General features: G+C 55.8%; 60 protein-coding genes and 2 pseudogenes. 9 read left to right on the top strand and 53 right to left on the bottom strand.

The window, feature by feature from the left end:
- Positions 1–155: 155 nt before the first annotated feature.
- The 38 genes from IIY41_RS03695 to IIY41_RS03510 form a co-directional block, all read right to left on the bottom strand.
- Positions 156–560: a hypothetical protein gene (locus IIY41_RS03695; RefSeq protein ID WP_287399754.1), complete on the bottom strand. Its 405-nt coding sequence runs from the start codon at positions 558–560 to the stop codon at positions 156–158.
- Positions 561–576: 16 nt separating this feature from the next.
- The gene (locus IIY41_RS03690) at positions 577–1,131 is read right to left on the bottom strand and encodes a hypothetical protein (protein WP_287399753.1); all 555 of its coding nucleotides are present in this window, start codon (positions 1,129–1,131) and stop codon (positions 577–579) included.
- 13 nt (positions 1,132–1,144) lie between these two features.
- Complete coding sequence (locus tag IIY41_RS03685) at positions 1,145–2,848, bottom strand: hypothetical protein (RefSeq protein ID WP_287399751.1); 1,704 nt, start codon at positions 2,846–2,848, stop codon at positions 1,145–1,147.
- A 41-nt stretch (positions 2,849–2,889) separates the two neighbouring features.
- Complete coding sequence (locus IIY41_RS03680; protein ID WP_287399749.1) at positions 2,890–3,975, bottom strand: siphovirus ReqiPepy6 Gp37-like family protein; 1,086 nt, start codon at positions 3,973–3,975, stop codon at positions 2,890–2,892.
- Positions 3,972–4,841 carry a phage distal tail protein gene (locus tag IIY41_RS03675; RefSeq protein WP_287399747.1) on the bottom strand — a complete coding sequence of 290 codons (870 nt, stop codon included), beginning with the start codon at positions 4,839–4,841 and terminating at the stop codon, positions 3,972–3,974. The genes IIY41_RS03680 and IIY41_RS03675 overlap by 4 nt, the downstream gene beginning before the upstream one ends.
- Positions 4,838–6,718 carry a phage tail protein gene (locus IIY41_RS03670; RefSeq protein ID WP_287399746.1) on the bottom strand — a complete coding sequence of 627 codons (1,881 nt, stop codon included), beginning with the start codon at positions 6,716–6,718 and terminating at the stop codon, positions 4,838–4,840. Before IIY41_RS03670 ends, IIY41_RS03675 begins: the two co-directional genes overlap by 4 nt.
- The gene (locus IIY41_RS03665; RefSeq protein WP_287399744.1) at positions 6,708–7,055 is read right to left on the bottom strand and encodes a DUF5361 domain-containing protein; all 348 of its coding nucleotides are present in this window, start codon (positions 7,053–7,055) and stop codon (positions 6,708–6,710) included. The genes IIY41_RS03670 and IIY41_RS03665 overlap by 11 nt, the downstream gene beginning before the upstream one ends.
- 41 nt (positions 7,056–7,096) lie before the next feature.
- On the bottom strand, positions 7,097–7,363 hold the full coding sequence (locus IIY41_RS03660; RefSeq protein ID WP_055079825.1) for a hypothetical protein: 267 nt from the start codon (positions 7,361–7,363) through the stop codon (positions 7,097–7,099).
- Between the two features lie 11 nt (positions 7,364–7,374).
- A complete protein-coding gene (locus tag IIY41_RS03655; protein WP_287399742.1) occupies positions 7,375–7,935 on the bottom strand; it encodes a phage tail tube protein in 561 nt (186 codons plus the stop codon).
- Between the two features lie 6 nt (positions 7,936–7,941).
- The gene (locus IIY41_RS03650) at positions 7,942–8,286 is read right to left on the bottom strand and encodes a hypothetical protein (RefSeq protein ID WP_287399740.1); all 345 of its coding nucleotides are present in this window, start codon (positions 8,284–8,286) and stop codon (positions 7,942–7,944) included.
- Positions 8,287–8,291: 5 nt separating this feature from the next.
- Entirely contained in the window at positions 8,292–8,522 is a 231-nt protein-coding gene (locus tag IIY41_RS03645; RefSeq protein WP_287399738.1) for a hypothetical protein, read from the bottom strand.
- Positions 8,515–8,847 carry a hypothetical protein gene (locus IIY41_RS03640; protein WP_287399735.1) on the bottom strand — a complete coding sequence of 111 codons (333 nt, stop codon included), beginning with the start codon at positions 8,845–8,847 and terminating at the stop codon, positions 8,515–8,517. The genes IIY41_RS03645 and IIY41_RS03640 overlap by 8 nt, the downstream gene beginning before the upstream one ends.
- Entirely contained in the window at positions 8,844–9,176 is a 333-nt protein-coding gene (locus IIY41_RS03635; protein WP_287399733.1) for a hypothetical protein, read from the bottom strand. Before IIY41_RS03635 ends, IIY41_RS03640 begins: the two co-directional genes overlap by 4 nt.
- Positions 9,177–9,418: 242 nt before the next feature.
- The gene (locus IIY41_RS03630) at positions 9,419–10,315 is read right to left on the bottom strand and encodes a phage major capsid protein (RefSeq protein WP_287399731.1); all 897 of its coding nucleotides are present in this window, start codon (positions 10,313–10,315) and stop codon (positions 9,419–9,421) included.
- 14 nt (positions 10,316–10,329) lie between these two features.
- Complete coding sequence (locus tag IIY41_RS03625) at positions 10,330–10,854, bottom strand: phage scaffolding protein (RefSeq protein ID WP_287399759.1); 525 nt, start codon at positions 10,852–10,854, stop codon at positions 10,330–10,332.
- 283 nt (positions 10,855–11,137) lie between these two features.
- Entirely contained in the window at positions 11,138–12,286 is a 1,149-nt protein-coding gene (locus tag IIY41_RS03620) for a VG15 protein (RefSeq protein ID WP_287399729.1), read from the bottom strand.
- On the bottom strand, positions 12,258–13,667 hold the full coding sequence (locus IIY41_RS03615; RefSeq protein WP_287399727.1) for a hypothetical protein: 1,410 nt from the start codon (positions 13,665–13,667) through the stop codon (positions 12,258–12,260). Before IIY41_RS03615 ends, IIY41_RS03620 begins: the two co-directional genes overlap by 29 nt.
- Positions 13,668–13,678: 11 nt before the next feature.
- Positions 13,679–15,118, bottom strand: a complete 1,440-nt coding sequence (locus IIY41_RS03610) for a terminase large subunit domain-containing protein (RefSeq protein ID WP_287399726.1) — start codon at positions 15,116–15,118, stop codon at positions 13,679–13,681.
- Positions 15,119–15,388: 270 nt separating this feature from the next.
- Positions 15,389–15,739 carry an HNH endonuclease signature motif containing protein gene (locus IIY41_RS03605; protein ID WP_287399725.1) on the bottom strand — a complete coding sequence of 117 codons (351 nt, stop codon included), beginning with the start codon at positions 15,737–15,739 and terminating at the stop codon, positions 15,389–15,391.
- Between the two features lie 396 nt (positions 15,740–16,135).
- Positions 16,136–16,546 (bottom strand): hypothetical protein, encoded by a 411-nt coding sequence (locus IIY41_RS03600; protein WP_050004506.1) that lies wholly within the window; start codon positions 16,544–16,546, stop codon positions 16,136–16,138.
- Between the two features lie 400 nt (positions 16,547–16,946).
- Complete coding sequence (locus IIY41_RS03595) at positions 16,947–17,345, bottom strand: beta-sandwich lipoprotein (protein WP_481406493.1); 399 nt, start codon at positions 17,343–17,345, stop codon at positions 16,947–16,949.
- 14 nt (positions 17,346–17,359) lie between these two features.
- Entirely contained in the window at positions 17,360–17,560 is a 201-nt protein-coding gene (locus IIY41_RS03590) for a hypothetical protein (protein ID WP_287399722.1), read from the bottom strand.
- Positions 17,550–17,858 (bottom strand): hypothetical protein, encoded by a 309-nt coding sequence (locus IIY41_RS03585; protein ID WP_287399720.1) that lies wholly within the window; start codon positions 17,856–17,858, stop codon positions 17,550–17,552. Before IIY41_RS03585 ends, IIY41_RS03590 begins: the two co-directional genes overlap by 11 nt.
- Positions 17,842–18,324 (bottom strand): hypothetical protein, encoded by a 483-nt coding sequence (locus IIY41_RS03580; protein WP_287399719.1) that lies wholly within the window; start codon positions 18,322–18,324, stop codon positions 17,842–17,844. The genes IIY41_RS03585 and IIY41_RS03580 overlap by 17 nt, the downstream gene beginning before the upstream one ends.
- A 192-nt stretch (positions 18,325–18,516) precedes the next feature.
- On the bottom strand, positions 18,517–18,963 hold the full coding sequence (locus IIY41_RS03575; RefSeq protein WP_287399717.1) for a hypothetical protein: 447 nt from the start codon (positions 18,961–18,963) through the stop codon (positions 18,517–18,519).
- 384 nt (positions 18,964–19,347) lie between these two features.
- On the bottom strand, positions 19,348–19,806 hold the full coding sequence (locus IIY41_RS03570; protein WP_009323059.1) for a RusA family crossover junction endodeoxyribonuclease: 459 nt from the start codon (positions 19,804–19,806) through the stop codon (positions 19,348–19,350).
- A 51-nt stretch (positions 19,807–19,857) separates the two neighbouring features.
- Positions 19,858–20,547 carry a DUF6291 domain-containing protein gene (locus tag IIY41_RS03565; protein WP_009323058.1) on the bottom strand — a complete coding sequence of 230 codons (690 nt, stop codon included), beginning with the start codon at positions 20,545–20,547 and terminating at the stop codon, positions 19,858–19,860.
- Between the two features lie 14 nt (positions 20,548–20,561).
- Complete coding sequence (locus IIY41_RS03560) at positions 20,562–21,098, bottom strand: hypothetical protein (protein ID WP_009323057.1); 537 nt, start codon at positions 21,096–21,098, stop codon at positions 20,562–20,564.
- Between the two features lies 1 nt (position 21,099).
- Positions 21,100–21,801: an MBL fold metallo-hydrolase gene (locus IIY41_RS03555; RefSeq protein WP_009323056.1), complete on the bottom strand. Its 702-nt coding sequence runs from the start codon at positions 21,799–21,801 to the stop codon at positions 21,100–21,102.
- Positions 21,802–21,813: 12 nt separating this feature from the next.
- The gene (locus IIY41_RS03550) at positions 21,814–22,914 is read right to left on the bottom strand and encodes a hypothetical protein (protein WP_009323055.1); all 1,101 of its coding nucleotides are present in this window, start codon (positions 22,912–22,914) and stop codon (positions 21,814–21,816) included.
- A gap of 6 nt (positions 22,915–22,920) precedes the next feature.
- Positions 22,921–24,879 (bottom strand): ATP-binding protein, encoded by a 1,959-nt coding sequence (locus IIY41_RS03545; RefSeq protein ID WP_009323054.1) that lies wholly within the window; start codon positions 24,877–24,879, stop codon positions 22,921–22,923.
- Between the two features lie 10 nt (positions 24,880–24,889).
- Positions 24,890–25,192, bottom strand: coding sequence for a hypothetical protein (locus IIY41_RS03540; protein ID WP_009323053.1), 303 nt, complete (start codon positions 25,190–25,192; stop codon positions 24,890–24,892).
- Positions 25,189–27,618: a hypothetical protein gene (locus IIY41_RS03535; protein ID WP_287399711.1), complete on the bottom strand. Its 2,430-nt coding sequence runs from the start codon at positions 27,616–27,618 to the stop codon at positions 25,189–25,191. The genes IIY41_RS03540 and IIY41_RS03535 overlap by 4 nt, the downstream gene beginning before the upstream one ends.
- Positions 27,615–27,941, bottom strand: coding sequence for a hypothetical protein (locus tag IIY41_RS03530; RefSeq protein WP_287399709.1), 327 nt, complete (start codon positions 27,939–27,941; stop codon positions 27,615–27,617). The genes IIY41_RS03535 and IIY41_RS03530 overlap by 4 nt, the downstream gene beginning before the upstream one ends.
- Positions 27,932–28,459 carry a helix-turn-helix domain-containing protein gene (locus tag IIY41_RS03525; RefSeq protein ID WP_205506322.1) on the bottom strand — a complete coding sequence of 176 codons (528 nt, stop codon included), beginning with the start codon at positions 28,457–28,459 and terminating at the stop codon, positions 27,932–27,934. The genes IIY41_RS03530 and IIY41_RS03525 overlap by 10 nt, the downstream gene beginning before the upstream one ends.
- Complete coding sequence (locus IIY41_RS03520; RefSeq protein ID WP_205506323.1) at positions 28,456–28,722, bottom strand: hypothetical protein; 267 nt, start codon at positions 28,720–28,722, stop codon at positions 28,456–28,458. Before IIY41_RS03520 ends, IIY41_RS03525 begins: the two co-directional genes overlap by 4 nt.
- The gene (locus tag IIY41_RS03515; RefSeq protein WP_205506324.1) at positions 28,703–28,894 is read right to left on the bottom strand and encodes a hypothetical protein; all 192 of its coding nucleotides are present in this window, start codon (positions 28,892–28,894) and stop codon (positions 28,703–28,705) included. The genes IIY41_RS03520 and IIY41_RS03515 overlap by 20 nt, the downstream gene beginning before the upstream one ends.
- Before the next feature lie 12 nt (positions 28,895–28,906).
- Positions 28,907–29,104, bottom strand: coding sequence for a helix-turn-helix domain-containing protein (locus IIY41_RS03510; protein WP_009323048.1), 198 nt, complete (start codon positions 29,102–29,104; stop codon positions 28,907–28,909).
- Positions 29,105–29,378: 274 nt separating this feature from the next.
- On the opposite strand from IIY41_RS03510, the gene IIY41_RS03505 reads away from it, so the two are divergent.
- The 4 genes and pseudogenes from IIY41_RS03505 to IIY41_RS03490 all read left to right on the top strand — a co-directional run.
- Positions 29,379–29,765 (top strand): helix-turn-helix domain-containing protein, encoded by a 387-nt coding sequence (locus tag IIY41_RS03505; RefSeq protein ID WP_205506325.1) that lies wholly within the window; start codon positions 29,379–29,381, stop codon positions 29,763–29,765.
- On the top strand, positions 29,752–30,336 hold the full coding sequence (locus tag IIY41_RS03500) for an ImmA/IrrE family metallo-endopeptidase (protein WP_287399704.1): 585 nt from the start codon (positions 29,752–29,754) through the stop codon (positions 30,334–30,336). Before IIY41_RS03505 ends, IIY41_RS03500 begins: the two co-directional genes overlap by 14 nt.
- A 39-nt stretch (positions 30,337–30,375) precedes the next feature.
- Positions 30,376–31,029 carry a TM2 domain-containing protein gene (locus IIY41_RS03495; protein WP_287399703.1) on the top strand — a complete coding sequence of 218 codons (654 nt, stop codon included), beginning with the start codon at positions 30,376–30,378 and terminating at the stop codon, positions 31,027–31,029.
- 21 nt (positions 31,030–31,050) lie between these two features.
- Positions 31,051–32,121: pseudogene (locus IIY41_RS03490) on the top strand (recombinase family protein); the annotation flags it as partial.
- A gap of 714 nt (positions 32,122–32,835) precedes the next feature.
- On the opposite strand, the gene IIY41_RS03485 reads toward IIY41_RS03490, so the two are convergent.
- From IIY41_RS03485 to IIY41_RS03450, 8 genes are all read right to left on the bottom strand, one after another.
- Positions 32,836–33,375 (bottom strand): rubrerythrin family protein, encoded by a 540-nt coding sequence (locus IIY41_RS03485; protein WP_050005344.1) that lies wholly within the window; start codon positions 33,373–33,375, stop codon positions 32,836–32,838.
- A 369-nt stretch (positions 33,376–33,744) separates the two neighbouring features.
- Entirely contained in the window at positions 33,745–34,035 is a 291-nt protein-coding gene (locus IIY41_RS14070) for a Type 1 glutamine amidotransferase-like domain-containing protein (protein ID WP_353806295.1), read from the bottom strand.
- A complete protein-coding gene (locus IIY41_RS03475) occupies positions 33,941–34,249 on the bottom strand; it encodes a hypothetical protein (RefSeq protein WP_287399700.1) in 309 nt (102 codons plus the stop codon). Before IIY41_RS03475 ends, IIY41_RS14070 begins: the two co-directional genes overlap by 95 nt.
- Before the next feature lie 22 nt (positions 34,250–34,271).
- Positions 34,272–34,925 carry an HAD family hydrolase gene (locus IIY41_RS03470; protein WP_287399698.1) on the bottom strand — a complete coding sequence of 218 codons (654 nt, stop codon included), beginning with the start codon at positions 34,923–34,925 and terminating at the stop codon, positions 34,272–34,274.
- A 79-nt stretch (positions 34,926–35,004) separates the two neighbouring features.
- Positions 35,005–36,384 (bottom strand): PH domain-containing protein, encoded by a 1,380-nt coding sequence (locus tag IIY41_RS03465; RefSeq protein WP_205486399.1) that lies wholly within the window; start codon positions 36,382–36,384, stop codon positions 35,005–35,007.
- Complete coding sequence (locus IIY41_RS03460) at positions 36,381–36,797, bottom strand: PH domain-containing protein (protein WP_009323041.1); 417 nt, start codon at positions 36,795–36,797, stop codon at positions 36,381–36,383. Before IIY41_RS03460 ends, IIY41_RS03465 begins: the two co-directional genes overlap by 4 nt.
- A gap of 42 nt (positions 36,798–36,839) precedes the next feature.
- The gene (locus IIY41_RS03455; protein WP_287399694.1) at positions 36,840–37,508 is read right to left on the bottom strand and encodes a potassium channel family protein; all 669 of its coding nucleotides are present in this window, start codon (positions 37,506–37,508) and stop codon (positions 36,840–36,842) included.
- A gap of 63 nt (positions 37,509–37,571) precedes the next feature.
- Positions 37,572–38,210 carry a potassium channel family protein gene (locus tag IIY41_RS03450; protein WP_287399692.1) on the bottom strand — a complete coding sequence of 213 codons (639 nt, stop codon included), beginning with the start codon at positions 38,208–38,210 and terminating at the stop codon, positions 37,572–37,574.
- 406 nt (positions 38,211–38,616) lie between these two features.
- Between IIY41_RS03450 and ilvD the strand changes: the two genes are divergently transcribed.
- A complete protein-coding gene (gene ilvD, locus IIY41_RS03445) occupies positions 38,617–40,284 on the top strand; it encodes a dihydroxy-acid dehydratase (protein ID WP_009323038.1) in 1,668 nt (555 codons plus the stop codon).
- 128 nt (positions 40,285–40,412) lie between these two features.
- Here ilvD and IIY41_RS03440 read toward each other — a convergent pair whose 3' ends face one another.
- The 3 genes from IIY41_RS03440 to IIY41_RS03430 all read right to left on the bottom strand — a co-directional run bounded on the left by IIY41_RS03440 (position 40,413) and on the right by IIY41_RS03430 (position 42,560).
- Positions 40,413–40,685: a DUF6485 family protein gene (locus IIY41_RS03440; RefSeq protein WP_009323037.1), complete on the bottom strand. Its 273-nt coding sequence runs from the start codon at positions 40,683–40,685 to the stop codon at positions 40,413–40,415.
- 106 nt (positions 40,686–40,791) lie between these two features.
- Positions 40,792–41,337: an NUDIX domain-containing protein gene (locus IIY41_RS03435; RefSeq protein WP_050005372.1), complete on the bottom strand. Its 546-nt coding sequence runs from the start codon at positions 41,335–41,337 to the stop codon at positions 40,792–40,794.
- Positions 41,337–42,560 (bottom strand): hemolysin family protein, encoded by a 1,224-nt coding sequence (locus IIY41_RS03430; protein ID WP_009323035.1) that lies wholly within the window; start codon positions 42,558–42,560, stop codon positions 41,337–41,339. Before IIY41_RS03430 ends, IIY41_RS03435 begins: the two co-directional genes overlap by 1 nt.
- Positions 42,561–42,923: 363 nt before the next feature.
- Here IIY41_RS03430 and nifJ point away from each other — a divergent pair, with 363 nt between their 5' ends.
- Positions 42,924–46,598, top strand: coding sequence for a pyruvate:ferredoxin (flavodoxin) oxidoreductase (gene nifJ, locus IIY41_RS03425; protein WP_205457089.1), 3,675 nt, complete (start codon positions 42,924–42,926; stop codon positions 46,596–46,598).
- A gap of 76 nt (positions 46,599–46,674) precedes the next feature.
- On the opposite strand, the gene IIY41_RS03420 is transcribed toward nifJ, so the two are convergent.
- Complete coding sequence (locus tag IIY41_RS03420) at positions 46,675–46,893, bottom strand: sporulation initiation factor Spo0A C-terminal domain-containing protein (RefSeq protein ID WP_009323033.1); 219 nt, start codon at positions 46,891–46,893, stop codon at positions 46,675–46,677.
- A 94-nt stretch (positions 46,894–46,987) separates the two neighbouring features.
- Between IIY41_RS03420 and IIY41_RS03415 the strand changes: the two genes are divergently transcribed.
- On the top strand, positions 46,988–47,197 hold the full coding sequence (locus IIY41_RS03415) for a helix-turn-helix domain-containing protein (protein WP_040909868.1): 210 nt from the start codon (positions 46,988–46,990) through the stop codon (positions 47,195–47,197).
- Positions 47,198–47,251: 54 nt separating this feature from the next.
- Here the strand turns inward: IIY41_RS03415 and IIY41_RS03410 are convergent, their stop codons facing one another.
- The 3 genes and pseudogenes from IIY41_RS03410 to IIY41_RS03400 all read right to left on the bottom strand — a co-directional run bounded on the left by IIY41_RS03410 (position 47,252) and on the right by IIY41_RS03400 (position 49,031).
- Complete coding sequence (locus IIY41_RS03410) at positions 47,252–47,677, bottom strand: DUF2871 domain-containing protein (RefSeq protein ID WP_055080349.1); 426 nt, start codon at positions 47,675–47,677, stop codon at positions 47,252–47,254.
- Positions 47,674–48,355: pseudogene (locus tag IIY41_RS14135) on the bottom strand (hypothetical protein). The gene IIY41_RS03410 and the pseudogene IIY41_RS14135 overlap by 4 nt, the downstream one beginning before the upstream one ends.
- Positions 48,356–48,467: 112 nt before the next feature.
- The gene (locus IIY41_RS03400; protein ID WP_123158391.1) at positions 48,468–49,031 is read right to left on the bottom strand and encodes a TetR/AcrR family transcriptional regulator; all 564 of its coding nucleotides are present in this window, start codon (positions 49,029–49,031) and stop codon (positions 48,468–48,470) included.
- A 214-nt stretch (positions 49,032–49,245) separates the two neighbouring features.
- Between IIY41_RS03400 and IIY41_RS03395 the strand changes: the two genes are divergently transcribed.
- Positions 49,246–50,157 carry a YitT family protein gene (locus tag IIY41_RS03395; protein ID WP_009323028.1) on the top strand — a complete coding sequence of 304 codons (912 nt, stop codon included), beginning with the start codon at positions 49,246–49,248 and terminating at the stop codon, positions 50,155–50,157.
- Between the two features lie 247 nt (positions 50,158–50,404).
- On the top strand, positions 50,405–52,562 hold a 2,158-nt coding region (locus IIY41_RS03390), incomplete at its 3' end, for a vitamin B12-dependent ribonucleotide reductase (RefSeq protein ID WP_287399682.1).

Genomic DNA, 52,562 nt, shown 5'->3' with positions numbered 1-52,562 from the left:
CTTGTAATCGGGCATCCGGATGGTGGTGCTGTCCAGCCCCTCCTCGTCGCTGCCGCCATGCCAGCCCTTGCCGTTGTTCCGGGTATAGCCCCACCGGCTGTACCCGTACCGCACCCGCACGCGGCCCTTAAAAATTGCCATGCGCCATGCCTCCTTTACAGCCCCAGCGCGGCAAGCTGCTGTTCGATGTAGGTGCGCTGCTCCAGCTCGGCCACAAGGTGCATTTCTTCAACGACCTGCCCGGTGGCAATGTCTGTTTTGCTCACGCGCTTTTTGCCGATGCTCGCCACAAGGCAATAGTGCTGGTACAGCGTGTCGTAGATAATATCGCCCTTTTTTATACCTTTGGCCGGGTCGTCCGCATCAGCCGTTCTTGTCAGTCGAATCTCTTCAGTCGCGGCTTCGTCCATAAAAGCAGCCTCGAACTCGGCCGCTGTCATGGCATCTTCGGACATGTGGATTTCCATGCGGCTGCGGGCGTTCGGGCTGCTGCTCGGATAGATTGCCGTACCGTCAAGCGCACCATATTCTTTTCCATTTTTTAAGGTTATTTTCAGCATTTTTCGTTCCTCCGTTTTAAATCAAATAGCAGCCGTTCATCTGAATAACGGCGTTTAAGCCTCTCGACGTAGCGCCAGAATCTACTTCTAATATCAGATAATAATTTCCGTTGGCCGAGTTTATGGTAAAAAGATCACCGGAGCCATAAGTAACGTCATACCCGCCAAGCGTTTCCCCGGTGTCGTGATATATAAGGCGTTGAACCCAATTCCCATTGATGTCGCCAAGAGACACCGCTATTTTTGAAAAACTGTTTGTGATGTATGCGCGCAGCGCCGAAAAGTACAGTTTTGAATAGCCTACCGAACTGAACGGCCCGAGTATCGCGCGGCCCCATCCGCGTTCAGTACCGCCGAATGCGTCCACTTTGATGGACGAGCCGGTGTTAGTAACAGTGAAGTAATCGGTCCATCCAAGGTTCTGCGTCTTTGCCACTGGTATCCCAGGGTATACCTTCTGCTGCCGCTGCCACACAAGCACATCGTTGAAATAATACTTTTTTAACTGCACATCGTTAAACCGGATATAGCTCGACTCGGGGATAAGCACATCATTTTGGCGATAACTCACGTCGTTCTCCCCCTCAACTGTAATACACCCATAGATCTGTACCATTCAGCCCCATGGAAAGGTTAGACGCCCGGCCCGCAGTTGTCGCGTTGTCCGCGTAAAGAGCGGCATAATATTTGCGCGTGCCGTCTCTGTTGTTCGTGCCGGTAAACGGGAAATACCAGGTATTTCGATTGTTCGGGCCGGGGTTATCCACGACAGGAGCAAGTCCCGCAAGTTTTGACGAATCAGCTGCTTTCTCTGTTTTCCCCAAGGCCCCCACAAGGGCGGCAGTAAGCTGCAAGATGGCCGCTTCGCTTCCATCGAACGTGGCTACAACTTCTCCCGCGGCATTTTTCAGGGTGAGAGCATTTGACACTTTTTCGGCCTCATCCACCACGCCGTCGCCGTCCGCATCGTATGTGCGGGAGCCGACAAGCTCCGTCATCCGCACCTCAAGCTCACCGCCGGTCATAACGTTGAGAGGCCCAGCGGCGTTGTCAATGGTAAGCGGGTCTGTAGCGTACACTTCCGGCGCGGCGAGCTGGTAGGCTACTTGGACGGGTGTGCCAGCTTCTTTTTGGGCGGCGAGGTAGGCTTTCCAGTTCGCCAGACCGCCTTCGTCGCCGGTATAATCGCCGTTTGGGTTATATACTACTGCCGCACCGTTATCAGTAAGCCCGATTTTTCCTTTGCCATATGCCCCATATGGATAATGAGAACACACACCATTGACTCGATTCGCAGGCGTTGGCCATGAGGCGCTATAATCGAGATAAAACATGCCCTCGAAAATATGTGAAGCCTCCGTCCCATCCAGCTCCACAAAGCCCACATTGTACGTCACAACGAGCTTTTCGGTACCTTCATATTCTTGTCGGGTAACACACACATCCCGCACATCTCCTACACGCCGCAGCGGGCGCGGAATTGGCAGCTCGGTAACATCATCGTTTACCGTAACCGACGATATACCCGTGAGCGCCACGGGGGCCTCAGTTGTGCCGCCCTGTGCGTTTTCACCGTAGAGGTTAAGAGAGTCAATGCGATTCGCGCCAGCAGCCTCGATGGAGATAGGATTGCCTTTCAGTTTGAAAGAATCTCCTACGGCGGCCGCATTCAGGTTGTCCACCTGCTGCTGCAGCGCCGTGGCAGGATCTTCGCCGAGCTTCCCTTTCAGGTCCTCGAACCAAGCGTCAAACTCGGAGGACTGCTGAACAATTTGCGCATCCAGGGTGGCGGTAAGTTCAGTCAGAATCTGCTGGGCCTGCGCATGCAGCGATGCCGTGGGAATGCCCGTTACGCCGTCACGCATCAGCCCACAGTATTCTTCGTTGAGGCGCTGGTCAGTGATGGCGCTGGCGCTGATGCTGATGACGCCTGCACCGATCAGGACCGTGGCGATATACAACTCGTCGTAATTAGCGTCGCGTACAGGCGGTACCACGATGGGGGCGGAAGATGGAGCGCCTTTTTTTACCACGATCTCGGCGCGATTGTTCACCTTATCGAGCCGGCATACAATTGCGTCGATGCGCTTGAGTGCGCCGTCGGCGGTGTCCAGATCGAGAGTGAGTGCCTGCTCCTGCAAGGCGGCTGTACCCCAATAGTCCGACCATTTGAGCCAGGCAAGGCCGGGGGAAACGGATACGGACAGGCCGCTTTCGCTGGGCGTCACTGCGAGGTTTCCGTCAGAAGAAAAAACGCCGCGCGTGCGCGTGGCGAGATAAGTGCCCATATCCTTGGCTTCGTAGGGCGTATTGTCGAGAGGAAAACAGATCATCGGCTCAAAGCCTCCTTTGTAAGGTTGAAATCCGAGAGCACAGCAGTAACCTTTTTGCCGGTACTCTCGTAGATAGTGCGAACAGCCGAAATACGCGCGGACAGCCGTAGGCCGTACCGGGTGAGCTTGAGGGGCACGATATCGCCGAGCGCGTAGTCTCGGCCATACTCCATCAGTCCCTGGCCGATGGACGCATCGATTTCCAGCGTTTGCAGGTTCTCCGCCAGTTTTTCCAGCCCGCGGGCCTGCAGAACAGCCGCGTATTCTTCGTCGGTATAGGTGGCTTCGGTGTATGTATAGCCGCCGCTGCCGTCCGGCGCGGCGATTTGGTAGGTCGTGCCGATGTCCTTAGCGTCTACCCACAGTTCGCGAAGCTCATCGCCGGTATACGCGCCGAGGCTCGCCGTCACAATCTTTCGGTTCACGCCCTCGCCTTGCCCGCCGATGATGGCATGATTTTTCCAGCCATCTGAGCCGCGCACGATCTTGAGGCCGGACAGGTTGTCGATGTCGTCGCCAAAATAGCCGTTGTACCCGGCGCCCTGTGTGCGGTCTACGCCTTCGTAGACTTCGAAAGTCTCTGTACCCGTATCAGGCGCAAACACCTCCCGAAAGCCCAACCCTGACGCCGTAGCGAGAGTGATTTCGGCATCCAGCACACTGCCCCAAGTGATTTGCGTATCGAGAGAGACCGCGATGCCTTTGGCCGCGCCTGTGATGCCGGGCAGTCCCCGGCGGTGTTTGGTGGTGAGGGACAACATACCGGCTTCGGTGTTGTGCACCTGTTCTGTGGCCATAACGACACGGTCCGCCCAGCGGGCTGCGGATAACACGGCCCGCACAGTGAGTTTGGCGTCCTTTCCGTCATCGTCTATTTGCGTTTGGCGGATGATGGCGCTTTCAGGCTGCTCCGTGCAATACAGGCGGTTGCCGTCAACCAGCAGCGTGCGGTTTTTCTCTGTGGCGCTGCACACCAGTTTGATTTCTCCGGCGTCCTGATACTCCGATAGCCATTGCAGGCTTCGAATATCCTCGACAAGCCCGATGCGCTCCCGGGCGGGGCTGTACACATAGAGTGTCATATACCAGGGACCACCCCTTTCGGCATGATGACCTGTACGCGAAGCCCCTCCCGGTTGTTGGCCGCGTCGCAGCGGATGGTATTCGTTCCGGGAGCCATCTGCATATTGAGATCGCTGCCGACATCCAGATATTTGAAGCCGTTAGCTTGCGTGCCGTCCGGGAGCTGGAGCGTAACGCCTTTACGGCCATAGACAGTAGAGACTGTGATTTTTTCGCCGGCTGCCATCACCTTATTAATTTTGATAAAGGTGCCGCGCTCGACATGGTAAAATTCAGGGTCTGTTACTTCGGTGGCTGCGGTGAATATGACGTCAAATTCCATCGCAGCCGTGCCGTCGTTATTTACGACGGTGAACAGGCTGTCCGAATATTTGGATATATACCAGGTGCCTGCCAGCGAACACGGAAACTGGAACAGCTTCGTAAGGCCCGCGACCTGCGCGCTGCCGTCCGCCGTACTGCGCCAGTATGGGTAGGGGCAGTGCAAGACAAATTGAAAGTCCTGCACAACAGAGCCGTCGGAAAATTCCGGCGTCCGTTTCGGCGCACCGTCGATGTACCAGCTTTCGCCGTTCTGGATGACGGTCAGGCGCCCGGTCACGCCCGGCAGCACACAGGCCAGGATGCCGCGGCGGTTCGCCTCCACCGCGGCGAGGACCGCGCCGTTGATGGTGATGTCCCTCGGCTGCACGGATTGATTGCTGATGGTGCTGCCCACCTGCCCGGCCCCTTGGGATTCGCTGACAGCGACATCGTTGCCCGAGGCGCCGGTGATGGAGGTGACCCAGAGTGCGCTGCCGTGTTTGCTCAAGAACGTGATACTGTTGACGCCGGACGTATATATAACGATGGTGTCCCTGTTCATGGATTTTTCCACCGGCTCCTTTCCAGCAGATTTTCAGCTTCGCGCGTAAGCTCGCTTTCTGACAAACTGTCATGTGTATTGATAGTTTGGTAAAAATTTGTTGTCCCGCCATAACCTCCTGCATAGGCAAGCGCCGGTGCCCCCGTCGGGTGGCCATAGCGTAACCCCATCACTATATCGGCATTCATAGCGCCCGAGGTAAGTTCAGAGATGCCGCGCATGGCTTTTGAGATGGGACGTGTATTCCTTTCGATACCCGCGGCGATACCCAGCGGGATAAATTTGCCGACCTCGTCACGCATAAGCTTGGATGGAGATGCAATTCCAAAAAAACTTTTAATGGCGTCAAGTGCTGAACGGGCGATATTAACCGCTGCATCCCACAATGCTCCCGCCATGGCGCCGATACCATTGATGAGACCGCTGATAATGTCTTTCCCGAGCTGGAGCCAGTCTGTTTCCAGAATGGTATTCCACAGCATTCCTGCGATTTCGCCTGCAGCGGCAACAATATCCGGCAGAGCGTTTCCAATTCCCTTGATTAAATTGACAATCATATCGAATCCAGCAGAAAGAATCTGCGGGAAATTTTGAATAAGCCCTTTCACCATGGATAAAATCGCCTGAGCAGCAGCCACGAGCATCTGTGGCAGGGCTTGTCCTATTCCGTCGATTAGCGACATGAGTACATCTGTGCCGGTCTGAATGCACAGCGGGAAGTTCGCCACGAACGTGCTTATCAGTGTTGTAATGATGTCGAGTGCCATCTGAAACACCTGTGGGAGAGATGACGATATCCCGCTGATGACCTGCGTGAGGATTTCTCCGCCCTGTTGGAGCAATTGCGGCCACATTGTGGAAAATCCCGCGCACAACTGTGCAACGATTTGTTGAGCCGACGCAAGCATTTGCGGCAGACCTGATGCTATAGCGGCCCGCATTTGAGGAAGAAACTCCATGAAAGCCGAAACCAACTGCGGCAGGGCTGTTTGAATGAATGTTACAAGCGCGCCAGGCAACGCGCTGATAATATTCCATACTGCGGGCAGTAAATTTCCGACTAGAAAAGTGGTTACAGTCTGCGCGAGCGCTTGCAATGCAGGGCCTACATCCTGCCCAAGCGTAAGTTGACCGAGCACGTTTTTGAATGCAGCCTTCATAGACGCGAAAGAGCCGGATATCGTGGATGCGGCCTCCTTGGCCGTCGTACCCGTGATATCCAGCTCTTCCTGTATTACATGAATAGCGGAGTAAACGTCGCTCAGATTATTGATGTCATATTTTACTCCGGTAATTTTCTGTGCGTCGGCCAGCAGGCGCTCCATTTCAGTTTTTGTACCGCCATACCCGAGCTTTAAGTTGTCAAGCATGGTATAGTTCTGCTTCGCAAATCCCTGATAGGCGTTTTTTATGTCCTCCATGCTGGTGCCCATCTTATTGGCATTGTCGGACATATCCTGCATAGCCATATCCGCGATATCTGCCGCCTTGGCAGTGTCCCCAGCCATACTCTGCAAGAGGCTTGCTGAAAAGCTTGTGGTCAGCTCCATGTACTCGTTGGCGCTCATGCCAGCTGTACGGTATGCTTCTGCAGCATTTTGTTTGACCTTATCGGCACTTTCTTTAAACAGCGTTTCAATGCCGCCGATGCTCTGTTGCAGCGCTGCTCCCTCGGTGATGGTAGCCGACAAGGCTTTTCCGATGGCAGCCGTCGCAATAATGCCCTTCAACGCGCCAATGAGCTTTCCGCCAAAACCTTTACCGGCGGCCGTTCCGGCACTGTCAGCCTCTCCGCCCAAGGCTTGCGTGATGCTGCCCTTGATGCCCTGTGCTGATGGTACAATCTGCACATAGGCTTTTGCAAGTTCAGTAGCCATGCTTCACCCCCGTTATCCGCTCCCATTCAGCTTTAAAATCTTCTGCATTTTTAAAGGATTGTACCGGCCCGCAGTTGCGCCCCTGCCCCATCATAGCCGACAGAATTGAGGCTGGCCGCTTTCGACCTGCTTGGCCGTCTTTGGTCTGTGCCCAGGCCAAAAAAGAAAGTCTATCTACGGCGGCGGACAACAACAATGTATCCGTGGCAACGCGCATGCCAGATAGATGCATTTTGATGCGGGAATCATCCCTCAAACCGACAGCGAGCGTTGCCAGCAGATTAACCGGCAACGCTCTGTAGTCAAATATCCCGTATGTTTCCGCGAAATCGCACACAAGGGCATCCTCATCCGCGGCGATCATGTCGGCGAGGGCGATTATTTTTTTCCTTTTGCACCAAATGCCGAGAATATTTCGATCAGCTCCTGGCTCACAGCGTCGACAGGCACACGTCCGTCATCGTTTCGCAGATGGTCGTACAGATTCTTGCGCATATCTTTTCCGAGCAGCAGCAGGCACGCCCTTGAGATTGCAATGGGGTTGTCATCTTCCGTCTCGGCCAAAGCGTCAACGAGTTCCATATTGTTGATGGCGTTTTCATCGAGCGCAAACAGGAATCCGGATTTTGTTTTTCCCTCTACCATGATGCCCCTCCTTATGCACTCGCCACATTCTTGATGTACTCGTAATGCGTGTTGCCACTGCTGTCAGCCGATGCGGTGATCGTGGTCTCGTATCCGACTTCCTTCTCATCCGCATAGGTAATGTCGCCCACTTCGGACACTTTGCCGTTGGGGATGACGATGCGTTTTGCGACGCTGCCGCGCAGGATCATATCGACAACCCACACGCATGCAGGCTGCTCGGTGTTATTGGCTTTGACCGTGATGCCGGTCTCCAGCGTCCCGGTAACATTCGAATCTCCGTATACGGCCTTCAGGGCCTCGATGTTCAACGCTTCAATGAGCGTAAACTTGAAGGTGTCTTCCTTGCTGCTCTGGTATGTGTATACGGTATCGCCGCCCCAGGCCTTGATGCTGTCACTCTCGGGCGAATTGCTGTTGACAAGTCCGTCCTCGCTGGCATATCCCAGCTCCTTGAACGCAACATCAAGCTCTGAAGACGCATCCGTGGGCAGGCTTGTGCCCAGAGGCGCGCGATAGATGGCACCGCCCGTTTTGGGTTTGCTCACGGTTACTTTGGTCGCGTCTGCCATAGTCCTTTATCTCCTTTCGTAGTGCGTCACATCGTATACCGCCTGATAGCGATACCGTTTGGACGCTGTATCGGTAAAATTGTAATCGCTGTTTAACCGTGCCGCACCGATATCTGCCAGCTCGGGTAAACTGTCCATGGCTTGCTTTACCTGGTCGTTTAGCTGTGCCGCTTCCAGCAGGCTTCCGGCATAGGACTGCACCGCCATCATGGCCGTGCAGATGCAGTTTTTTCGGCTGCTGCTGGTTTTTTCCAGCACAACAAAAGATGCTGGAGTTTCCTCCGGCACCTCCATGAAAATAGGCACGGCGAGTTTTTCGGCCAGATGATCCAATATGATTTTTTCGATCATACGTGTCACCTCATTGCCTTAAGCATCGTATTGTTTTTCAAATTGTCATTTTCAGCGGCGTTCGTGGCGGCGCCTACGATAGCCACTGCGCGTGTTTGTGCGATATACACCTCATAGCCATCTCCAGCCCGTGACTTGATCTCTGCGGCGCGTGCCTCCATAACGGCTTTCATCTCCGCGCTGCGCAGTAGCCCTCGCACACCGGCTGAGTTCAGCACGACCTTCAGTTTACCCATACCGCTCCACCTTCACCTTTTTGTTCCAAAGCAGCGGGATCAAATCATCGATGCCCTGGGTCACGCCGCCATAGGTGCGAAATTTTTTGCCGAAAAACTCGACAGTCGCATTTTCCCAGTCGTGGGCGTCTCCTTTAGGAATGCCCAGCGTGTAGGCGATTCGCTTGCCGTACAACTGCAGGTCGTTGACGATGTCCTCTGCTGTAGGTTCACCCACAAGCACGTTGGGAACGTCTATCGGGGTTTCGGCATAGACCGGCGCATTGAATGCGTCAGTGCCTGTCTGCGACTTTACATAGAGCCGGACGGTAATGCCGTGAATCATTCTGCCACCACCCCTTCCAGCGTACTGTAGCAGCCGATTTTGTTTCCGATGCCAAGCAGCCGCTTTTCAAGCTTGGACAGATACATCTCTCCCACGCTGCCGCTGTTCATGATCCAGCTTTGTGAATATCCGAGAGCCGCCACTGAACCCTGTGTCGCTCCCGTAGGAAATGTGATGGCGTCACCCTCTCCGCTGCCAAGCTGTCGGCGCACCATCCGGCAGGAGACAAGCGCTTTTGCATCTGCAGCCGCACCTTTGCTGTATGCATCGATGATGATGGCGGCCTCCTCCAGCATTGCGTCACACCGCGCGGCCTCATCGTCACTCAAGGGGCGAAATCCTGCTTCAACATCTGATACTTCAGCATATTTCATCGCCGCACCTCATTTCTTTACGGGCGCACACTTTTTTCGGGCCTGCCGGGGCGTTTTCTCTGGAAGCGCGGGGGCCGTTCTGGCCCCCGCAGCATCCTTTTCAACAGGTTTGTGACCCGCAAGGCGGTATTCCCCCTCGCGTCCCGGAGCCACCCACATGCGCGTCCCCGTTAAGCTGTTGATGAACTCCGCCATGGTTAGCCACCCGTCTTTGCCTTGCCCGTAAGTTTGTTGAATACGGAGGTGTCGCAGCGGAAACCGACCTCGATCTCGGCGCGGACGGCGAACATATTCTGCTCAAACAGATTGATGGTGCTCTCGCCGTCGGTCAGTGTTGCCTGGTCGGAAATGGCGATCTGTACGCCCTCCACAGTACCGTACACAGCCTGCGTCCAGTCGCCTGCAAAGCCCACGACTGCATCGGCGGAGGAAGTCTCGGCGATGTAAGCGCCCTTGCTCTGCTTGACAGGCGCGCCCAGGATCATCGGAACCGCTCCATCCGCCACGTTGTTGATGAACAGCGGGCGCTTGTTGCCATCCACGGCAGTCAGCAGCATGGATTTCGCCTTCGGGGAAAGAACCCAGCCGTTCAGAATGCCATCATGGTCAGCAATGTCCGCGTCCGCTGCCACAAGTCCGCCGTAGGCATCGGTCAGGATGCTCTGAGCAGTGCATTTTGCCAGAGAATCGAAATTAGAGCCGGGCACGTCAGCCGCGCCGAAAACAGTGGCGTCGAACTTCTTGGCCAACACGCCCGGCAGCCGCTGCACCATGGCGTCGTAAAGCGCTTTCGCGTCGCGTCGGAACTGGTTGGAGAAAGGCACGATGACTGCCAGCGTGTAAGGGGCCATCTGCTTGGTTGCCAGAGTGCCGCGCTTGACCGGTTTCTTTTCGGTCTCTCCGACCCAGCCGGCTTCAGGATCGCCGGTAATGATCGGCACGGTCACGCCAAGGCCGGGCAACGCAATCCGACGAGCCAGACGCATAACGGCGGAGGATTCCTGCGTCTTCTGCAAAATATCGCCGGAAACAGCAGGGGGGAGTGAGATAGAAGTCGTTCGGTTAATGTCAATAGTAGATCCACTAGATGCCATAATTTTTTTCTCCTTTACTTCATGACCTGGTTGAACCACTCAGCGAACTGCTCGCTGGCGGTCCCACTAGGCTGGTTGTTTGGATCCCCGCCGTCCCTTACGTTCGGATAGCCGGACACAAAGGCGTTTGGGTCGGTCTTTTTGTAGTCGGCAAGGAAGTCATCAAAGCCCAGCAGCTTGCCGTCCTGCAGGGTCAGATTTTTTGCCTTCAGCTCTGCCAGAAAGGCTTTTCTGGCGCTCTCGCAGGAAAAACGGACACCGGACACGGCACTCTGGGCGGCAAAATCGCTCTGCAGTGCGGCCACCTGTGCCTTGGCTTTACTTTCTGCCTCTGCGGCCTTATTTTTCCAGTCGGGGTCGTAGCCCTCCAGTTTCTTGTTGGCCTCACCAAGCTGCGTCCGCGCGGCGTCCCGCTCGGTGGTCAGCGTGGTGATGGTCTGCTTCTGGCGTTCGATATCAGCGCCATGCAAATCCATGATTTTGGTGAGCTGCTCATCGGTGATGTCGGGGAGAATCCCTTTTACTTCCTCGCGCTTCATATTCAATCCTTTCCGCCCTGTGCTTTTTACGGGGTCGCTCCCTCGGGCTGTACAGTTTTACGCCGTGCCGGGCATATTTGGGTATGAAAAGTGCCCGCCTGCCCCTCGTGCGGGGCAAACAGGCATGAAAAAGCGCCCTTGCATATAAAGCAAAAGCGCTGATGACATACTTCCCATTGACAATATGAGATAGTTTATTTATACTAATAATCGGAGGGGGGACCTACCATCAGTCATAGAGATGAGTTCCTCTACCCCAACAGGGCTGCTATGACCGGCCCTGTTATTTTTTATATCTGAGAATTTTCAACAGGTCATTTCCTTGTTTCAATACAATATCAATCGTTTCCACGTTCCCCCGCAAAAATCGTCTCGTCAGCTGTTTTTCTAACTGTTCTATGTCAATTAGTTCGTTTGCAAGACTTAAAACAATACCTCCTGGGTTATCAGCGATTTGTTTTAAGGCGTGACGCATCGATAAATCTGCGCTATTAACCGAGGAGGCGATTTTTAACTCCCACAAATGTTCCCTCCATAAGTAGTCTGGCATTTTCTGTCCCTGTATATTTGATTCGTTCAACAGCACAATGTTGCCGCCGAGGTTGTAGTGCAGCCATTGTGCTGTTTCTATTTCTGCTGCGTGGCGTGTGCGGTCATAACCCTCATCAAAGGTGATGGAGCCAATGCCGGGTGTTGCCGTGCGCAGATATTCTTTCAGAACATCAATTGGTCCGCTGCGCTCTTTCCTCGCCGCATACGCCGCGCGCTTCTGGGCGTTGATCTTGTCCTTGTTTTTGGCGTACTGCGCCCGGCGCATGGCGTTGATGTCGCCGCCATAGTCCTCATACTGCTTCAGATATTTTTCCGGGTCGTATCCAGCCACGGTTGTGCGGCTGTCGAAGCGCACCGCGTACTCGCAATTGCAGTGTGTGTGGATGTGCTCGGCATGGTCGCCTTTCAGGGCCTTTTTACTGGCCCTCTGCCAGCCGCGGCTTGCCAGCGTGATGCAGAACGGGCATGTATCCCCATACGGTACCCATGCCCACTCAGCGCCGTCGCGGATAGCGTTTTTCAGCGTGGTATCCGCCCCGGCGCGCTTCACAAGACGGCTCACGCCGCCCTGCAGCTGCGGGGGACTCTGTTTGGTAGCGTTCACCATTTTTGCGGTCTCGTTGTAATCTGCAGGTTCGGCAGGCACTGCGGGCGGCACATCTGCGCCGGATGCCTCTGCCATAGCATCGTACATCTGGCAGGCAAGTTCTGCGCTTCCCTCGCCGTATTTCTGCACCAGCGCCTGCGCATAAGCAATCAGTGCGTCCGTATCCTGCGTGCCGTGGCGGGCGATGTAATCGGCCATTTTTTGCCCGGCGGTCTCGTTAATTTTCGCCAGCCGGGTGATGTACTCAATCCACGTCTTCTCCGTTATCCGCATTGTCCACCTCGACAATCAACTGCTGGCCGCGCATCCGCTGCTCCTGCGCCTTGATGCGCCGGATGTCCGCCTGATCGAAACCAATCATTTCGAGGAACGTGTCGGTGCTGGAAAATTCCTTTCGGGCGGAAGCAATCTTGATTGCCGCGTCCGCTGTCACCGCCACGCTGGGCATGGCCGGGTTTTTGAAGTGCGGCATGATGTCCAGTTCCTCTGTGGTCAACTCATCCAGACGAACGTCCCGGACGATGGCCTGTGCCATCTGGATGATGGTTTTCAGCGCGTCGCCGTTCCCCGTGTTCAACTGCTGAGCCATGAGCACCAGCGTCTGGCTCTGGGCCAGAATGGCATCACTGCTGGTGGGGTTCGCGTCGTTGATAATTCCCACATCGGTGATGGTCAATCCAGTGGCCGCTGAGAACTGGGTGGCCGTCATGCGCATCTTGTCTACATGCGGCTGAAGGCTGCCTTGTGCCAGTTGCCCGAACACTGGATTTTCCCCAGTCTCCGGATTGCTGGTGGATGCCAGCAGACTTCCCACATACTGCTTGAATTTATCCGACATGATAACGTCGTACTGTTCATCGGTCACACCCAACAAATACTTTTGTGGAGTGGTATCGAACTCCAGCGCAATGGTGGCGTTGGCCACAATCCTGATATAATCGTCGATAAGAGCGCGTACCGCCCGCTTGAGGCGTGACCTCCCAAAGGGCTTACCAGTTGTGGCATTCCAGAGCAGAGGCTCCATCAGGGGGCGGCCCATTCTATGAGTGTGTCGCTCCGCTGTCCAAATGCTATTTCGTTCTGTTAGAACGATCACCGCGTCGTCCGTGTACAGATTGACGATGTGAGGCCGCCATGTGCCTTCGTCTTTTTCATCCGGCACTGTGTCGATGATAGCGAGACCGCAGCTGATGCGTCCTTTTTCACCGCTCCACAGTGCTGCAGAAGTAGCAGGTGAATGAAATCGGATGCGGCATTTCAGCATAGGGTCGGATGACAGGGTGGCGAATACGCAGCCATATTTCAACTCGTCCCGGCAAGCCTTGCCGTATTCAGCCAGCATCCGGTTTCCGTTCACCAGTTGAGCCACTGTGTCCGCCGCTGTACCGCTGCCTACAAAGCCGTCGAACATGCTGCGGGATGCCAGAGCATCTACGGCCTTCTGACCCCAGTTGCAGCCCACTTCCAGATTCCGCAGTCCCCGCGGCAGTGCGATGCCGAGGTTCACATCGTTCAGCGTCACGTGGCCCTCGTAATACTTGTCCTTTATTGCGTTGCGGCCCTGGTGGTATTGGTACACATCAGCCAAATCGCACAACTGGCGCAGTTCCTCGACGGTCAGGCCCCGCACGGTTCCAAAGTTCAATGTGATCATCGTTTCACCCCTTATCCGATACGCATTTTCCGCGTCGGGTCTCGTTTGCTTGTTTTCGCTCCCCACAGTGCAAGGGCGCACGCTTCAACCGGCAGGCTGTTCTCCCCGCCGAACCCAAAACCTCCCGCTATAGGGCGTTTGGCAGCGGTCACGGCGCTGTCTCGCAAAATTTCCTGTGGTCTATACCATGTCAGCTCGCCCTCGTTGACGCTGTTGACCAGAAGCCCCGCAGCAGCCACGACATCCTTGGCGGCGGGCCGGATTACAGCTCCCTTCATGCGCCAGGTATCGCTGATCCTGTCCACCAGCACGTCAGCACCGCCTCTTCCGTCAATCACAACACAGCTTGCCTTGGAATACCGCTCATTCAGCCAGTCGACAAGCCATGTAAGGCCGCGCCCCCCGGGCTGCAGCTCGATAAGAGAGATGCGGGCCGGATCATCTTTCGGAATCACCGCGCCGCACAGGCAGACTGCGCTGCCATCAGCAGCAAACTTAACGCCGTATGCGGTTTTGCCCTCAGGCTTCGTGTCATCGCTGGCACATTTATTCCAGGCATCCTTGTCGATGGCGTGATCTACCTGTTCTGTGTGCACCGGGCTCCACCAGCCGAGGCGTTCCCTGGCAAAGGTGTCCGGGTCAAACTGTTCGGCCTCACCCTCAATTGTGGAGAGTTGGATGCGCCGCCCCAGCGCCGGGTTTGATTTTGCCCATCGGTTTTTGTCCTTCACGTTCCCGATCTCCTTCACGGAAAACTCAAACCAGGCAGTGCGCCGGGATTCTCCGGCAAGGGCGCGGCGACGCAATTCCCGAAAAACGGTGCCGGTCACGTCCGGTCCGGGCGGTGTCCCTACGTAGATGGTCTGGGGGTTCAAACTGGCGGAAATGGCAGGCAGGAAAGACCCTTGCGCCGTTTCGTCCAGCTCCTGGGCCTCGTCGAAAATCAGCAGGTCGCCATGCTGGCCGCGTCCGCCATTCCGGGTGCGAGCCAGAAACTTGATGCGTGAGCCACTCTTCAAAATAATTTGTTCGCGGCCAAGCGCAGTTTTAATTTCAGCCACATGTCGGCGCAGTTTGGCTCCCTCAAAGAAATCGCGCATCTCCTCAAACGTCTCTGTTGCCGTTTTTTGGAGGTGCGCGGTGTAAATAACAGATTCGTTGAACAATAGCATCCCCGCTATGGACCGTCCCTGTACCAGTAAGCTCTTGCCGTTCTGGCGGGGGACGCTGCCGCCGCAGGAAGGCGCCGCCCAGCGCCCAGCAGCATCTCGGCCCATCCAATCCGCCAAAACGTCACACTGCCATGGATCCAGTATGGTACCGCCTACTTTTAACAATTGGGCCGCATCCTGTCCGTCGGAACTACGGTACTCCGGCGCGATTCTTTCGGACGGCTCCTGGCTTCCCAGCAGCTTGTCTGATTGAGAGGATCTCGCCGATTTCGTCGCCATTGCTTTCTGCTCCTTCTATCTCCTCAATTTCCCGAACAGTCTCGCGGTACTGCTTGGCCAGTGCAGGCAATTCCCTTGCATTTTCACAGCTATCTATGCTGGTTGCCAGCACACCCGCAAGTGTTTTGAGCTGTTTCAGCCGGTCACCCCGGGCGGTTACACTTTTCATCTTCACGATTTAAACCACCCTTTCAAAAATTCCCTGTGTGTAAATCGGCGCTGGACGGCAAAGGGGGCGCTTGGCCCTATGGGGAGGGGTACCTCCCCACCCTACCATTCGCCGTCTTTGACTGTGGGCGCCTTTGTGATTTTTGTACCTGTATTTGCTTCAAAAAAGTTTATCTTATTACCCTTTTGTGCATTACAAAAATAGTGTGCAGGCTGCAGATTCGTCCAGTCCTCTGCTGCTGCTCTAGGAGAGGCATATCCGAATGCTTTCCACTTTGAAATTGGTCTAATTTCGTCAATGACGAAAGAAAGTGGATGCGAGGAATCAGAAGGCTCATCATAGTGAATTGGACCGAAACGGCCCTTGCATATGCCGCACTCGGCCTCCATCGCTTTAAATCTGGCACGATACTTACGGCGCAACGAGCCGTTTGCATACCTGGGATTGCCCAACACGCGCCTCCTTTCGTGGCATAGGAAAGGCCCGCACGTTGCCATGCGGGCCTTGAAACTTCTGCCGGGCCTGTTCCCCGGCCGTCAACCGAATCCATTTTTACGATACTCGTATCGGTGTCCTTTCTCAATCTGCAAAGCAGAAATACAAATATGGGTTTGGTGGGTGCCGCGCCCTCATGCGGGCGGAACACCCATGGGAGGCTCCGGCCTAGTGGAAAACAGGCCGGAGCTTTGAATGGGCAGCAGACTACTGGTGCCGCCGTCTGCCGGGGCGGCGAGAGAATAAGGAGGGCGGCTGCCACGCCGCATCGAATCGCTCGGCTTTTGTCTCGCTTTTCGACATTTTCATCATACACCAGCAAGCTTGCAATGTGAATAATGCAAAATAGGGCGTTATAGGGCAATATGAGAAATCGCTCTATCGTGTATTCTTTTCGCTCGATAAACTGCCGCGTCATCCGCTTCTTGGTACATCCCCCATGCAACCTCTCGCCATGGAGTGGGCCTGCAATGATCTCCGTCCATGTACCGCAATCGTACAACCTCACGTTCCAGAGGATCTTTCAAAGCATGCACAGCGTTCTTGAGTATAAAGATTTCCTTCTCATTTTCGGCAATAATCGGGCGAATTTCTTTCTCGTACTCTATGTATCGTTCTACCGCCACAGCTATATGGCTACCGCCGCCCCCTGTATGCTGACTTCCATCGTATTCTCGCGCTGATGGAATCTCAGCTCCGGCTTTCATCCGTGCCAGGCGTTCACGGCGGTTTTCGTTTTCCTTTTTCAGCGACAGATATTTCATCAGCCGCTCTTTTTTCTCCTCAGCCTCCGTGATTTTCGCCTCCTCGTGCTATCTTTTCAGAATCCAGAATGATTCACGGTATAGCGGTCGAGTATCCGCATTTGAGAGCAGCATCAGAGTGGCCCAACCGCGTGGTGATATATACTCCACACGGCCCTGACGTGGTAAATTATCGGCCTTGAACTCTGTGTACCCTTTGCGATATGTCATCGCTGGATAAATTACATCTATAACAGCATCTGCAGTTGCATTTTCTATATACGCAACCGGTGGAACCGCCAGCGGGCGAACGGATTTCATCGCCCATCCCTCCCCGCGGCAAGGCAGGCCAGCGTGGCCACAACCGCCAGTGCGACGGCCAAGACCGCCAGATTTATCAAGATTTGCATGGGACGACCTCCTATTCAATTGTGGAAATCTCAGGGAGCCACATTTTGGGGTTGAAATTCAGCGTGTACTTATACTGGTTGACATCTCCAGATGTGACATCTTCCACCACATAGGTGACATTATCGCTCAGGCCGATAAAGTGCTTTTTGTACTCGCCGTTTTCGTCTTCAACCACAATTTCCAGCTGGTTATCTTCTGTGTCTGCCGTAATGCTCATTTTGCCTGTCATCTGGAATAGCACATCGCCTTGCAAGCAGTTTATTACTGTCACCTGCCGGATATCGTTGAAATTGTCTGCCTGCTGTGATAGGTTGTAGGACACGCGATCTGCTTCGGTAGAGCAGCCGGTCAATGCCATCACAATTAACCATGCCATCATCAATAAGGCTACAACAATTCCATTTTTCATATTTTTCCTCACTTTCATTTTGCGGCCACCGTGGCAAGTTCGCCTATGAGATTCGTGTTGTCGATTTTCTCTTTGGTGAGTTCAGATTTCAAACGCTCAATTGCATCAGCCGCTGCTGTTAAATCATCCGCAAGGCACAAAGGCGTTTCCCACTCGTTGCATCGCGCCCACTCTGCATTTTCGTGTAAGCGCTCCCAAAGCTCTTTATCTGTCATGGTCGGCCTCCATTTCCATCTGCCCGTCACATCCTATAACCTCTTGAGTTATACCTACTCTATAAAAAATTTGCTTCGCCGTATCCGATACCATCGGTTGCGGCACGTGTTCACCATACAGCCCACAAGCCACCCACTTTTTGGCCCAATCAGCTTTGCTGCTGTGGAAACCTCCATAGGCTTTGCATTTACGTAATTTCTTCCTCCCTCTGATAACCTCTACAAGATTGCAACACGTTCCGCATGTATTTTTATTTTCTCCAAAATACACATGCATGAGTTCAATCGGTTTGCTCATGCTCTGCCTCCATTTCCTCCAGCGCGGCCTCGGCGGCTTCGCGGGTCAGTTCTGCCGTTTGGCCAATAACTCCATATGTCCCGTGGTTCCCATTATAATTTTGAGCCTTCACCTGCAAAACGCCATCGCGGCCAATGTAGAAACCGTCGCAAACATCTTCCTCATATCCTGTAATTTTATACCGACCAGTTCCCATAAAAACAGGATCCCCAACACTGCACGGTAGCACCACAATCCGCCCCTCTTTCTCCGCCTGCGCCAGCTCGCGGAGGCGGCCGGGCGTCACGCCAAGTATCTGCCCAGCTAATTTTAGTGTGGCGTCCTCGTTAAACGCCTTTTTCATATCCTCCGGCTCCAGACCGATTTCCTCATAGGCGGCGAGGCGGTCAACCCAGTCTCCACTGTATTCTGTATCGCCAATTTTAAGCCGCCATTTCCCACCGTCAAAGTATGTATATCTTTCCATGTAAATCCTCCTACCATCTGCGACCATCAACAGGTTCAAAGCGATTCTGGTCGAGCCAATAATGCGGGCATTCTCTTAATCCGTATAAATACGCCAGGTACTCTTTTTGTACATTCGCATTCCCGCATCCAATGCCTCCGCCGTACAGGCATGTGGAGCAATTCCGCGGAACTTTTTTAAACTCATGTACTGCTATTTCTCGCATTGTGAACCCTCCCGGCGCTGGCCGTCCCCGAGCATCAGCTGCCCGTGCTGGTACGCCTGATACAGTGTGCGGCCCTTACCATCCGTCATGTACGGCAAAAACACTTCGTCCACCTGTACGTTGCCCGCCTCTACAAACGCCATCTGCGCCAGTATCCAATCTCGAATATTCCTCCATGCCGTGCGCTCCGCCTGCTCGACGTCCGGTCGAATTTTCTGCCGCTCAAAAGCAGCCATAACCCCCGGCGTGTTTGCAGGAAGCTGAAACAGCATCCCGCCTTGCGCGGTTTGCAAACCAAAAGTAATTCCTACGGGCCGTCCCCGGTCGTCATAATCCACCATGATTTTTCGCGCGCCGTTCCGGGCAAGCGCGCCCTGTATTTCTCCCAGGCTTTCGAATACGTCTATTTTTGTGGTGTAGTTCTTAATCGGCATATCCACGCCTCCATTTCTTTCCACCGCAATAAAAAAAGTGTTCTGTAGGGTCCCATTCGTCGATGAGTGGTTGCACGATAGCACCTGCTGAAGTCTCAAGATCACAAACATGATCTCCATCGCCACAATACAAGAAGTGTTCGCAATTGAAGCAGCTTTTTGCTACATCCTGTCTTCTCCCAAGTCGCGTGCGTTCTGAGTGGCAACGTTTTTTCTTACTCATGGTCGGGATGCTCCTTCCGCACGACTTCGACGATATAATCGCCCGAAGTATTCCCGGGCTCACATTGGATAATCGTTGCGCAAATGTCCTCCTGAAGACGATTTACATCGCGGTTTATATACTTCGTACCCCAAATTTCGATTACGCTATCTTCTCTGGATTTAACCATGATGTAATCCCTCCACTACTTCCTCCTCTGGTTCGAGATCCCCTGATACACGCACCACCAGACGCTCCGGACTTCCGTACCGCTTAGCCACGCGCAGCTCTACGATGGCACTGTCATCGCGGTAGGCTACACCGTTCAATGCATCGGCTACAGCTTTCACGATATTATCCATGTCCGGCTTACATGTGGGACGGAGGATATTCTGGCTACACAATGCAGCCTTTTTCTTCGGATAGGATTTGGGTATTGCAAAATATGCATTTACCTCCAAGATAATCGGCGGCACGAAGCGAACACCGGCATGTCTCTGCTGGTAACAGAGCATGATTTTGTTTTCATACGAAGCCGTGCCGGCGGGGGTGTACATGCGGGCATGTCCGCCTACAACACTGGCCCGGGGGCGCCCTTTGCCCTGTGGTTTTCCCGGGACCTCAAAAATTACTCTTTCCATACTGTCCTCCTTGACGATACCCGCCCGGTGGTTGGCCGGGCGGGCGCTGTATTATATCTTTCCGGGGCGGCGATCAGGCTGGTGACGCTGCGATTCAATGCTGCTCACAATGTAATCGGGAGAACTGCATCCTTTTTCGTAGGCGATGGATATAGCGTCCAGGACCATTCCCAGCTCCATACCATCGGCGGCAGCAAGGACCTTTCGTTCCTGCTCGGGCTTTATGTCCTTCACCACCTCACGGCAAAAGGCGACGATCTCTCGTTCTCTCTCTGACCAACCATCGTCGAATCCGTCGTCGTTCGCGTATGCGTGCGCGTGCGCGCGTATACGACGATTGTTATTGTTATTGTCTTTGTTATTGTATTTGTATTTGTATAGCTGGACTTGCTGGTCGGTGCTGGATTTGCTGGAAAGTGCTGGTTTTTTGCTGGTTTTTTGCTGGACAAAGCGTCCGTTTTCATCTTTTTCTGCAGAAGCAGCCCTGATGCGTCCGGCCTCCCGGCGCTTTTCAACAATTTCCTGTCGGCGGATTTCAGCGCGCATCGAATTGTCTGCGATAAAAGAAAATGCCATATATACGTTCCCATCCTTTGGGAAATCGGGCTGAGTACCATCGCGGCCATACACCAACAGCGCCATAACCAGAGCGCCGACCTGTTCCAGAGACAACAGCCCAAGCTGTTCAATATACGAATAAAACATCGGGATGTATTTTGATTTTTCGGCGTCGTCCGGCATTGTTCGTCCTCGCTTTACTCGTTATCGTTGCCGCTGGCGGAATCGTCCGATGCATCCGCCTGTGCGGCCGTAGGAGCGCTGTTTCCATCGGCTTCGTTCTCATCGGCAAGAATTTCCCCGTCTCCTATGGCCTCAAATTCGGGGTCCTGCGTGTAGGGTTCATCCGCATCGGAATTGTGCAGCTTATCCGCCATTTTTTTTGCTTCCAAAGTGTCGATGAAGAAAACCTTCAGGTAATTGAAATATACCTTTTCCGCGATGGTGCGCAGTTTGTTCTGCAGGCGCTTACTCAGAGACAGGCCCCCCTCTTTTCCCGGGTTGAGATATACATCGCCATCCACAAAAACAAATGCCAGTGCGGAGCCTTTGGTGTTATATCCCACAGGGTTGTCCAACATGCTCATCTGGCCATCCATGGTACCGTCCGGCGTTATGATGATGCGGACCGGATACTTGTCCCGAAGAAATTTATACGTAAACCCATTTTCGGCGCAGACATTCTCTAATTTTTTCAGTTGAGCGTCCAACTGATCGTGCTCAATGTATGCCATATTATATTTCCTCCTCTGCAATGATGATTCTTTTTCCGGTGGCCGCGGCGACGGCCCGGCGCATAGCGTCGGGGTCGCCGTGCCTGCGACTTATATGGAGCAATCGGATGTCTTTCACGCGGCTCAAGTTCTGGTGTGTCAGAAAAGCGATACACTCCTGTAAACTCAGGTGGTTGTCGATTATACGCTGTGCCTGATATGCGTTGGTATCCGCCATGCTTTCGGTTCCCATGTGGTTGCATTCAATCAGAATGTGGTCAAGCGGCGGAAAAGTATCTTCGGCGCGGCTCGTATCTGTCAAAAATACTAGGCGCTCACCGGTGCGAATGGATTCCAATAACCACCCCAACGGCTCTGCGACATCGTGGTATGTCGACATTGGGAGCACGGCAAATGTCCCAATGTCAACCCGCTGTCCGTGCTGTACCCGATGATACCCAGCGCTTTCATGTATTCCTAAGAATCCGGCCGTCCCCTCGCTGCAGTAAACCGGGATGCCGCGTGCCATCACGTCGTGAACCGCCCGTGCATGGTCGCCATGCTCGTGTGTGATGAGACAGGCGTCTACCCGGGAGAGTGTGAAGCGGCTCCGTCGCATCAGCTCACGCATTGAGATACCGCATTCCAACAGGAGTGTGGTGGTTCCATCGCCCACCAGATATGCATTGCCTGTGCTACCGCTGGCCAGTGTCTTTATTTCCATACAGCCTCACCGTTAAAACGGAGCGGTGGTAACGGGCGGAGCCGCCGGGGCCGCCTGCTCTACTTTGCTGGTTGGCTCCACTGGTGCAGGTGCAGGCTCGGAGCGGGGCGGTGCCGCAGGCGGCATTTCTACTTCTTGCGGGCCGGATGGGAGAGCATCCATATCAGGAATTTCACGATATTCGGCGTCGATGGTGTTGTCGGATTCCGATACCGCCATGCTTTTGTAGTAGGCGGACAAGGAAAGTTCATTTGCAAAATCCTTCGGGATAGGCTTGACCGCATTGTTGCGCATTTTACGCAAAATCATCCGCTCACGGCTCCCCTCCATCCAAGCGGGGGAAATGTATGGCTTCAGTTCAGGAATGTCGAGGATCTCGTCGATGTCCCTTCCATCCATCAGAGCTTTCAGCTCGGACTTACGCGCATCAATTTGATGTTTCTGCTGTAGCGTGGCCTTGTAACGGCTTTCTGCAATGCCGAAGGTTTCGTTCATCATGTTGTTGTTGATATGGGCGACCAAGTTCGCACGGACTTCAGCGCGCTCACTGATGAAATAGCGCACGGTGCCGTCCGTGAAGCGTACAGGATAGACGACGCGGGCATATTTTCCAGTGCCGCAGCGTTTCCAGGTGGGCGGCTCTACGTCGATTCCGTGGTGTACGGGATAAGTAAATTCATCATCTACATGAACATCCCAATATGGATATACCTCTTCGACGCCATGGCCAAAGTTTCTCAGAATGACGTCGTTGCCATCTCCCTCAATGCCCATTTCGATGGAGGTTGTCCAGTTCCCATCCGGCTGCTTTTTCTTGCGCGTCTGGAAATAACATTCCCGCGGTCTCGAAAATGCGTTCAAGCGGAGCGTAGCCACCTGCTGCAAAATTTGCATGATTTCACTTTTTTGAAGCGCGGAGATTCCCTCAAGGCCCGCTCCAACGGCTGTTTCGTGCATCATTGTCAGCGCGTTTTCCATGCATAGATGTTGATAAAGGTCCACCGAACCACCATTGGAAATCTGTTTTTCCACCAATGGGATGTATGCGGCCCCTGTTTTCTGTACGATAGTGCGATAATCCGGCATTTTTGCGATTCCGTTATTTTCCGCCATGATACTTTAATCCCCTTTCAGCCCCAGTTTTTCGCCGGGGATCACATTCAAATTGATGACCTGCATTTCATCCGGCAGTGTTAAATCGGTAACGCTCTCCCGGTTATCCAGGAACAGCGGGAGCGAAATGTCCGCCGCCCGGCTGAATGCCTGCACGATCTCCACGTTCGCCTGCATTTTGGACGCGGTATTCAGAGCACCGTATGGAACACCGTCCACCATTGCCTCGCAGACCTCTCGCAGACCGCCGTTTTTCTGCTGCTCAAACAGTTTGAAGCGCACCGTGGGAAAATGCTTGTTGACGCGCTCGGTCAGAAGTGTCACCAGCGTGCGGGTATATTCCTCGCACATAGACAGCCCGCGCTCCGCTTCCTCCAATTGATGAAGAGTGTCACGCTGTTCTGCTTCAAGCTCCTGGATACGGGTTTCGAGCGCCGCGTTGCGGTCGATTTCAGCCAGCCGTGAGGTCATTGCATCGGATTGGGCCTGCATGTCTGCCAGTTTCTGGCGCTTTTCCTGAACAACCTGTTCGGCCGCTTGGGCGCTGGCTTGGATTGCTTGCCGCAATTCTTCAGCCTTGGCTTTCAGATTCGTTTCCTCCGCATCCAGTTCCGCGAAAAGTCCCATCTGTGTTACAGGAGGCTTTTCCGCGATCACCATATCATAGGCTGCGGCTGCCGCCTTGGCGGCACGCTCACATGTATCCAGGTCCTCGCGCAAGCGTGCCGCTTTTTTCTCCATTTTCTCGACGTCCTGAGCGGCTTTGGCACCCTTGGCCGCAATATCCGACAACCGTTCAGATTTGGAAACATTAAAATTCTCCTGCGCCTCCTGCACCAGTTCCGCAGGCAATGCCTGTCCGCAGGTCGGGCATGTCTGCGCAATGTCAGGCACGGTCCCGTTCACTTCCACCCATTCAACCCGCAGACGGTCACGTTCAGCAGCTAGGAAGTCCCGTTCCCGATTCAGGGAACGAAGTTCCGCAGCAAGCGTTTCCACCCGGCACATTGCATTTTGTTTTTCACGGGTAGCGTCATCAACACGGCGGTTGTGCTCTTCCAGCCATCCCGCATTACCGGACGCCTCCAGCACGCGGCGCTTATTGGGGATCATCTCCAAATACTGCTGTACTTTTTCAAGTTCCTGCTGGTTGTGCCGCTGTACAGCGTCCGCCGTCGTGTGCTCGATCTCGTACTGCAGTTTGGCGATTTCAACATTGAGCTTGCTGCGCTCGTTTTTGACGGCCCCGGCGTCGGATACGGGGTGCAGCTGCTTTCGGTTTTCGTCGATGCGCGCGGGTAATGCCGACAGGGAATCCTTATACCGCTTACGGCGTTCTGTGCAGATCCGGGAAAATTCATCCACTGAATGCGTCCCCAGCATGCTTTCCAAATCGGAAAGCTCTGGATTGGCAGTAAATACGTCCGCCGGCTGCAGGCTGCCGAACTGCTCCAGCAGAAGGCGCCGCCGCTCTTTATAGTCCTTTGTCTGCTCCGAGAACCAGACTGCATTGAGCAGCAGCGGAAGCAACTTTTCCGGGAACACACCAAAAATGGCGGAGCTATATTCCCCTGCACTCACGGGAACTTCGTCGATGAAATAGCGCGTTTCGTCGCCGTTATATTCCGTCTCGGCGCTTCCGCGACGTTTCGTCCAGCGTTCGCATATGGAACGCTGCAGAACGAGCGTGTGCCCGTCCGGCATTGAGAGAGTAGCTGTCACCGTAGGACTGCAGCCGGACAAGCGGTTCCCGTCTGTTCCCAGCGGAAACACATTGTAATTTTCACGGCCCTGTGCGTCCTTACCGGTCAAGAGCCAGAGAAAAGCAGCCATCAACGTGCTTTTTCCCGTCCCATTGCCCCCCTGTACTGTGGCGCTGCGCCCGTCGGGAGTAAGTACAAAATTCTTTATGCCGCGAAAATTTTCGACGTACAGCTTCAGCAGTTTCACAACTTTCAACATCATTCACCCCTTTTCAACCAAGCGTCATTTGCGTGACCGCTTGAGGACGTGGCTGAGGAACCTTATCCGGCGGCAGCGGACCGTCGGTGATGTGCTTCAGCAGCGGGCGGATTTTCGGAGCAATCGTGTGTTCCTGCACGTCCACCGCCACGACTTTTGCCAAAGTACCGCCCAGGCGTGTGTCTGCATAGACGATATCGCCCACAGCAAGCCTTTTGTCCGCAATATACGTATATTCACGACCGCTGTATATGCCGGGCTGGTTTCGGTCAGCGAGCTGCACAGCGACATAATTTGTTTTGATAATAGTGCTCATTCTTGTTCCTCCTCGTCATCATCCCATTCGCAATCCACGATGCGGTTTGCAGCTTCAAGAAGCGGCGCCGCGGCACTTGAAAAATCTTCATCGGAAAGTTCTTTCGCAACTGCCCAAAACGAGGCCCGAATGCCGTTCAGTACCTGCGCAGCGTTTACTGCAAATTCCGCTGCCACCATATATGTGGCGCTCTCTGCACTGTCAATGATTTTCCGTGCGTCGTCCAGATCTTCCTGCATGCCACGCACTTGCGCTTGCAGCATAGACGTCATTTCCCGGGCTTTTTCACCGGCTCGACGTTCCACTTCGGCGGGGTCTGGCTCCTGGACCGCTACCTCCACAGGACGGGCTTCCAATTCCTTGATGCGCTCCTTGGCATCGAACAGCTCGCTCATCACCGGCCTTGTTTCCAGCGCGTCGGCTTTTTCCTGCGCATGCTTTGCCTGCGCCCGGGCTGCCTCCGCTTTGCCTTTTTCGGCTTCATAGCTGTGCAGCAGGCTTTTGTTTTGATTTTCCAGCGTTTTGATGCGTTCCAGCGCCGCCTGATACTGTTTGTGCGTCGTGATGTCGCCATCCTTGACGGCCTGCACCAGCTCGGCGGGCGCCGACGGCTTCGCCGTAGCGTAGAGCAGGGAGGGGGACAATTCTTCCAGCACTTTCTGTTCTCTGGGGGTGCTTTTGTCAAACATCGTCGATACCTGCAGGAGCTTGTAAGCCGTGCTTTTCCCAATCTGCATACTCTCGCACCAGCGGCGGAAGGTGTCCTCTTTCTGGGCGAATTGCCCGTTGTCCACATTGTGGACAACGGTGCCGCACAGCGTGTCGTGGGCGATGGCCACACCATCGGCCATCCGGCGCAGCCCTATCTCGGCCATCTTCTTACCGCCAGAGTACTCCCGTTCAGCCAGATGAAGATCGGCCACCGTCTGATCGTCCAGCCCGGAGTAGTCAAAGGGCGTGGCCTCCGGCTCCGCTTCCAAAGAGGCAGGCCCAGCAGCGGACAGGCTTTGTGTCGCACTGCCAGCATCCGCAGGGCAGCCGGGGGCCGGCAAGGTGTTTGCATCCGTCGGGGTGATCGGTGTTTCCACCGGCTCCGGCACAGCATTCCCGGCCGTGGTCGCAGCAGCATCCCCATTCCGGGCAGGTTGATTTTTGCATTTTTCTATTTCCTCCTCCAAGTAGGCCCTCAGGTCGTTGGCACTGCCATCTTTAAAGAGATGTTCGGGAACTCTGTGACCCAGTTTTTCATCAATTTGTCCCAGCCAGTAAATGCGGCATTCTTCCACTGCGTCTTTACATCCGAAGGTATAGCAGGCGATACTAAGAGGATGGTCTTGCTGTTTGCAATTTACATTTTCAATCCGCCTGCTGCCGATCAGGTGCGAGGTAACGCCTGAAAAGTAGGGGCAGCTGCTTGTTTTGTCTTTTACCAGCCTTTCGTCCGGACACGTCTCTTCTGCCGGCGCCGGACACTCTTCGTATGGTGCAAAGCACCCGAAGCCTCCGTCCGTCTTATCACATCCAGCCTGTGGGCATGAGCGGTCAATACAATCCGGGCAGCGACATGTGTCACAAGGTGAATACTCTTCTCCCTTGTCCACAACCTCCGGCGGCTCACTGCTCGCTGAACTGGATACCAGCTCCCAGCCGTCGCGTTTCGCACGGGCCTCTAAGCCCTCCTGCAAGTGCTCACGGTCACGGTAAACGGCGTTGGTATTCCATGTGATGTCGGGTTTCCATACGACGCTGTTCGCCGGATCTCGATACTGCATCGCATAAATGCCGTTTTCCGGCTGCGGGCTTACCCGGTACAGCCAGCCCGTGGCTGGGTCTCTGTATATCAGCATAGTTTTTGTCTCCTTATCCGTCGCGGCAGCGTCTTTGTGTGCCGCTGCCTTTCCCTGCTCAATATCGCGCAGGATTTTTTGCTTTTCTGCATCGGCGTCCATGTCTTTCCGGTGAAAGGTTTCATCGAAAAATTCAGCCCATAGGGCACGCTTCGCAGCAATTCCCTTTTTGTTTTGCGAGCAGGCAAGCGTATACCGATACCGACCTTCGTCTACATATTCCGCCGGCCGGATGCGGTCCCGGGAGAAGCCGCCGGAAAGCTCGCCATTGGGATAATGCTCTTTTACCCAATCGCTAACACGCTCCAGAAAATCAAAGTCCAGGCTTGTGATTCGGATGGTCGTTTTATCGTCAAGATGGCCGCGTAATTCCGTACGGTATTCCAAAGTTGGCGACATGCGGCATTCATACCCTTTTACGTCCGTAACCATTGCATGCCGTGTATGGTCCCATTCGGTCGGTCCCCAGGGCATCAGATACGGGCAGCCCTCGCAGCCCTCCGTCTCCCGGTTCCCCGTGTTGTCGGCATTTGTGCTTTTATTTACCGCCCGGCCGCACTTGCAGAGGTATCGGTTCAAAACCAGTCACCCCCGGGCAGGACGATGGACTTCTTCACGGCCTTTAAATCGTCCTCATACACTGCTGCAAGCTCATGGCCGCAGCGCCTGCAGAACACGACCGGCCCGCGCAGGAGCATGTCCATTTCCGGGATCATGCACGATATCGGCATGTCTTCGGGCGATATCTTGCCGCTGGTGATGGCGAAAATTCCGCTGGATCCGATTCGGTTTTCGCAGATATCGCCGCCGCAAAAGTGCTGCACTGCTTCGGTGGTGTCCAAGAGCGCCGGGATATCGTTAAATTTCGGGGCCTCGCCCGGGCGTAATGTAATTACTCGCATTTGGCATCCTCCTCTTTATCCGGATAAATAGGTTCGTCGCCATTGGGAAGTTTTGCAAATTTTGCTTTGAGCGTATTATCCGATACCGGAACGCCAACCAATTGAACGAACATGCGTTCTCTTGGCGTGTTGGCCCGCACACCGGACTTATTCAAGCGCTGTTCCATCAAAAGAAATGCCATGCGCTTGCTGGTTGCTCGTTGATAAAGTTTCACATCCGGACAAAATTCAGGCCACACGAGATACAAACATTCTCCGGCTTGGCTGTCGATTTCCGCATCAATTAACCAATCTACAGAAACGTCGAGACTATCTGAAATTTTCTCCAATTCAGTGAGTTTAATTTTGATCTTTACCCCTTCAATACTTTGCACGCGTGAAATGGGAGTGTTGAGCAAATCAGCAAATTGTTGTTGTGTTAGCCCTTTCATTTCTCTGGCCTGTACAATGCGATTAGCTATGTCGCAATAGAAATCGTATCCAACGCGTTCGGTAGAAAATGTTTCGATATACCTCATTGATGCATTCCTCCTTGATGTGTTACAATGGAGGCGGTCGTAGGGTTCAACTTGACCGCCTGGCGCTTGTCCGTGTTCGCAGCACGGGCGGGCGCCTCTCTTTTTGTCTGTTTGCTGTAGCTCCATGCTGCCATACCGAGCAGTGCCGCGATGGTGAACAATCCTGTCCAGGGGGCCGTCTGTCCGCTCACAATACCGTCCAAAACGGCAATGGAAAGAATCGCCACGGTTATGGCAGTCATTCTAAGTATCAGATGATTCATGTGCTACCCTCGCTTTCCTGCAAATGCCATCCAAATAATCTCGGCCGATTCGCAAAATCTCACGGCGCACCTGATCGGCGAGAAGCTGATGAAACGCGGCGTAATCTGCGGCGGAGGCAGGCTCCAGAACGTCCAATATTTCTCCGGTTTCCCGGCTGACGATCAGGCGCATGATATCCTCCTTTCAAGCGTGTGCTTTTTCTTCTTTGGCCCGGGTTTCATTTGCATCGTAAAACGCCATGATGTCATCCGTGCTGATTCGCAGCGTTTTTGAGCCTGCCAACTTGCTGGCCCGCAGGCGGCCGCTGCGTACCCACTCCCGGACAGTGTCGGGGGAGACCTTCATCAATTCTGCGGCCTCCTCTACGGTGTGCAGGGGCATTGTTCCACCTCCTTAAATGTCGATTTTTTGGCTTTTTCGTTGCCTTTTCATGGAGTATGCCTTGCTTTTTTTGGCGTTTTGTGGTAATTTGAAGTTGCTACATTCAATTTAATACGCAAAACACCTTTTCTTGGGGCATACTCCATGTAAGGCTGGTTTTTTGTTCCCTTTTTGCGGGGACATTCTTAGTATATCTAGCAAAACCTAGAATTTCAAGAGTTATTCTAGGATAAGCTAGATATTTGTTGCATTGTACAATGAATGGTGGGTAATTATGTTCAATTTCGACAGATTAAGAGCCCTTGCAAAAAAACAAGGAATAACCATTACGCACTTGTGTAATATCGTCGGAAAGAAGAACTCGTATATTGCAGATAGTCAAAACAAGGGGATAGCGATTCCTTTGGATGCCGTTGAAACTTGGGCTTCCGCACTCCACACAACCCCCGCCTATCTGCTGGGAGAAACAGATGATCCGTCAGAAGGCAAAAAAAATAATCCCGCCACCGCGCAGGATGCACGGCAACGGGATATAGTGGTTTTGACGCGCATGGCGTCGCAATTGCCTGAAGAAGATTACAATCGGCTTGTGAAAAACTTTGAGGATACCCTTGATATATATTTGAGAGCACGGGGGCTTGACCCGGATGACTATCGCTGATGCGCAATGCGTAGCTACATGGCTTTTACTTCAGCAGAACATCAATTCGTTGGCTACTGATTTACAGGGCATGGTGTTCGCAGGCGCTTCGATTCTGATGGATACAATACAGGGATATTGTTCAAAAACGGGAATGCCTCTCTCGGAATTTAAAAGTCGTGGACAGCTTTTGGACGGTACCAGCGTGCCCGTAGGGCCGGGATGTCTTGTCCTTTACAACCATGCTCTGCCCGTTGGTCGCCGCCGTTTTACAATTGCGCACGAGTTAGGACATGTTTACCTTGGCCATAAGCAGCGTGGCGTCCAGCAGGAAAATGAAGCGGATTGGTTTGCTGCACAGCTGCTGATGCCTGAATGCATTATGATGGAGCTGTGGAGCCGGAATGGATGGCTGATGCAGCATGAGGTGTCTGACTGGTTTATGGTGTCGGGCGCGGCGGCACGGCACCGCATTGGTGAGATGCAGCGCAAGCGCTGGTATCACATGGGCGAGCAGGAGCTGGAATTGGTGCAGCGCTATTTGCCTTACATACAGGAAGAAATCGAAAACCAGTATCTTGTATCGGTGTGAAAAAGAATACTATTTTATTGACAGGAAGGAACGGGCAAGATGACACCAGCAACAAATTTTTTCGTAACGCTATTTTTAGGCTTTTTTGGGATTCATAAATTTATGGCAGGCAAAGCTGGCCTTGGTGTTTTATATTTATTTACTTTCGGCCTCTTTGGTATCGGATGGCTTGTTGACGTAATTAAAGCCGGAATGCAATGGTACGAAAATAAGTGTGTGCCCGTTTTGGGGCCGATAAAGGCATTGCCAGTTATTTCTGCGCGTGGCCTCGTCCTCAAAGATGGAGAATTTTGCTGTTTTCAAAGCCCGGCACAAAATTTGAAGGTAAAAAATGTTGTAACTGGGCATAGAGGTGGCGGATCTGGAGTAAGTGTCCGTGTAATGAAGGGAGTAAGTATTCGCACTGGAGGAGGAGGAAGCACGGCTATTAGGGAAAATGTTGCGGAAAAGACTCCTGGTACATTTTACATTACCAATAAAAGAGTGGTTATGATTTGTCCCAAAGGCGCTTTTGATAAACCTTTCTCAGCTTTGTCTGGAATAGATGCCCACCGTGACGGAATTTCTTTCCAGTTTGGTTCTAACAACTACACCGTCCTTTTAAATAATGCAGCATATGCAAGTCGTATTTTGGAGGCAGCAATCAACGGAGTTCCAGCTGCCGATGAACTGGTTTCTTCGGCCGAAGTGTAAGTGCAATATGAGACGGATTAAATGGAGGGTAATGGGATGAACGAACAAAATAAATGGCCCATTGCTGATATTTTGGCCCGGTACTCAACAGACAATCAGAATCCCGTGACTATCGACGTTCAGGTGGAAAAATGCCGTGAATGGTGTGAGCGCAATGGTTATCAGGTGGGAAAAATATTCTCCGATGAAGCTGTTTCTGGCATGAAGGAGACCCGTGCCGGTTATGAAGCCTGTATGATGCACTTGGGCATGGGCGGCGCGCAGCTTGTGGTTGTTTATGACCAAAGCCGTATGTTCCGCGAATTTACCGAGTGGTTTCAGTTTCGGAAAGACGTGGATATGCTGGGAGCACGGGTGGCCAGTGTGACGCAGCCAATGGTGGGAGGAGATCTTAAAGACCCCGCCGTATTCATCAATGAAGCTGCAACAGCGATGCTCAATCACGCGCAGGTTCTGATAACGCGCCAGAAAACAATAGATGCGCTGAAGCATAACGCCCGGGAGGGCAAATCCTCCGGCGGTAAGCCGCCCCTAGGATACGATCTTGACAAGGACAAAAAGTATGTGGTCAATGAGCATGAAGCAGAGGCCGTGCGCCTTGTGTTTCAACTATTCGCACGGGGATTCAGTTACGGAGAAATCATAGACGAATTGAACAGCCGAGGATATCTTACAAAACGAGGCCAACCGTTCGGGAAAAACTCCATTTTTGACCTGCTCAAAAACGAAAAATACATCGGCCGCCTTGTTTACGGCGCCACCAAGGCGCAGGCGGACGGACGATGGAATAGTCACGCCAAAAGCAAAGAGGACGCCATTGTGGTTGAGAACGGTGTGCCGGCTATCATTGAACAAGAATTGTGGGAGCAGGTACAGTCCCGAATCCGAACACGCAAGGGGGCCGGCGGGAGATACAGTGCCAAGCGCGAATATCTGCTCACGGGTCGTGTATTCTGCGGCGACTGTGGCGCCAGCATGGTGGTGATGGGAAGCAAGGCATCCGGTTACCAATACTATGAGTGCAATAATAAGAGGCGCACACATACATGCAAAATGAAGAATGTTCGTACGGAGTGGCTGGAACAGACGGTCGCGGCCAGTATTAAGCAGATGCTGACTGAGCCGGCCAATATTGAAATGCTGGTTGATGCAGCACGCGACCAGGAGCGGCAAATCACTACCGAATACGATACGCGTCGGGCAGAGCTGGCATCCCGGTATACGCGCGTATGCCGTCAACTGGAAAATGGTGTTAACGCGCTTTTGGAAGGCGTGGTTAGCTCGGAGCTGAAAGAAAAGGTCAGGCGCTTGGAAGAAGAAAAGGCAGAAATCGAAGCAGAAACGGCAGAGCTGAATCAATATAAGGGCTATGTAGGGCTTGACGACGCTACGATTCGCCGCTGTGTAGAAAATGTGGCGAAGGTAGATATTAACACGTCCGAAGGATTAAAACTTATACTGGCCGTTGTAAGCCGCGTGAATATACACACTGATACCATCGAGATTAAAACATTGATTTCTATGGATGGAACAGATCCTGACCCAACGAAATCCAGACCGCAGCACCTGGAGTTGTTTCCTTCAGAAAGCGCAAGCGGTGAAAAGTACCATACAACACCCGAAAACGGGTCGGGTCACCAGATGAAAACCGCACTGTACAGCCAAAAACGGTTGTACAGTGCGGTTTTTTATGCATTTAAAATGCTGCGACAACGAAATGAGAACATCTTTTATGCCCTGTTCGTTTCCGTGCCGTCCAAACAGACCCGCATGGCAGGAAGAAAGGGCATGCTGCTATTTTTTACTTCAATAATTTTCCGCCTTGATTTCGGTATAGCTCTGGGAATGCCCGCATACAGGGCAAACTTCCGGCGAGCATGCGGCATACGTTACGTTTCCGCATACCATGCACACCCACACGGTGGGGCGCCCCTTACAAAAAACCTGGCAGTCCTCAATGTTGGCAGCCAGCTTGTTGTAACGCTGTTCATGCGTTTTTTCAATGTTCCCCACGCGGGTGAACAGTTCCGCCAGCTCCTCAAAGCCTTCACAGCGGGCGGTACGGGCAAATTCGGCATACATCTCGGTCCATTCATAGTGTTCCCCGGCTGCCGCGTCCCGCAGGTTTTCCAGCGTGCCGGGCACTTCGCCGCCGGAAAGATGCTTAAGCCAGATCTCGGCATGTTCCTGTTCATTGCGGGATGTTTCATCAAAGATGTTCCCCATCTGCTCGTAGCCGTCTTCCCGCGCACGCAGCGCATAGATCTTATATTTTGCACAAGCGTGCAGCTCGCCCGAAAATGCGGTCTGCAGATTTTTCCACGTCTGACTGTGTTGCAGTTCCATGGTCAATGCCTCCCGTTATATTGATGTGCCGCAAGACGGCAAAGCGCCGTCAAACCATTGTATGCGGCGGTACCCGGTTCTGACCATGCGCACGGGCACCTTAAAAGGACGGGACAGAAAAAGCCCTGCCAGATCCCAAAAGGATCTGGCGGGGCTTCAGCATTTGGAGCATTGTTCCCGGCAAGCCGCCTCACATCGAAAGAGGCGTTCCTTCGACACGCGGGCCGTCGGAATATAAAAATACGGTCTGCCGTCGTCGGTGCGCAGCAGAGGGATAACGGTCTCCTGTTTATAAGCCTGTGTGCGCTTCCTCAAAATGCTCAAAACGCGGCAGGAATCTGTGATAATGGGGCAAGATTTCCACGTCTGTCAGACAAAGCCCGGTGGTGTCCAACAAGCCGGCGGATTTATCATTTCCGGTGTGCAGCGGGCGATGAATGCAATGGAACACTGCATTACAAAGCGGCCGGCGCTGCAGCCGATCAGCCGTTTTTCATCCTTTAAAAATTCCTCCAATATTGATTCTGCGCCGCAGGCACGCCAGCTTTTCAGCAAGTAAAACGGATTACCGCCCAAAAAAGACGGCCGCGTTATAGTCGGCAAAAGACCGTGCCGGACTGTCGTCAAAATCGAAATACTCTGCCGCAAGGCCAAGAGCATCCAGTTCCTTTAAACGTTGGAATACATGCCGGTCCTGCTCTTTATAACCCAAAGAGGCCGTAGTGACGAGTGGGCCCATTGCATCCACGGGCGTACCTGAATGCGGACCGCCTTCAGCAAGGCGGGAGAAGTAAGGGAGTTGAACGATAAAATCAACATTGTGCTCCCCTCCCCCCGTGAACAGCAAAATGAAATTCAATTCTTGCAGGTACATGGACCGGACGCTGCAGCTGCTCTTAGGCATCCAGCACCAGCACACGGATATCCTCCGGGCTGCGGACGAGATAGGACGCGCCCGCGCCGCACAGCTCGTCCCCGGTGCGGAAGCCCCACAGAACGCCGCAGCCCGCAAGCCCGGCATTGCGGGCTGTTTCAATGTCCACGCCGCTGTCCCCCACATAAAGCACCTGCTGCGCAGCAAGGCCGAAAGCGGCGCGCATGCCGTTCACAAGATGCGGGTCGGGCTTCGTGGGGGTGCCCAGCGTATGGCCGGCCACTCCGTCAAACAGCCCCGGAAAATAATGGCTGACAACGCTTTGGGTGAGAGCGTCCTCCTTATTGGACACGACGCCCAGCTTTACGCCTGCGCCGCGCAGCGCGGCAAGCAGGGCGGGGATGCCGGGATACGGAGCCGTAGAGTCCTCCTTGTGCGCGTCGTAATAAGGGAAAAACAACCGGGCCGCCTGTGCCTGTGCAGCTTCGTCCCGGTGCCCGGGAGGAAGAAAACGCTCGATCAGCTTGGGAATGCCGTTGCCCACCATGTATTTGTATTCTTCTTCCGTATGGGGCGCAAAGCCCATTTTGGCCAGCGTATGATTGGCCGCGGCGGCAAGATCGCCGATGGTGTTCAGCAGCGTGCCGTCAAGATCGAATATCACAGCTCGGTACAAAAGAATCAGCTTCTTTCAAGAATGAGGATAAAACGCGGCGCGGTTCCTGCACAGCGTCGGAAAAGCACGGTGACGCCGTTCACAGCGTGAACGGTATTTCCCGCGCCAGATATTGCAGTGCGCCGCGCACACGGTACCGCAGCCCGCAGGGCAGGTGCACCCGCACGTCGCACCGCCCGCCGCTGACGGAAAATGGGTTTTCCAGCAGCGTATAGGAAAGATCCGGCGTGAACACACAAACCTCGTGCCGGGTAAAAAAACGGGTATAGCAAACGGACAGCGTGCGGTTGGCGTTTTTGCGCAGGCCTTCACGGAAAAAGCCCTCCAGTGAAACCAGCAGCCCCGCCAGGGCAAGCACCGCCGGTACGAAAAGCATGGGCAGAATCTGCGGCATTGTGTAAGAGGCCACGCCGCACAGGCCCAAAGAAAGAGCGAGCAGCGTACCGGGCTGCCAAAGATACTGCACCGGGCTTTTGCGTGCGGGCATACACAGCGGACCATCCGGCGGGCAGAAGTTGGGCAGCAGGCGCTCCACTGTCCGCTCCTCCCCTTTTTTATAAACCAGCACGGGCAGATCGCCTCCGCGGAAGCTGCCTGCGGAAAGGTATACCGGATAGCGCCGCAGAAGGCGCGCCGGCGGCGTAACGCACACATCGCAGGCGGACACACAGGCCACCAGGATACGCCGCTCGATGAGCGTGACAAAGCCGCCTTTGCTGATGATGACTCCGCCGTTCCGGCATACCTTAAAGCCTGCCGTGTGCAGCAGCGCATACAAAAAGGTGAATCCCGTCACGGCAAAGCCCAGCGTTACCAGAAAAGCCAGGCCCGTGGGCAGATACCGCGCCGCAAACAGCTCGGCCTCATGAAAAGTGTCCAGCGCGATTTGCTGGAAATTCTGCCCCAGAACCTCATCCAGCTGTTTCACGCCCCACAGGGCAAAAGCGCTGCTGGTGATGATATTGGCACTCAGCATCACGAAGCTCAGGCGTTCAAAGCCCGTGGGCTCGAATACGGACGTATCGCTGCGCACAGGCAGAAGAACATCCGCCACCGCAGCCGCGTCCTTTTTATGAAGAAACATGGAATAGCTTTTGGGCGAGGCGTTCGTTTTGAAATACAGCGTTATACGGCTTGCGCCCAGCATGCGGCAGTACAAAGGGCGGGCGATCTCCAGCGCCGCGATGCTGGCTCTGCCGAAGGTGTGATAGCTGCGGTAAAACACGCCCTGCGTCACCTTTACGGCGCCGTCCTCCAGCCGGAAGGCTGTGGCACGCCAAAGAGCCAGCGCCGCAGCAGCGCAGGCCAGCAGGATAACGGCGTCCTGCCGGAGCGCCGCCCAAAGGCTGTCCAGGTCGAACGCAAGCAGCGCCTGAAGCATCGGTACCAAGCACAGCAGCAGGCCGTACCGCAGATAATGGACCGCAAAAATGATATGGAACCGGCGTTGCCTGTTCACAGCAGCTTCCCCCCGTGCGTCAGCTTGGCGGAAAGGCACTCCGCGTCCGCCTTGCGCATACCGGGCACCAACGTGGTGCAGCCGCTGGAGTACAGGAAGAACAGGCAGGTGCCCGTCATGCGCTGCAGCGGCGTCTGCACGATGTGGCAGCCCGCAAGGAACCGCAGCGGGATGCGCCGCGTTACGGGAAACAGCAGGCCGCGCCGAAGCGTCAGATGGTTGCCGCCCACACGCACGCAGGACGAAGCCAGCCGCGGCGCCAGCACGCCGAAGCACGCCGCAAGCCACAGCAGAAATACCGCCAGCGTCGGCGTAAAGAAATTTTTCCAGAACGGCAGGCACAGCATCGCGCCCAGTGCGGCGCACCAGCCGCTGACGATGGCGGCGCCGTGCCGCGGGACAGAAAATTCCATAGATCTTCCTTTCCGCCGAAACCGGGAGCCGCCCGTGCGGGGCTATTTTACGTCCGCCAGGTTCCAGCTTTGTGCCAGCTCGTGGAACGCCGTGTTTTTGGCCAGCACCACGACTTTATCGTTCACCAGGATCTGCGTATTGCCGCGGGGGACGATCAGCTCACCGTCCCGCATGATGGAAATGACCACCGCATCCTTGGGGATGACAAGCTCAGCCAGCGTTTTCCCCGCATGGGCGAAGCCCTGTGGAATGAGCACCTCGGTGAGCGAGGCCGTCCCCCCCGCAAGGCTGAGCAGTTGCTGGATGGCCGCCGTCTCCACCTCGCGCTCGATGAGGTGCGTCAGGTTATCGGTAGCGCTCACGGCAATGTCCACGCCCAGTTTTTTCAGCACTGCGGCGTTTTTGGGGTTGTTCACCCGGGCCACCGTGCGCTTGACCTTGAACACCTGCTTTGCAAGCTGGCATACGATCAAATTGTCTTCGTCCCGGCCCGTTACCGCAACCATGGCGCTGCAGTGAGCCACGTCCGCACTTTCCTGCACTTCGGCAAAAGTGCCGTCGCCGCACACCACGGTCAGGTCCAGGCTGTCGGCCACCTTGCGGCACATGGCCGGGTCGTCCTCGATGAGCACCGGCGTGTGGCCGTGCTCCAGAAGGGTCTTGGCAAGATAGTAGCCCACTTTGCCTCCACCCACGATACAAACACGCATATTTTTGTACTCCTTATGATGTTTCCCCGCATGGGCCGCTATCCGCGGCGGCGGGAGTATTCCTCAGTCCGCCAGTTCCGCAAACAGGATCTTATCATCTACATGCAGCGTAGGCTGGGTGTTGGCAAGTTCCATCGTGCCGTTGGCGCGCAGCACGCCGAATACCATCATGCCCGCCCGGGGCGGCTGTACGGACGAAAGCGGACGGTTCCACTGATGCTTCGCGGCAGGTACAGCTGAAAAATTTGCCGTGGAGGAACCGAACATCACGCACTGGTCCTCGTCGTCCTCCTCCTGCAGAATACCCGCCAGCAGGCCTTGGGACGTCAGATTGGTGCCGCACACGATGCGCAGGCCAAAGCGCTCGGTGTAGACCTCTTTGCGGGAGGGCTCGGCCACGCGGGCGATGACGTGCTTCACACCGAACAGCTCGCGCGCGATCTGCGCTACCATCAGATTGATGTTGTCATCCTTGGTGACGGCGGCCACGGCGTCGCAGGCCTCAATGCCCGCACTGCGCAGTACATCGCCGTCGATGGGCACGCCCGCCACGGCCATGCCGGAAAATGGCGGCTCCAGTTCATTGAGCAGAGCCAGATTGGCGGCGTCTTCGTCCAGCACGGAAACATCGTGCCCCAGCCGCTCCAGCACATGTACCAGCCTGCGGCCCACGCGGCCGCAGCCTACGATCAGGATATTCATAGCTTGTCTCCTTCGGTCTCCGCCGGGACGGAGCCCGGAGGCCCGCGCCGCGCGGACAATGGCGCGGCCGTGCGGCGGCGCTCTGCCCTCATTATACCCGTTCCCCGGCGGGGTTGCAACCGATACACATTTATGCTTTGCAGTTTTGCCGCGCCTGTGCTATAGTATCAGTGTATAAAAACAGCGGCTTTCCGCCGCGCGGCGGAAAGCTCCGAAGGCTTCATCCGATGCCGCAGGCGCGAACGGAAAGGCCGCGGAGCGCCGGCCGGGCCCGGGAAAGCGTTCAGCGCCCGTCCGCGGCCTTGGCTGTGCGCCGTTTTTGGTACATTGCGGCTAGTTAAAAAGTACCGCGTCTATTGTACATGGGATACGGTGGGGAAAAAAGCAAAAAAAGGAGAGGAACACCATGCAATTGAACAGCGAATCCGTACTGAAAGGCGCTGAACGTGCGCCGAACCGGAGCCTTTTTTATGCTCTGGGTTATACTGATGAAGAAATCAACCGTCCGTTGATCGGCGTTGTGAGCGCGTACAGCGAGATCGTACCCGGCCATGCTCATTTGGACAAGCTGGCCGAGGCTGTCAAGGCGGGCGTGCGCATGGCGGGCGGTACTCCTATCCTGGTACCGTCCATCGGTGTGTGCGACGGAATCGCCATGGGCCATATCGGTATGAAGTATTCCCTGCCCAGCCGTGAGCTGATCTGCGACAGCGTGGAGACGATGGCGCGCGCCCACGGGTTTGATGGCTTGGTACTGGTGCCGAACTGCGACAAGATCGTGCCCGGCATGCTGATGGCCGCGGCCCGGCTGAATATCCCGTCCATTGTCGTCAGCGGCGGGCCGATGCTCTCGGGCCGGCAGGGCACGCGCCACGTTTCGCTTTCCCAGATGTTCGAGGCGGTGGGGAGCTACAAGGCCGGCATCATCGGCGAAGACGTGCTGGACGATTACACCAAAAACACCTGTCCCGGCTGCGGCAGCTGCTCGGGTATGTATACGGCCAACAGCATGAACTGCCTGTGCGAAGCCATTGGCATGGCGCTGCCCGGCAACGGAACCATCCCTGCGGTATACGCGGCGCGCACGCAGCTGGCAAAGCATGCAGGCATGCGTATCATGGATCTGGTGCGGGACGGGGTGCGTCCCCGGGATATTCTGACGCCGGCGGCATTCAGAAATGCACTGGCCACGGATATGGCGCTGGGCTGCAGTTCCAACAGCGTTTTGCACCTTCTGGCCATTGCCAACGAGGCGGATGTGCCTATGAGCCTGGAGACTTTCAATGAAATGAGCGCGAAGGTGCCAAACTTCTGCCACCTTGCTCCGGCCGGCCCCACGCATATCGAGGACCTGTACGCCGCGGGCGGCGTGCCCGCTGTCATGGCGCAGCTGGCCGGGCTGGGCCTGCTGGATACAAGTCTGCCCACGGTGACGGGCAAAACTGTGGGCGAGAACATTGCAGGCGCGCAGAACCGCGATACAAACGCCATCCGTCCCGCGGACGACCCGTACAGCAAAACGGGCGGCATCGCCGTGATGTGGGGCAACATTGCGCAGAACGGCTGCGTGGTGAAGCGCAGCGCGGTCGCGCCCGAGATGCTGGTGCACAGCGGTCCCGCGCGGGTGTTTGACGGTGAGGAAAGCGCCATCGACGCCATTTACAACGGCCGCATCCAGCCGGGAGATGTGGTGGTCATCCGATACGAAGGCCCGGTGGGCGGCCCCGGTATGCGCGAGATGCTCAATCCCACCAGCGCGCTGGCGGGTATGAAGCTGGACAAATCCGTGGCGCTCATCACCGACGGACGCTTCTCGGGCGCGTCCCGCGGCGCGTCCATCGGACATGTGGCGCCTGAGGCCGCCGTGGGCGGAAATATCGCGCTCATCGAGGAGGGCGACGTCATCGATATCGACATCCCGGGCGGGCGTATCGGCGTGCGCGTGGACGACGATACGCTGGCGCGCCGCCGCGCGGCATGGACGGCTCCTGCACCTAAGGAGACCACAGGCTGGCTGGCGCGCTATGCAAAGCTGGTGTCGGGCGCAAACGAAGGCGCCGTGATGCAGAAATAAGATTTTCCGCACAGAAAAAACAGCGGCCGGGAAGTATCCGGCCGCTGTTTTTCATCCCAACGATTCCCCCGGCCGCAGCCCGCGTGAAAAGCGGCCGCATGGCCTGAAAAAATATCCTGTGGAGGTTCTTAAGTTTCCGGCGGCGGAGATTGCATCTGCTCCGCGCCCGCCTGCCGCGGGCCCGCCGTGCAGGGCCGCTCCGCCTCCAGCACAAGCTGTGCAAAGCCCTGATAGGTATAATCCGCGTCCGGTCCCCGGTAAGGGGCCACCGCGTTGAAAAAGCAGCTCGGCAGCTCGCCTTCCCGCAGGCATTTCCCAATGCAGGGCGTGCAGCCCCTGTCGTGGTTCACGGGGTTCAGCGGACATTTTGTGTCCCGGCAGGTGCAGAAAGCAACGTTCATTCCGAAAAGCTCCTTTCCAAAACGGCAGATGCCGCCGCAGGGGTGCGGCCGTTCTGTCTGACAGAACAGGGACTGCCGTTTTCCGTGCTCCGCGTGTTGAAACTGTTTAAAACCGGCCCGCGTCCCGCAGGGCTTTCACCTTCAGTACAGCGGCTACGGTCTTACTGTCGGTGATCTCACCGGAGAGAACCATTTCCGCGGCCTTGTCCAGCGGCAGCGTGAACACCGAGAGAAATTCGTCCGCGTCCAGGTGCTGTCCCACGGGAGAAAGGCCCTTGGCCGCATACAGGTAAATGATCTCGCTGCAATATCCGCAGGTGGGAATGATATACCCCAGGTCCCGATATTCGGCGGCGGCAAGGCCCGCTTCCTCGCCCAGCTCACGCTTGGCGGCTTCCAATGGGTCCTCCCCCTTTTCCAGCTTGCCGGCAGGAATCTCGATCAATTCCCGGTCCAGCGCGTAGCGGTACTGGCGCACCAGATAGAGCTCACCCTCGTCGTTGAGCGCTGCAACGCCCGCACCGCCGTGATGGCGTACCACCTCCCGGGTGCTGGTGCCGCCGTTTTCCAGTTCCACCCTGTCCAGCGTCACGGTGATGACGCGTCCCTCGAATTTTGTCTCGCTCGAAAGCCGTTTTTCAAAATGTGCCATCATGCATCCTCTTCTTCGTCGTCGTCATTTTCGGGGTTCAGCTCCGGAGCGCGGGTGCATTTTACCTTGCCCACTCTCCGGTCCTCCACTTCCAGCACTGTGAATTCCAGCCCGCCGTATTCCAGCGTCACATCTTCCCCCGCTGCGGGGATACGGCCCAAGCGGTCGATGATCAGGCCGCCCACGGTATCGAAATCGGCCTCGCCGTCCTCGTCCTCATCGGGCGGTTCCAGGCCGAAGGCCTCGAACACTTCCTCCAGGTCCGCACTGCCTGCGGCAACAAACCCGTCCTCGGTGGCCACAAGGTCCTCGTCCTCGTTGTCAAATTCGTCCTGGATGTTGCCCACGATCTCCTCCAGGACGTCCTCCATCGTGGCAAGTCCGCTGGTGCCGCCGTATTCGTCCACCACCACGGCGATCTGCGTGTGCTTTACCTTAAAATCCACCAGCAGCTCCTGGGCGCGGCAGGCTTCCGGCACGAACATCGCGCCGCGCATGAACCGGCTCACCGGGGCCTGCGCCTTTTCCGGCGTGTCCCAAAGCGCGAACAGGTCCTTCACATACAAAATGCCGACAATGTCGTCCAGTGACTTGCGGTATACCGGGAGGCGCGAAAATCCGTGCTCCAGAGAAAGGCGTACCGCGTCGGCGGCGGGCGTGTTTTCCTCCACGCTTACGATCTCGGTGCGGTGGGTCATCACGTCGCCTGCCGTCACGTCGTCCAGCTCGAAGATGTTGGTGATCATCTTCTTCTGGCTTTCGTCTATCAGATCGTGCTCCTCCACGTCGTCCACGAAAGAGAGCACATCCTCCTCTGTTACGTCGGACTGGGCCGAGAGCCCCAGCGCCTTGAACACCAGCTTCGCGGGAGCGGCCAGCGGCGCACCCAGCATACAGGCGGCCGTGAAGCCGCTTTTCTCCTTTATGCGGCCCTTCGCCCGGCCAAGGCTGTACAGCAGCACGGCCAGCGCGGCCAGCGCCGCCAGGCACAGAAGTGTCCACCAGGGAGCCTGTGCAAAAATGCGAAGAAAGCCGTAAACAAAAAATCCGCACGCAAACACAAATGCCGCGCAAAGCCCGGCCATCCTGTCGGAAAAACCAAGGATGCCGCTCTGCTGCCGCTCCGGTTCGCTTGCGGACACTGCGCCCGCGCGGTAAGCCGCCGCAAGCGCGCCAAACGTGGAAGCTGTTGCGATGAGGATACTAAGACCATCAGGGTCCATCTGAAAAAAACTCCTTCTTTCCGCCCGCCGCCGGAGCGCGGGCCATAGAATGCGGGCGCATAAGCCCGGATATTTACCTTATAATATACTGGATTGAAAGCGGCGTGTCAAATGCGGGGCGTAAAATCCGTGTAAAAGGAGGCGCATGGAGGTGTGAAGGTGGGATTTTTTTGTAAAAATGGCCGCGGTTCCCCATAAAAATCCCCTGCCCCTTGTTTACTTTCCCGCAAAACTTTGCTACAATAATGACGAGCGTAATGCAGAAACGATGCCCCCGCAAAACGCCTGTTTCTGCTCACACCACCCCCCGCCCGGAATCATCTGCCGCCGCGGGGGAATAAAGAAAGAACCGGAGGAAGAAAAATGCCAAGATCCAAGAAATCTATGGACGGCAACACCGCTGCGGCTCATGTAGCCTATGCGTTTACCGAAGTTGCCGGCATCTACCCCATCACCCCGTCGAGCCCCATGGCCGACCAGGTGGACCAGTGGTCCGCCCTGCACCAGAAGAACATCTTCGGCACCGAAGTGAAAGTTGTTGAGATGCAGTCCGAGGCGGGCGCGGCCGGCACCGTGCACGGCTCCCTGGCTGCCGGCGCGCTGACCACCACGTTCACCGCGTCCCAGGGCCTGCTGCTGATGATCCCCAACATGTATAAGATCGCCGGTGAGCTGCTGCCCGCCGTGTTCCATGTTTCTGCCCGTACCGTGGCCAGCCATGCGCTGAACATCTTCGGCGATCATTCCGACGTATATGCCTGCCGCCAGACGGGCTTTGCCATGCTGGCCGAGTCCAACCCGCAGGAGGTCATGGACCTGGCTGCTGTGGCGCACCTGGCCACGCTGGAGAGCCGTGTGCCGTTCATCAACTTCTTCGACGGCTTCCGTACCAGCCACGAGATCCAGAAGATCGAGGTCTGGGATTACGACGACCTGAAGGAAATGACGGACATGGAAGCGGTGAAGGCGTTCCGCGCCCATGCGCTGAACCCCGAGAACCCCGCTATGCGCGGCTCCCACGAGAACGGCGATATCTTCTTCCAGCACCGTGAGGCCTGCAATAAGTTCTACGAGGCCGTGCCCGGCATTGTGGAAAAATACATGGGCAAGGTGAACGCGAAGCTGGGTACCAACTACCAGCTGTTCGAGTACTACGGTGCTCCCGACGCAGACCGCGTCATCATCGCCATGGGTTCCATCTGCGACGTGGCCGAGGAAGTCATTGATTACCTCACCGCCAAGGGCGAGAAGGTCGGTCTGGTGAAGGTCCGCCTGTACCGTCCGTTCGCGGCCGACAAGCTGCTGGCCGCCATTCCGGCCACCGCGAAGAAAATTGCCGTGCTGGACCGCACCAAGGAGCCGGGCGCTCTGGCCGAGCCGCTCCATCTGGACGTTATGGCCGCGTTCCGCGAAGCGGGCCGCGAGGGCACCATCATCGGCGGCCGCTATGGCCTGGGCAGCAAGGATACCCCGCCGTCCAGCGTGTTTGCCGTATATGAAGAACTGGCGAAGGACGCTCCGAAGGAGCGCTTCACACTGGGCATCAACGATGACGTCACCTACCTCTCTCTGGAGGAGAAGCCCGCGCCCAACACGGCTGCCGAAGGCACCGTCGAGTGCAAGTTCTGGGGCCTGGGCGGCGACGGCACGGTCGGCGCCAACAAGAACTCCACCAAGATCATCGGCGACCATACCGACAAATATATCCAGGCCTACTTCCAGTATGACTCGAAGAAGACCGGCGGCGTGACGATCAGCCACCTGCGCTTCGGCGACAAGCCCATCCGCGCGCCGTACTATATCAACAAGGCCGATTTCGTGGCATGCCACAACCCGTCCTACGTCATCAAGGGCTACAAGATGGTCAACGACGTAAAGCCGGGCGGCGTGTTCATGATCAACTGCCAGTGGACGCCGGAAGAGCTGGATCACCACATGCCCGCCGAGGCGAAGCGCTATATCGCCAAGAACAACATCCAGCTGTATACCATCAACGCCATCGACAAGGCCATCGAAATTGGCCTGGGCAAGCGCACCAACACCATCCTGCAGTCCGCCTTCTTTGCTTTGGCAGGCGTGCTGCCGAAGGAAGACGCGCTGAAGTTCATGAAGGAAGCGGCCTACAAGTCCTTTGCCAAGAAGGGCGACGCCATCGTCGAGATGAACTACAAGGCCATTGACGCGGGCTTTGACGCTTTCGTCAAGATCGACGTGCCGGCTTCCTGGGCCGACGCGAAGGACGCCGAGGGCGACCACGAGCTGGCCGGCAACCCCGCCACCGTCAAGATGGTCAAGGAGATTCTGTTCCCGGTCGACAAGATGGACGGCGACAGCCTGCCGGTTTCCGCTTTCGTGGACCATGTGGACGGCCAGTTCGAGCAGGGTGCTTCCGCATATGAGAAGCGCGGCGTTGCCGTGAGCGTGCCCGAGTGGGATGTTACAAAGTGCATTCAGTGCAACCAGTGCGCCTATGTCTGCCCGCATGCCACCATCCGTCCGTTTGCTTTCTCCGCCGAGGAAGTTGCCGCCGCCCCCGCCGCGCTGAAGGTGAAGCCGATGACCGGCAAGGGCTGCGAGAACTACCAGTTCGGCATGACGGTCTCTCCGCTGGACTGCATGGGCTGCGGCGTCTGCGTCGACGTCTGCCCGGCCCCCGGCAAGGCGCTGAAGATGATGCCTCAGGAGAGCCAGCTGGCCCAGCAGGAAGTGTTCGACTATGCTGTAGCCAACGTGGGCAAGAAAGAGGGCATGATGGCCGAGACGACCGTCAAGGGTTCTCAGTTCAACCAGCCGCTGCTTGAGTTCTCCGGCAGCTGCGCGGGCTGCGCCGAGACCAGCTACGCCCGCCTGATTACCCAGTTGTACGGCGAGCGTATGTATATTTCCAACGCCACCGGCTGTTCGTCCATCTGGGGCGGCCCGGCCGCAACGTCCCCGTACACCCGCAACCGTCTGTCCGGCAAGGGCCCGGCCTGGGCAAACAGCCTGTTCGAGGACAACGCAGAGCACGGCTTCGGCATGTATCTGGGCCAGAAGACCATCCGCGAGAGCCTGGCCGACAAGACCCGTGCGCTGATCGCTGTTGAGTACGCGCTGCCCGACCTGAAGGCCGCTGCGCAGGAATGGCTGGACACTATGGAGGACGGCAAGCTGAACCCTGCCGCCGCCGATAAGTATATTGCCGCGCTGGAGAACGGCGTGCTGACCGTAGAGGAAGGCATCACGTTCCTGGAGAGCGCCGAGGGCAAGGCGAAGTTCGGCGACAACGCCGCGTCCATGCTGGAGCATATGAAGAGCCTGAAGGCTGCCGGCAAGGCCACCTGCGACTGCGAGGCCTGCACGCTTGCGGCTGAAATTCTGGAGCAGAAGCAGTACCTGGCCAAGAAGTCCGTCTGGATCTTCGGCGGCGACGGCTGGGCCTATGATATCGGTTTCGGCGGTCTGGACCACGTGCTCGCTTCCGGCGAAGACGTGAATGTCATGGTCTTTGACACCGAGGTTTACTCCAACACCGGCGGCCAGGCCTCCAAGGCCAGCCAGATCGGTCAGGTGGCTCAGTTCGCCGCGGCGGGCAAGGCCATCGGCAAAAAGAATCTGGCCGAGATCGCCATGAGCTACGGCTACGTGTATGTGGCGCAGATCGCCATGGGCGCGGACAAGAACCAGACCATCAAGGCCATCACGGAGGCCGAGAGCTATCACGGCCCGTCCCTCATCATTGGCTATGCCCCCTGTGAGATGCACGGCGTCAAGGGCGGTATGACCAACTGCCAGAATGAGATGAAGCGCGCCGTTGAGGCTGGCTACTGGAACATGTTCCGCTTTGATCCGCGCAAAAAGGCGGAGGGCAAGAACCCGTTCACCATCGACAGCAAAGCGCCGACGGCGGACTACAAGGAATTCATTGAGAGCGAGACGCGTTACAGCCGCCTGCAGCGCGCCTTCCCCGAGCGTGCGCAGGTGCTGTTCGACAAGGCAGCCGACGCCGCGAAGGACCGCTACGAGTACCTGGGCAAGCTTGCCAAGCTGTACGAATAATCGGCACAAGCGAAGTAAAGCAGAGAGCGCCCCGCACCGAAAGGTGCGGGGCGCTCTTTTAATCAAAAAAGAGACATTATGCTTTTTTGATTTCTTTTGCGATAACCTCCAGAAATTCCGAAAGCTGCGGCTTTCCAGCGGGAAACAATACTTTTTGACGACCGCGAGCGCTGGAATCGTCGGTATCCCATGCGCTGTTTCGTGCGGCTTCCATTTCCCGGCGTACTGCTTCTGGCGTGGTCCCATTTCTCTCAGCAATTGTTTTAGTCAATTCTTCTAAATGTTTGCTGTCCATTCTATTTCCTCCTTTCTTTACTATAATAGTCCAATTGCGACTAAATTTTAATAGTCACAATAAGACTAGGGTATAGTAAAGATGGGTGAAGGCAATGGATTTGACGCGCATCCGCGCGCTGCGAGAGGATAACGATAAGACTCAGCAGGAAATAGCGGACTTGTTATGCATTAAGCAGACCACATATTCAAAGTATGAATTGGGCCGTGTCGCGATTCCCATCGACGCGTTGATGACGCTGGCCGATTTTTACGGGGTATCCTTGGATTATCTTGCGGGGCGTTCCGATGAAAAAGGAAAATAAAAAAGCCAACGTTCTTCGAAGAGAAAAACGCTGGCTTTTGTTTTTTAAAGCTAATTATTGCACATTGGCCGTGCACGCCGTTTTTTTCAGGGAGAGGAAAAACACCACAAGCCCTGCGCCCAGGCAGATATGTCCCAGCCCCGCGACGCCGGAGATTGCCACGTCCATCCCGCGGGAAAGCGGAAGCGCCAGTACCTGCGCCGCGCCGCGCACGGCCAGCATTACCGCCGTCACGCAAAGCCCGGTATTGTACAGCCCGTAGAACAGCCGGAAGTTTCTTTCCCGGGCCCAGTCAAGCTCTTTGGAAAACAGCGCGGCAAGCAGGAAAAACACCGTTCCCAGCAGGAACAGGTGCGTGTGTACCAGGCCCAGCGCCGTGCGCCCGGAAAACCCGTTGAATTTTGTGAATTCACGGTAGAATACGCCGCCGGCCATCGCGGCCAGAGCGTAAATGAATGCGGTGTTCAGCAATTTTTTCATTTGACAGTCTCCTTCCTTTTACGATGCATATCCGAAAAGCCCATCCAGACCACCCACACATAAGCGCAGGTCTTGGGGATCATGAGCATGCCCACGAGCGGAACGACGTCGGCCCACAGCACCACCGGGATATAGAACGCGAAGCTGAGCACGATGGCCAGCCACATCCAGCAGAAGGCCCTGTCCCCCGCCTGCCGCGCGCCGCGCAGGAATACCACGATGACCAGCGCGCCCAGCAGTGCGAACGGAACGTTGCGCCAGATGCTCCAGGACAGCGGCGGGTTCGCCGAAAGCCACGCATTCTGCGGGAACAGGCACAATCCGATGCGTGCCGCGGCCAGCGCGTATACGGCGCCCGTCAGCGCCCGTCAGCGCCCGGATGTGCAGGCCATAGCGCCGTTTTCCAATATGGTAAAGAATAACGTAAAATATTGTCATTGTAATGGACGTGATGAATTTGCCCGCTCCCAGTGCTGCCGCGTGGGCCGCCAGGCCGTCGGTACACAGCGCCCAGGCCCGGGGCACCAGATGAAATGCATCGCCGCAGCCCAGAATGACGGCCATCCAGCCGAATAATTTCGTTTCCCGGTCCTGCGCGCTTTTTACCATGATACACCCCAGCGTCACCACCGTGACAAGATAGGCGGCGTCGAACAGAGTTTCCATAATTGCCTGCATATGCTTCTCTCCAATCTGAACGATGTTCATTTTAATGAGTGTATTTCCCCGCACCCGGCTGCCCGGGCACGGGGAATTTTCCTTTTTCAGTGCAAGGCCCGCACTGCCTGCATCAATAAATCAGGCGGCAGACGACTTCCTGCAAAAACGAGGCGTCCTCTCTGTCCGCCCGCAGCATCGACATCATCGTGCCGAATACGAAGGATACGAATTGCTCACGGGTGAAAGCCTCCGTAAATGCGCCGGGCCGCACACGGGCATCCCTGGCAAGTACAGCCAGCATGCCCGCTCGAATGTGCTCCCAATACTGCATTTCCAGCGCTTTTCCCTGCTGGCGCTCGGCCTCGTTCAGGCTTGCCAGCTCCCGCAGGAAGGTGTGCTCAAACTGGGCCAGATGCGTGCGCAGCGCGGTATAGATCTGCCCGCATACGGCGCTGAAATCCGAGCCATGGGTAAAATCACAGGAGAGGCCGCCGTGGAACACGCGTTTCCAAAAATCTTCAATCACAGCCAGCACAAGGTCCGCCTTGGCGGGATAATAATTGTATACAGTGCCGACAGACACGCCGCACATGGCGGCCGTGCGGCGGATGCTGATGTGTCCCAGCCCGTCCCGCCGCGCGATCTCCCGCGCGGCTTCCAGAAGCGCCTGCCGGGACGTCGCAGTTTTATTCATCGAGTTCGACCTCCAAACTGAACAATGTTCATTTTATTCCCTTTCTTTCCGCCTGTCAATCCCTTTTCCGCAATTTGCCGCCAAAGAATCCCCTTTGTTTTGCGGCCCGAATCGTGTATAATAAAAAGTGCGCGGCGGCGTTTGGGTGCCGGAGCAACGCGCGGCGCCCGCGCAGACAGTGCGGGCGGTGTGTGGAAAGGGAGGCGTCTGTTTTATGAAAAAAGAAAAGCAGCAAAAGAGGCCGAAGCGCACGAAGGCCCAGCGCGTACAGGCGCTCAAGACCTTTGCCGTGGATACGGTATACGATGTTGTGGGCAGTATCCTGTTTGCTATCGGCGTTTATACGTTTGCCAAATCAGCGGATTTTGCGCCCGGCGGCGTGTCGGGCCTGGCGCTGATCTGCAATTATTTGTGGGATCTGCCCATCGGCACGATGACCCTTATCATCAACATTCCCATCATCATCATCAGCTATAAGGTGGTGGGGCGCAAGTTTCTGCTCAAGAGTTTCAAGACGATGGTCATTTCCACGTTGTTTTTGGACCTTGTGTTCCCGCTGACGCCGCTGTACACGGGCAACAGTTTCCTGGCGGCCATTTTTTCCGGTGTGTTTATGGGCGCAGGTCTGGCGCTGATCTATATGCGCGGCTCGTCCACCGGCGGCACGGATTTCCTCATCGTCACCATCAAAAAGCTTAAGCCGCATTTCTCCATGGGCCAAGTGACGCTGATGACGGACCTTGTTGTCATCGTGCTGGGCGGTTTTGTGTTCGGCAACATCGACGCAGTGCTGTACGGCGTTATCTCCACCTATGCGGCGTCGGTGATCATTGATAAGATCATCTACGGCGCGGGCAGCGGCAAGCTGGCCATCATCATCACCACCGACGGCTATGCCACTGCGAAGAAGATCGATGAGGAAACGGGCCGGGGTGCAACGCTTATCAAGGCCATCGGTACGTATTCGGGCATTGAGCGGCATCTTATTCTGTGTGCCTGCGGCAAGGCGGAGATATTCAAGGTGCGCAACGCGGCCCATGCAGTGGACCCCAACGCCTTTGTGATGATCACCGAGGCCAGCGAGGTGTTCGGCGAGGGCTTCACCCCGCCGGAGCTGGACCAATAGCCCGGCAGAAAAGCATATTTTGGCTGCGCTCCGTGTTTTCGGCGGGGTGCGGCCTTTTTTGTGCGGCACGGGAGAGTCCCGGCGGGCGGTATGCCGCCGGCTTTGGTTACCCCGCACAAAAAGTGCAGAAATAGTTCTACAAGATTTATGTGCGGATGAGCCGGAATTCTCTTGATAGACACAATATATGGTGTTAGAATGAAAAGCGTATGATAATTGGAGAATTGAAGAAAGGTGAGGAAAAGAAATGGCGATCGAAGACATTGGGAAAAATGCGCTGCAGGTGCTGGAAAAGCGGTATCTGGCCAAGGACGCGGAGGGCAACCACACGGAGGATGTGGCGGGCCTGTTCCGCCGTGTTGCCGCGGCCGTGGCGGCGGCAGACCGGAATTATGATGAAAACGCGGATACTGCTGCGCTGGCGGACCGCTTTTACGAGCTGATGACCAGCCTGCGTTTTTTGCCAAACTCTCCCACGCTGATGAATGCGGGCCGCCCGTTGGGGCAGCTTTCGGCCTGCTTTGTGCTGCCTGTGGAGGACAGCATGGAGGCGATTTTCGAGACGGTGAAAAACGCCGCGCTCATCCACAAATCCGGCGGCGGCACGGGCTTTTCGTTCTCCCGTCTGCGGCAGAACGGCGCGCCCGTCAATTCCACAGGCGGCGTGGCCTCCGGCCCCGTCAGCTTTATGCGCGTATTCAATATGGCTACCGAGGCCGTGAAGCAGGGCGGCACCCGGCGCGGGGCGAACATGGGCATCCTGCGGGTGGACCATCCCGATATCCTGGAATTCATCGACTGCAAAAAGGTGAACGGGGACATCACCAATTTCAATATTTCGGTGGGCATCACCGAGGCGTTCATGCAGGCCGTGGAGGAAAACCGGGACTACGACCTCATCGACCCGCAGACCCGGCGCCCGGTGGGCAAACGCAGCGCCCGGGAGCTGTTTGAAAAGATCGTGGACGCGGCATGGCGCAACGGCGAGCCGGGCATCATCTTCCTGGACCGCCTGAACCGGGACAATGTGGTTCCATCCCAGGGGGAGATCGAATCCACCAATCCCTGCGGTGAGCAGCCGCTGCTGCCCTACGAAAGCTGCAACCTGGGCAGCATCAATCTGGTGAAAATGCTTGCAAAAACGCCGGAAGGCTATGCCGTGGATTACGGCCTGCTGCGGGACACCGTGCGCCAGGCCATACATTTTTTGGACAACGTTATTGACGTGAATAACTATCCGCTGGAGCAGATTGGCGCGGTGACACGGGCCACACGCAAAATCGGCCTGGGCGTGATGGGCTTTGCCGATATGCTGCTGTATCTGGGGGTGCCCTACAATTCCGACGAGGGCGTTGCGTTGGCGGAGAAGCTGATGGCCTTTATCAACGCCGAGGGGCACGCGGCCAGTACTGCGCTGGCGGCCCAGCGCGGTGCGTTCCCCTTGTTTGCCGAGAGCATCTACAAGGATGGCGATCTCCTGCGCAACGGCACCGTCACCACCATCGCGCCCACGGGTACGCTGTCCATGATCGGCGGCTGCTCCTCCGGCGTGGAGCCTGTGTTTGCCTATGTGTATATCCGCAACATCATGGACGGTACGGAGATGCTGGAGGTAAACCCGGTGCTGCGGGAAAAGCTGCAGGAGCGCGGACTGTACTCCGACGCTTTGATGCGCAAAATCGCCAAAGAAGGTACCATCGCCCATATCGCGGAGATTCCCGAGGACATCCGCCGTGTGTTTGTTTGTGCCCACGACGTAAGCCCGGTATATCATACCAGGATGCAGGCCGCTTTCCAGCGGCACACGGACAATGCGGTGTCCAAGACCGTGAATTTTCCCCACTCCGCCACCCGCGAGGAAGTGGCCGAAGTGTATATGCTGGCCTATAAAATGGGCTGCAAGGGCGTCACCATCTACCGGGACGGCAGCCGGGACAGCCAGGTGCTGAACATCGGCAGCGTCAAAAAAGAAGGAGGAGCCGCCGCGCAGCATCCCTTTGGACGCATCGTGCCCCGCCCGCGCCCGGCCATCACTATGGGCTTTACCGAGCGTATGAAGATTGGCTGCGGCAATCTGTACGTCACGGTGAACTACGATGAAAACGGCATCTGCGAGGTGTTTACCAGTACAGGCAAGGCCGGCGGTTGCCCCAGCCAGAGCGAAGCAACGGCCCGCCTTGCCAGCGTGGCGCTGCGCAGTGGCATCAGCGTGGAGGAAGTGTATGACCAGCTCAAGGGCATCCGCTGTCCGTCCACAATCCGCCAGCAGGGCATGAGCTGCACCTCCTGCCCGGACGCCATCGCTAAGGTTTTGGCCAAAGTGGACCGTTTCATCCGTGAAAACAACAACGCTGTCCAGCATCCTGAGGCGGAGCCCACGCCCGGGCAGCGCCGCGCGGCGGCCG

Origin of the sequence: Ruthenibacterium sp., from assembly GCF_017421385.1 — a bacterium.
GTDB lineage: Bacteria > Bacillota > Clostridia > Oscillospirales > Ruminococcaceae > Ruthenibacterium > Ruthenibacterium lactatiformans.
This window is presented reverse-complemented; position numbering and strand designations above follow the sequence as displayed.

Bases quoted from the DNA above. Each gene is read 5' to 3' on its own strand.
- IIY41_RS03655 (WP_287399742.1), bottom strand. From the start codon at position 7,935: ATGGCAGACGCGACCAAAGTAACCGTGAGCAAACCCAAAACGGGCGGT.
- IIY41_RS03500 (WP_287399704.1), top strand. From the start codon at position 29,752: ATGACTATCGCTGATGCGCAATGCGTAGCTACATGGCTTTTACTTCAG.
- IIY41_RS03525 (WP_205506322.1), bottom strand. From the start codon at position 28,459: ATGAGGTATATCGAAACATTTTCTACCGAACGCGTTGGATACGATTTC.
- IIY41_RS03660 (WP_055079825.1), bottom strand. From the start codon at position 7,363: ATGGTAGAGGGAAAAACAAAATCCGGATTCCTGTTTGCGCTCGATGAA.
- IIY41_RS03410 (WP_055080349.1), bottom strand. From the start codon at position 47,677: ATGAAAAAATTGCTGAACACCGCATTCATTTACGCTCTGGCCGCGATG.
- IIY41_RS03515 (WP_205506324.1), bottom strand. From the start codon at position 28,894: ATGCGCCTGATCGTCAGCCGGGAAACCGGAGAAATATTGGACGTTCTG.
- IIY41_RS03620 (WP_287399729.1), bottom strand. From the start codon at position 12,286: ATGCGGATAACGGAGAAGACGTGGATTGAGTACATCACCCGGCTGGCG.
- IIY41_RS03610 (WP_287399726.1), bottom strand. From the start codon at position 15,118: ATGGCGACGAAATCGGCGAGATCCTCTCAATCAGACAAGCTGCTGGGA.
- IIY41_RS03545 (WP_009323054.1), bottom strand. From the start codon at position 24,879: ATGATGTTGAAAGTTGTGAAACTGCTGAAGCTGTACGTCGAAAATTTT.
- IIY41_RS03430 (WP_009323035.1), bottom strand. From the start codon at position 42,560: ATGGACCCTGATGGTCTTAGTATCCTCATCGCAACAGCTTCCACGTTT.
- IIY41_RS03510 (WP_009323048.1), bottom strand. From the start codon at position 29,104: ATGCCCCTGCACACCGTAGAGGAGGCCGCAGAATTGATGAAGGTCTCC.
- IIY41_RS03565 (WP_009323058.1), bottom strand. From the start codon at position 20,547: ATGCCGGACGACGCCGAAAAATCAAAATACATCCCGATGTTTTATTCG.
- IIY41_RS03460 (WP_009323041.1), bottom strand. From the start codon at position 36,797: ATGGAATTTTCTGTCCCGCGGCACGGCGCCGCCATCGTCAGCGGCTGG.
- IIY41_RS03650 (WP_287399740.1), bottom strand. From the start codon at position 8,286: ATGATCGAAAAAATCATATTGGATCATCTGGCCGAAAAACTCGCCGTG.
- IIY41_RS03495 (WP_287399703.1), top strand. From the start codon at position 30,376: ATGACACCAGCAACAAATTTTTTCGTAACGCTATTTTTAGGCTTTTTT.
- IIY41_RS03520 (WP_205506323.1), bottom strand. From the start codon at position 28,722: ATGAATCATCTGATACTTAGAATGACTGCCATAACCGTGGCGATTCTT.
- IIY41_RS03590 (WP_287399722.1), bottom strand. From the start codon at position 17,560: ATGACAGATAAAGAGCTTTGGGAGCGCTTACACGAAAATGCAGAGTGG.
- IIY41_RS03505 (WP_205506325.1), top strand. From the start codon at position 29,379: ATGTTCAATTTCGACAGATTAAGAGCCCTTGCAAAAAAACAAGGAATA.
- IIY41_RS03640 (WP_287399735.1), bottom strand. From the start codon at position 8,847: ATGATTCACGGCATTACCGTCCGGCTCTATGTAAAGTCGCAGACAGGC.
- IIY41_RS03440 (WP_009323037.1), bottom strand. From the start codon at position 40,685: ATGAACGTTGCTTTCTGCACCTGCCGGGACACAAAATGTCCGCTGAAC.
- IIY41_RS03455 (WP_287399694.1), bottom strand. From the start codon at position 37,508: ATGCGTGTTTGTATCGTGGGTGGAGGCAAAGTGGGCTACTATCTTGCC.
- IIY41_RS03400 (WP_123158391.1), bottom strand. From the start codon at position 49,031: ATGAATAAAACTGCGACGTCCCGGCAGGCGCTTCTGGAAGCCGCGCGG.
- IIY41_RS03630 (WP_287399731.1), bottom strand. From the start codon at position 10,315: ATGGCATCTAGTGGATCTACTATTGACATTAACCGAACGACTTCTATC.
- IIY41_RS03475 (WP_287399700.1), bottom strand. From the start codon at position 34,249: ATGTACCTGCAAGAATTGAATTTCATTTTGCTGTTCACGGGGGGAGGG.
- nifJ (WP_205457089.1), top strand. From the start codon at position 42,924: ATGCCAAGATCCAAGAAATCTATGGACGGCAACACCGCTGCGGCTCAT.
- IIY41_RS03680 (WP_287399749.1), bottom strand. From the start codon at position 3,975: ATGACACTCTATGTGTACAGCCCCGCCCGGGAGCGCATCGGGCTTGTC.
- IIY41_RS03695 (WP_287399754.1), bottom strand. From the start codon at position 560: ATGCTGAAAATAACCTTAAAAAATGGAAAAGAATATGGTGCGCTTGAC.
- IIY41_RS03580 (WP_287399719.1), bottom strand. From the start codon at position 18,324: ATGGAAAGATATACATACTTTGACGGTGGGAAATGGCGGCTTAAAATT.
- IIY41_RS03485 (WP_050005344.1), bottom strand. From the start codon at position 33,375: ATGGAACTGCAACACAGTCAGACGTGGAAAAATCTGCAGACCGCATTT.
- IIY41_RS03550 (WP_009323055.1), bottom strand. From the start codon at position 22,914: ATGGCGGAAAATAACGGAATCGCAAAAATGCCGGATTATCGCACTATC.
- IIY41_RS03625 (WP_287399759.1), bottom strand. From the start codon at position 10,854: ATGAAGCGCGAGGAAGTAAAAGGGATTCTCCCCGACATCACCGATGAG.
- IIY41_RS03595 (WP_481406493.1), bottom strand. From the start codon at position 17,345: ATGAAAAATGGAATTGTTGTAGCCTTATTGATGATGGCATGGTTAATT.
- IIY41_RS03685 (WP_287399751.1), bottom strand. From the start codon at position 2,848: ATGGGCACTTATCTCGCCACGCGCACGCGCGGCGTTTTTTCTTCTGAC.
- IIY41_RS03540 (WP_009323053.1), bottom strand. From the start codon at position 25,192: ATGAGCACTATTATCAAAACAAATTATGTCGCTGTGCAGCTCGCTGAC.
- IIY41_RS03395 (WP_009323028.1), top strand. From the start codon at position 49,246: ATGAAAAAAGAAAAGCAGCAAAAGAGGCCGAAGCGCACGAAGGCCCAG.
- ilvD (WP_009323038.1), top strand. From the start codon at position 38,617: ATGCAATTGAACAGCGAATCCGTACTGAAAGGCGCTGAACGTGCGCCG.
- IIY41_RS03415 (WP_040909868.1), top strand. From the start codon at position 46,988: ATGGATTTGACGCGCATCCGCGCGCTGCGAGAGGATAACGATAAGACT.
- IIY41_RS03435 (WP_050005372.1), bottom strand. From the start codon at position 41,337: ATGGCACATTTTGAAAAACGGCTTTCGAGCGAGACAAAATTCGAGGGA.
- IIY41_RS03530 (WP_287399709.1), bottom strand. From the start codon at position 27,941: ATGCGAGTAATTACATTACGCCCGGGCGAGGCCCCGAAATTTAACGAT.
- IIY41_RS03555 (WP_009323056.1), bottom strand. From the start codon at position 21,801: ATGGAAATAAAGACACTGGCCAGCGGTAGCACAGGCAATGCATATCTG.
- IIY41_RS03420 (WP_009323033.1), bottom strand. From the start codon at position 46,893: ATGGACAGCAAACATTTAGAAGAATTGACTAAAACAATTGCTGAGAGA.
- IIY41_RS03575 (WP_287399717.1), bottom strand. From the start codon at position 18,963: ATGCCGATTAAGAACTACACCACAAAAATAGACGTATTCGAAAGCCTG.
- IIY41_RS14070 (WP_353806295.1), bottom strand. From the start codon at position 34,035: ATGCTCTTGGCCTTGCGGCAGAGTATTTCGATTTTGACGACAGTCCGG.
- IIY41_RS03570 (WP_009323059.1), bottom strand. From the start codon at position 19,806: ATGGAAAGAGTAATTTTTGAGGTCCCGGGAAAACCACAGGGCAAAGGG.
- IIY41_RS03615 (WP_287399727.1), bottom strand. From the start codon at position 13,667: ATGATCACATTGAACTTTGGAACCGTGCGGGGCCTGACCGTCGAGGAA.
- IIY41_RS03585 (WP_287399720.1), bottom strand. From the start codon at position 17,858: ATGAGCAAACCGATTGAACTCATGCATGTGTATTTTGGAGAAAATAAA.
- IIY41_RS03450 (WP_287399692.1), bottom strand. From the start codon at position 38,210: ATGAATATCCTGATCGTAGGCTGCGGCCGCGTGGGCCGCAGGCTGGTA.
- IIY41_RS03560 (WP_009323057.1), bottom strand. From the start codon at position 21,098: ATGGCATACATTGAGCACGATCAGTTGGACGCTCAACTGAAAAAATTA.
- IIY41_RS03670 (WP_287399746.1), bottom strand. From the start codon at position 6,718: ATGGCTACTGAACTTGCAAAAGCCTATGTGCAGATTGTACCATCAGCA.
- IIY41_RS03645 (WP_287399738.1), bottom strand. From the start codon at position 8,522: ATGGGTAAACTGAAGGTCGTGCTGAACTCAGCCGGTGTGCGAGGGCTA.
- IIY41_RS03600 (WP_050004506.1), bottom strand. From the start codon at position 16,546: ATGAAATATCTGTCGCTGAAAAAGGAAAACGAAAACCGCCGTGAACGC.
- IIY41_RS03675 (WP_287399747.1), bottom strand. From the start codon at position 4,841: ATGAACAGGGACACCATCGTTATATATACGTCCGGCGTCAACAGTATC.